The organism is Modestobacter sp. VKM Ac-2978, assembly GCF_026968025.1.
Classification (GTDB): domain Bacteria; phylum Actinomycetota; class Actinomycetes; order Mycobacteriales; family Geodermatophilaceae; genus Modestobacter.
Map to the genome: position 1 here is coordinate 1 of NZ_JAPVBP010000013.1, position 55889 is coordinate 55889.

Consider the following 55889-nt stretch of genomic DNA (forward strand, 5'->3'; position numbering starts at 1 on the left):
GAAGGACGCCGAATGGGGGTATTGATATATGGCACTGACTTTCGGCACGCTGTTGAGTTCTCAAGGAGCGGACGCGCGGCGAACCAGACCCTCTCAGGTCGTCGTCTCCGGCTTGTGTTGTCCTGCTCGGCGCCCGGTCCCGGCCTCGCGGTCGTTCCCGGCGCAGAGAGAAAGTTACGTGGCTCTGCTGGAGGTGTCAAACCCGGGTCGGGTGACGCGCGCCACCTGCCCGAGACATGGCCGTCACCTGGCGTTCACACGCCACGGGCGCCCGGCCCGTGCGGCCAGCGATCGCCCAGCTCAGGTGGCCGGACCGGCCCCGGGACAGTGCACGCCGGCCACCAGCCGCTTGCCCTTCCGCAGCACCAGCCACCCCCCGGTCAACCAGTCCCCGGGGGCGGGTGCGGCGTCGGCGTCGGTGACCCGGACGTTGTTGACGTAGGCGCCGCCCTCCTTGACCGTGCGCCGCGCATCGGTCAGGGACGACGCCAGCCCCGCCCGCTGGAACAGGGCAGCGACCGACAGCGCAGGGTCCTCGATCTCGACCGCGCCCGCCTCGGTCAGGGCTGCGGTCAGCGTCTGCGGGTCCAGCTCGGTGAGCTCGGCCCGGCCGAACAGGGCCCGGCCGGCGGCCTCCGCCTGAGCCAGTTCCGCTGGCCCGTGCACGAGCCGGGTGAGCTCCTCGGCCAGCGCGCGTTGCGGTGCCCGGGACGCCGGACGCTCCGCGGACTCCGCGATCAGCGCCGCCACCTCCTCGGCCGGGCGCTCGGAGAACAGCGGCAGCCAGGCCCGGGCATCGACGTCGTCGATGTTGAGCCAGTACTGGAAGAACGCGTACGGGCTGGTGTGCTCCGGGTCCAGCCAGATGGTGGCGCCCTCGGTCTTGCCGATCTTCTTCCCGTCGGCCGTGGTGATCAGCGGGGTGGCCAGGGCGTGCGCCGACGCCCCCTCGGTCCGCCGCACCAGGTCCGTGCCGGCGGTGATGTTCCCCCACTGGTCGGAGCCACCGCTCTGCAGCGTGCAGCCGTGCCGCCGGAACAGCTCACGGAAGTCGTTGGCCTGCAGGATCTGGTAGCTGAACTCGGTGTAGCTGATCCCCGCGTCGGAGTTCAGCCGAGCCGAGACGGCCTCCTTGGCCAGCATGCGGTTGACCCGGAAGTGCTTGCCGAGGTCGCGCAGGAAGTCGATCGCCGACAGCGGCGACGTCCACTCCAGGTTGTCGACGTAGATCGGCTCCCGCAGCCCCTGTTCGGCTGCCGGCAGGTCGAGGAAGGGCGCCACCCGGCGGCGGATCCCGTCCACCCAGGTGGCCACCTGGGTGGGGTCGTTCAGCTGGCGTTCCGACGACGGCCGGGGGTCACCGATCAGCCCGGTGGCGCCACCGACCAGGACGATCGGCTGGTGCCCGGCCCGCTGCAGGGCCCGCAGCACCATGAACTGGATCAGGTGACCGACGTGCAGGCTCGCCGCGGTGGGGTCGAAGCCGCAGTAGTACGTGACCGGCCCCTCCGCGAGATGGGCGCGCAGCGCCTCCTCGTCGGTGCTCTGGGCGATCAGCCCGCGGCGGTGCAGCTCGTCGATCACAGAAGGTGCTGAGGTCACGGTCGCCCATCTTGCCTGGCAGCCCGGCGCCGCGGCTTCCCGCCCGCCCGGAAGACGCTCACCGACGGGGCCTCGGTCTCCCAGAAGCGCCAGGGGAGCTCGGCGGCCACGCTGATCCCGACCCGCGGGCCGGCCGAGACACCGGCGGGCGCTCCCCCGGCGTGCAGACGCACGGGTGAGGCGGGGTCGAGCAGGTCGGTCCCCCGGTCGTCGGGGCCGATGGCCAGCGCCTGGGTGAGCCGGGCCGGGCCGCGGGCCAGGTCCCGCGCGACCCGTGCGGCCGGCCTACGGGAGTGGGCCAGCGACTCCCCCACCACCACCTCACCGGCGCGCATCAGGACCGCTGAGCCGCGACCGGCGGGGCCGACGACGACGTTGGCGCACCAGTGCACCCCGTAGCTGAAGTAGACGTACAACCGGCCGGGCGGGCCGAACATGATCTCCGCCCGCGGGGTCGGGCCCCGGTGGGCGTGCGAGGCCGGGTCCTCCCCCTGCCCGGAGTACGCCTCCACCTCGGTGAGCCGCAGCCCGACCCGCCCGTCGGGCCGATCGGTCACCACCCAGCACCCCAGCAGCGACCGGGCGACCTCGTCGACCGGCCCGAGCAGGTCCTCCTCGGTGAGGAGCGGACCCGGCCCGGGCCGGTCGGACGGCGGGAGGTCGGCGACCACGCGGGCTAGAGGGCCCCGGCCACCGGTGACCACGACGCCCACTCGGTGTGCTCACGGGCGAGCTCGGAGAGCGACCGGAGCTGTTCGGCGACCCGCTCCGGCGCCGTCCCGCCGCGGGCCTGCCGGGCCGCCAGGGCACCGGGGACGGTCAGCACCGACCGCACCTCCGGGGTGAGCCGTTCGTCGATGCCGGCGAGCTGGTCGTCGTCCAGCTCGTCGAGCTCGAGGCCGGCCTCCTCGCAGAAGGCGACCATCGAGCCGCTGATCTCGTGCGCGGACCGGAACGGGACGCCGTTGGACACCAGCCACTCGGCGACGTCGGTGGCCAGCGCGAACCCCTGGGGGGCGGCGGCCTCGATCACCTCCGGGCGGAGGGTCAGGGTGGCCACCATCCCGGTGACCGCGGGCAGCAGCAGGAGCAGCTGCTCGACGGAGTCGAAGACCGGCTCCTTGTCCTCCTGCAGGTCACGGTCGTAGGCCAGCGGGAGGCCCTTGAGCATGGTCAGCAGCCCGGTCAGGTTGCCGACGAACCGGCCGGCCTTGCCCCGGGCCAGCTCGGCGATGTCCGGGTTCTTCTTCTGCGGCATGATCGACGACCCGGTCGCCCAGGCGTCGTCCAGCCGGGCCCAGCCGAACTCGGTCGACGTCCAGAGCACGACCTCCTCCCCCAGCCGGGACAGGTGCACGCCGAGCAGGGCCGCGACGAAGCAGAACTCCGCGGCGAAGTCGCGGTCGCTGACCGCGTCGATGCTGTTGTCGGCGGCCCGGTCGAAGCCGAGCTCCGCGGCGACGGCGTCGGGGTCCAGCGCCAGCGAGGAACCGGCCAGCGCGCCGGAGCCCAGCGGGCTGACCGCTGCCCGCCGGTCCCAGTCCAGCAGCCGGTCGACGTCGCGGGCCAGCGAGTGGGCGTGCGCGAGCAGCTGGTGGGCGATGAGCACCGGCTGGGCGTGCTGCAGGTGGGTCATCCCCGGGGCGGCGACGTCGCGGTAGCGCAGGGCCAGCCCGACCAGCGCCTTCTCCAGCGCGGCGAGCTCGCCGACCAGCCGGCGCACGTTGTGCCGCAGGTACAGCCGGAGGTCGGTGGCGACCTGGTCGTTGCGGCTGCGGCCGGCGCGGAGCTTGCCGCCCAGCGGGCCGAGCTTCTCCAGCAGGCCCCGCTCGAGCGCCTCGTGCACGTCCTCGTCGGCCTCGATCGGGGCGAACGTGCCGTCGCCGACCTCGGCGGACAGCTCGGTGAGCGCGCCGATCATCCTGGCCAGCTCGTCGACGGTCAGCAGCCCGGCCCGCTCCAGCACCCGGGCGTGCGCCCGTGAGCTGGCCAGGTCGTACGGCGCCAGCCGCCAGTCGACGTCGGTGGACTTCGACAGCGCCGCCATCGCCGGTGACGGGCCGCCGCCGAAACGGCCGCCCCACAGTCGGGTCTGGCTGCCGGCGTTGCCCTCGGTCACTCTGCGCTCTCTTCCACGTCGGCCTGCAGGTCGGTGTCGTCCCCGTGCGCCGGCCGGGCGCGCTCGGCGAGCGCGCGCAGCCGGGCGGCGAGCGCGGGGCCCCCATGGGGGTCGCGCGAGACGACCATCAAAGTGTCGTCCCCGGCGATGGTGCCCAGCACGTCGGGCAGCCCCACCTTGTCCAGCCCGGAGGCGAGGAACTGGGCGGCGCCCGGCGGCGTGCGGACGACGGCGAGGTTCGCGCTGCCCTCGGCGCTGGTGAGCAGGTCGGCCAGCAGCCGGGTCAGCCGGGCCGGTGCCGACTGCGCCGGGCGCAGCGGGGCGTTCTCCGGCGGCAGCACGTAGGAGGCCGGCGCCCCGTCGGACCCGCGCAGCTTGACCGCGCCGAGCTCCTCGAGGTCGCGGGAGAGCGTCGCCTGGGTGACGTCGACCCCGGACTCGGCCAGCAGGCGAGCCAGCTGGGTCTGTGAGGTGACCGGGCCGGCGGTGATCAGCTCGGCGATCCGGGCGTGCCGGGCGGAGCGGGTCAGCGCGGTGGTCACCCCGACCGCTCCAGCAACCACAGCAGCAGGGCCTTCTGCGCGTGCAGCCGGTTCTCCGCCTCGTCCCACACGGCGCTCTGCGGCCCGTCGATGACCGAGGCGGCGATCTCCTTGCCGCGGTAGGCCGGCAGGCAGTGCAGGACGACGGCGTCGTCGGCGGCCCGGGTCAGCGCCTGCTCGTCGACGGCGTACGGCACGAACGGGCCGGTCCGGGCGGCGTGCTCGGACTCCTGGCCCATCGACACCCAGGCGTCCGTGGCCAGCACGTCGGCGCCGTCGGCGGCGGCGGCCGGGTCGGCGGTCCACTGCACGGACCCACCGGTCTCCTTCGCGATCTGCCCCGCCCGGGTCAGCACGGCCGGGTCGGGCTGGAAGGCCTCCGGCGAGCCGATCCGCACGTGCATGCCGGCCAGGGCGCCGCCCAGCAGGTAGGAGTGGGCCATGTTGTTGGCGCCGTCGCCCAGGTAGCTGAGGGTCAGCCCGGCCAGCTGCGTGCGCCGTTCGAGCACCGTCTGCAGGTCGGCGAGCACCTGGCACGGGTGGAACGTGTCGGTCAGCGCGTTGACCACCGGGACGCGGCTGACCGATGCCATCGCGTCCATCCGCTCCTGGCCCGAGGTCCGCCAGACGATCGCGGCGACCTGCCGGTCGAGCACCCGGGTGGTGTCCTCCACCGACTCCCCGCGGCCGAGCTGGCTGGCCGCGCCGTCGATGACCAGCGGCTGCCCGCCGAGCTCGGTGACGCCGACGGCGAAGGAGAGCCGGGTGCGGGTGGAGGGCTTGTCGAACAGCACCGCGACGGTGCGCTGGGTGCCGTTGTCCGCGCGCAGCGGGGTCGGCGCGGCGGCGGTGTGCCGGCCGGCCTTGAGCTGCGCGGCCAGCGCGAGGACCTCCGCCTGCTCCGCTGTGGTGAGGTCGTCGTCCCGGGTGAGGTGCCGGACCGTCACTGGTCCGCGTCCCGCAGGGCGGCGTCCAGTGCGGCGGGGAGGGCGGCGACGAACGCGTCGAGCTGGGCGTCGGTGACGACCAGCGGCGGCGCCAGCCGGACGACGTCGGCGGCCACCCCGTTCACGAGGAACCCGGCCGCCCGCAGGTGGGTCTCGACCGCGGCGGCGACCGGCGCGGTGAGGACGACGCCGAGCAGCGCGCCCCGGCCCCGGACGCCGCTGATCCCCTCGTGGCCCAGCGCGTCGACGCCGGCGGCGACCCGGTGCTCGATCTCCTTGGCGCGCTCCAGCAGCCCCTCGTCCCGGATGGTGTCCAGCACCGCCAGTGCGGCGGCCGCGACGATCGGGTTGCCGCCGAACGTGGAGCCGTGCGAACCCGCGGTCATCAGGTCCGCGGCTGCGCCGAAGGCCAGGGTGGCGCCCAGCGGCAGGCCGCCGCCGAGGGCCTTGGCCAGGGTGACGACGTCGGGCTGCAGGCCGTCGGACTGGTGGGCGAACCACTGCCCGGTGCGCCCGCTGCCGGTCTGCACCTCGTCGACGGCGAAGAGGGCACCCGCGGCGCGGGCGGTCTCCGCGGCCGCGGCGAGGTAGCCGGGCGGGGCCGGCAGCACGCCGCCCTCCCCCAGCATCGGCTCCAGCAGCACCATCGCGGTCTGCTCGCCCACGGTGGCCGACAGCGCGTCGGCGTCCCCGTACGGGACGTGCTGCACGCCGCCGGGCAGCGGGGCGAAGGCGGCGGCCTTGGCCGGCTGCCCGGTGAGCGCGAGGGAGCCCATGGTGCGGCCGTGGAAGGAGCCGATCGCGGTGACCACCTCGGGCCGCCCGGTCAGCCGGCTGAGCTTGAACGCGGCCTCGTTGGCCTCCGCCCCGGAGTTGCAGAAGAAGACCCGTCCCGGCCGGCCGGCGAGCTCCAGCAGCCGCTCGGCCAGCAGCACCCCCGGCTCGTGCATGGCCAGGTTGGACACGTGTCCGAGCAGCTGCGCCTGGGCGGTGATCGCGTGCACGACCGCCGGGTGGGCGTGGCCGAGGATCGTGGTGGCGATCCCGCCGAGCAGGTCGGTGTACTCCCGGCCGTCGACGTCCCAGACGGTGGCACCCGCGCCGCGGGCCAGCGCCACCGGCGGGGTCTTGTAATTGCCCATCATCACGGCCGACCAGCGGGTGGCCAGCTCCTCGGTGTGCGTCATGGTGCGGTCACTCCCTCCGGTGTCGGTGCTGTGGTGTCGGTGCCGGCCGGGACGACCATCGTCCCGGTGCCCTCGGTGGTGAAGGTCTCCAGCAGCAGGGCGTGCGGGAGGCGCCCGTCGATGACGGTGGCCCGGCGGACGCCGCCCTCGACCGCCCGCAGGCAGGCGGCCATCTTCGGGATCATCCCGGCGTCCAGGGTCGGGAGGATCTCGGCCAGCTCGGTCGCGTCGATCTTCTGGACCAGCGAGTCGCGGTCGGGCCAGTTGGCGTAGAGCCCCTCGACGTCGGTGAGCACGACCAGCTTCACCGCGCCCAGGGCGACCGCGAGCGCCGCGGCGGCGGTGTCGGCGTTGACGTTGTGCACCTGGCCGTGCGCGTCCGGTGCGACGGTGGCGACGACCGGGATGTGCCCGGCCTCGAGCAGCGCGTGGACCGGGGCGGGGTCGACCGCGACGACGTCACCGACCAGGCCGACGTCCACCGGCTCGCCGGCGATGATCGCGTGCGTGCGCTCGGCGGTGAACAGGCCGCCGTCCTCACCGGACAGCCCCACGGCCAGCGGGCCGTAGGAGTTGATCAGGCCGACCACCTCGGGGCCCACCTGACCGGTCAGCACCATCCGGACGACGTCGATCGTCTCCTCGGTGGTGACCCGCAGCCCGCCGCGGAACTCGCTCTCGATGCCCAGCCGGCTGAGCATGCCGTTGATCTGCGGGCCGCCGCCGTGCACGACGACCGGCAGGATCCCGCAGGTCCGCAGGAACACCATGTCCTCGGCGAAGGCGCGTCGGCACTGCTCGTCGACCATGGCGTGCCCGCCGTACTTCACCACCACGATCCGGCCGTGGAACTCCCGCAGCCAGGGGAGCGCACCGGTGAGGACGGCGACCTTGCGCGCGTCGCCCTCGGGGTCGTGCGTGCGCATGACGCGGGGGGTGCCCACCGAACGCCGGGCCGGCGGGGTGGCGAGATCGGGGGCGACGTCGGGCGGGGTGGGGTCCTGCGCCGGGCTGTCGCTGCTGGTCGGGTCAGTGGTCATGTCGAGTAGGCCGAGTTCTCGTGGACGTAGGCGAGGGACAGGTCGTTCGTCCAGATCGTGGCCTGCTCGCTGCCGGCCCGCAGGTCGACGTCGATCGTGATGGCCCGGCCGGACAGGTCGACACCCTCGCGCGGGTCGCCGATCGCGCCGGCGCGGCAGACCGTGACGCCGTTGATGGTCACGTCCACTTGGTCGGGCTCGAACGCCGCGTCGGTGGTGCCGATCGCGGCCAGCACCCGGCCCCAGTTGGGGTCGTTGCCGAACAGCGCGGTCTTGAGCAGGTTGTTCCGGGCGCAGGCCCGGCCGGCGGTGACCGCGTCGGCAACGCTGGCCGCGTTGCGGACGGTGATCGCGATGTCCTTGGTCGAGCCCTCGGCGTCGGCGAGGAGCTGCATCGCCAGGTCGGTGGCGGCCGCGGTGAGGGCGGCGGTGAACTCCTCCGCGCTGGGCGTGACCCCGCTGGCGCCGTTGGCCAGCACGATCACCGTGTCGTTGGTGGACAGGCAGCCGTCGGAGTCCACCCGCTCGACGCTGACGCTGGTCGCCGCCCGCAGCGCCGGCTGGAGCACCTCGGCCGGCACGACGGCGTCGGTGGTGAGGACGACGAGCATCGTGGCCAGCGAGGGGGCCAGCATGCCCGCGCCCTTCGCCATCCCGCCGATGGTCCAGCCGTCCCCGGTCTGCACCGTCGTCTTCGGCACCGAGTCGGTGGTCATGATCGCCCGGGCGGCGTCCGGGCCGCCGTCGGCGGACAGCCCCGCGACCGCGGCGCCGACCCCGGCGAGGAGCGTGTCCATCGGCAGCCGCACGCCGATCAGGCCGGTGGAGGCCACCGCGATGTCGACGGCACCGAGCCCGAGTTCGGCCGCGACGTGCTCGGCGGTGGTGTGGGTGTCGCCGAAGCCCTCGGGCCCCGTGCAGGCGTTGGCGCCGCCGGAGTTGAGCACGACCGCGCGCAGCCGGTGGTCGACGAGCGCCTGCCGGCTCCACAGCACGGGGGCTGCCGGGAACCGGTTGGTGGTGAAGACGGCGGCCGCAGCGTCGTCCGGCCCGTCGTTGACGACCAGTGCGACGTCCGGCGCACCGCTGGACTTCAGGCCGGCGGCGACGCCGGCCGCGCGGAACCCCTGAGGGGCAGTGACGCTCACGGTGCGACTCCGACGGTCGGGAGACCCGTGGTCTCGGGGAGGCCAAGGGCCAGGTTGGCGCACTGGAGGGCGGCGCCGGCCGTGCCCTTGGTGAGGTTGTCGACGGCGGCCACCACGACCAGCCGGCCGGCGTCCGGGTCGATCGCCACCTGCAGCTGCACGGTGTTCGCACCGAGCACCGCGGCGGTGGTGGGCCACTGGCCCTCGGGCAGCAGGTGCACGAACGGCTCGTCGCCGTAGGCCTCCTGGTACGCGGCCCGGGCCCGGGCGGCGTCCACGCCGTCGGCCAGCGGGGCCGAGCAGGTGGCCAGGATGCCCCGGCTCATCGGCACCAGGGTCGGGGTGAAGCTGATCCGGACCGGCTTCCCGGCGGCCTGCGCCAGGTTCTGCACCATCTCCGGGGTGTGCCGGTGGACCCCGCCCACGCCGTAGGCGCTGGCCGAGCCCATCACCTCGCTGCCGAGCAGGTGGGTCTTGGCGCTCTTGCCCGCTCCGGAGGTGCCGCTCACCGCCACCACCACGACGTCCGGCGTCACGAGCCCGGCGGCCAGCGCCGGGGCCATCGCCAGGGTGACCGAGGTCGGGTAGCAGCCCGGGACGGCGATCCGCCGGGCACCGGTCAGCTGCTCCCGCTGGCCGGGGAGCTCGGGCAGCCCGTAGGGCCAGTGGCCGGCGTGCTCGCCGCCGTACCAGCGGGCCCAGGCGGCCGGGTCGTTGAGCCGGTGGTCGGCGCCGCAGTCGATGACCAACGTGTCGGCGGGCAGCTGGGCCGCGATCGCCGCGGACTCCCCGTGCGGGAGTGCCAGCACGACGACGTCGTAGCCGGCCAGCGAGGCCGCGTCACTGCCCTGGACCTCGAGGTCGGCGTAGGGCAGCAGGTGCGGCTGCAGCTCACCCAGGCGTCGGCCGGCGCTCGAGTTGGCATGCACCCCGGTCAGCCGGAGGTTCGGGTGCCCGGCCAGCAGCCGGCACACCTCACCCCCGGCGTACCCGGTGGCGCCGGTGACCCCGACCGTCCACGTCTGTTCGCTGTTCACGATGCATGACCATACCTGGCCGTGCATGACTGTGCAGTCTGAGGTGGGCCAGTGCGTGCCGGACCGCGTTCCCGGGCAGGGAGCGAACGGGCAGCCGAGCCCGTCCATCGCCGAGGAGGCCCGCACCTGTGAGCGTGTTCGACCGGATCGTCGTCATCTTCAACCCGCACAGCACCGGCGAGGCACCGGAGTCGGCCGAGGAACTGCGTGCCGAGCTGGCCGAGCGGCTCCCCGCCGTCCCCGTGGAGCTCTGCCCGACCCAGCGCGCCGGCCACGCCCGCGAGCTGGCCCGCGAGGCCGCTGCCACGGGGCGGCCGCTGCTGGTCTCGGTCAGCGGGGACGGCGGTTACAACGAGGTCGTCGACGGCGTCATGCAGGCCGGCAACCCGGACGCCGTCTGCGCGGTGCGGGCGGCCGGCAACGCCAACGACCATCGGCGGACGACGCGCGAGCACCACCTGGCCGACGCGATCGTGGCCGGCGACGTCCGGCGGATCGACCTGCTGCGGCTCACGCTCGGCAGCGGCAGCGACGCCCAGGTGCGGTACGCCCACTCCTACATCGGGGCCGGGCTCACCCCCGTGATCGCGGTCGACATCGAGAAGGGCGGCAAGGGCTCGTGGCGGGAGGCGCTCTCGGTGCTCCGCGGCTTCACCCGCTTCCGGCCCTTCCCGATCCGCCAGGAGGACGGCGAGGAGCGCACCATCGACAGCCTGCTCTTCGCCAACATCGCCCAGATGGCGAAGGTGGCCACGCTGAGCGAGGGCGCCCGCCCCGACGACGGCCGGTTCGAGGTGATCGCCCAGCGACGGACTGGGAAGCTCCGGGTCCTCAGCACCGCGCTGCGCGCCGCGACCCGGGGGCTCGGCCGGCAGCCGAGCGCGACCCACTACGCCTTCACCACCCTGGTCCCCATGCCGCTGCAGCTGGACGGCGAGCTGGTGGAGCTCGAGCCCGACACGCTGGTCACCGTGGACATCGCGCCACGGGCGCTGGCCACCGTGTTCTGACGCGCGGGGACCCGCGGGGGTCCCAGGTGGCGAGGAGGTCACGCCGCCCGCAGGCCGGCCGGTCCGCGACAGGCTGGTCCGGCTGACACCGCAGCGCAGCAGCCGACCGAGACGACCCCGAGGAGATCCGGCCATGGACGAGAGCAGCCTCCCCGTCCCCGCGACCTACGACAGCTGCGGGCACGTCCAGGGCCCCTTCTTCCACGGGACCAGGACAGCCCTGGTGGCCGGTGTCGAGCTGGTCCCCGGCCACGGCTCGAACTTCCAGGAGGGCCGGGTGTCCAACCACGTCTACTTCACCGCGCTCGTGGACACCGCCGCCTGGGGCGCGGAGCTGGCGGCTGCACTCGCCGGTGGCGGGGAGCCGGGACGCATCTACGTCGTGGAGCCCCTGGGCCCGTTCGAGGACGACCCGAACGTGACCGACAAGCGGTTCCCGGGCAACCCCACCCGGTCCTACCGGACCCGCCACCCGCTGCGCGTCGTCAGCGAGCTGGACAGCTGGCAGGGACACGACCCGGAGGCGCTCCAGGGGATGCTGGACCACCTGGCACTGCTGCGGGCGGAGGGCCGGGACGTCATCGAGGACTGACCGGCTGTGCGCGGCCGTCCACCGATGAGTTGGGCCGTCGCCACCGGTCTGACCGGCATGACGCAGACCCAGGACCAGACAACCACCCTGACCCAGCTCGCCGTCACCATGTTCTCCGTCAGCGACCAGGACGCCGCCCGGGCCTTCTACACCGAGGTGCTCGGCTTCGAGGTGCGCGGCGACGAGCGCTTCGGTGCGGACGGCGCGGACCGCTGGCTGGAGGTCGCCCCGCCCGGCTCCTCCGCCCGGCTGGCGCTGAACCCGCCGATGGGCGGCTCACCCGGCGGCGGCTCGGTCGGGGTCGAGTCGACCGACGTGCTCGCCGAGCACCGTCGGCTCGCCGCCCGCGGGGACGTCGACCTCGACCCGGCCCCGACCCAGGTGCCCGGCGCGCCGCTGCTGTTCGCGGTCCGCGACCCCGACGGCAACACGATCTGGGTCGTCGAGGAACCGGCCTCCTGACGGTCGCCGCACAGCCGGTCCTCGGACTGCTGAGGGCGTTCTGTCAGCAGGGCGGTGCAGAGTCCCCCGTGCCCGGCGAACGACGCCGGGCAGGGGAGGAACACCGCCATGCACGAGGTCCAGCAGCAGCCGTCCGGCGGGATCGACCTGGTCGAGGAGGACGGCGTGACCGTGCTCCGGTTGTGCGGGGAGGTCGACAGCCTGGTGGTCGAGGCCTGGGACGCCGGCGGGCCGCGTACCCCCGGGGCGGGCGCCGTCGACCTCTCGGCGGCCACCTTCCTGGACGGCCGGGCGTTGCGGCTGCTGGTGCGGGAGACCGAGCATGCCCGCCGGGCAGGCGAGCTGCCCGAGCTCCGCCGGCCCTCGCCCTTGGTCCGCCGGATGCTCGAGGTCACCGGCGCCGCCGTGCTCTTCGCCGCGGTCTGCTGACCGCGGCGGCCACCGCAGACCGCTGACCGTCTCGGCCCCGCGGTCGGCTGACCGCCTCGGCCACCGCGGTGGCTCAGCCGACCGGGTCGTCGGCTCCGTACGGCCGCAGGCGCAACTGGCGGGCGGTGCCCTCGGGGGTGGTGGCGCGCAGCACGTCGAGGTCGTCGGCGCCGGCCCGGAAGAACCGCCCCGACCACTGGTCCAGCTCACCGGCGGCGATCGCCAGGGCCAGGGCCACCACGTCCTCCGGGCGGGTCCACTCGGTGCGCCCGGCGTGCATCGGCATCGCCCGGGTCATCTCGGTGTCGATCACGCCCGGCGCCAGGTCGAACGCGCGCACCCCGTGAGCCGCGCCGGCCAGGTCGATCGCCTCGGTGATCCGCATCTGCGCGGTCTTGCCGGCCGAGTAGGCGCTGTAGACGTCGCTCCCCCGGGTGCCCAGACCGCTGGCCAGTCCGATCACCCGGCCACCGCCGACGGCGATCATCCCGGGGACGACGGCGCGGGAGACCAGGAACGGCCCCCGCACCTGGCTCTCCACGACCTGCCACCACTGGTCGGGGTCGGCCTCCCACAGCGGCACCTCGGCGGCGTCGATGAGGCCGGCGTTGTTGACCAGCAGGGTGACCGGCCCGAGCTCCGCGGTCACCTGGGTGACCGCGGCCTGCACCGCGCCGGGGTCGGTGACGTCGGCGGCCACCGCCAGGGTGCGGACACCGGTGGCGTCGGCGACCTCGGCCATCGCCGCGTGCAGCCGGTCGGCCGACCGCGCCAGCCCGGCAACGGTCGCGCCGCGCTCGGCCAGCCCCTGCGCCAGGTACCGGCCGATGCCGGCCGACGCCCCGGTGACCAGCGCGACCGTGCCCGTCAGATCACGCACGGAGCACCGCCCCGGTCCGCTCCACGGCCAGCGCGATCGCGGCGTCCCGCGCCGCGTTCGCCTCCTCGCCGGTCAGCGTCCGGTCCGGCGCGCGCAGCGTCAGCGCGTACGCCAACGACCGCGAGCCGGCCGGCACCGGGGCACCGGTGTAGACGTCGAAGAGCCGCAGCACCTCCAGCAGCTCACCCGCCCCGTCCCGCAGTGCCGCCTCGACGTCGGCGGCCGGGACGGCGTCGGCGACGACCAGCGCCAGGTCGATCAGCACCGGCGGGAAGGTCGAGACGTGCGGCCCGACCGCCACCGGCGCGGCGGGCAGGGCGTCGACGTCGAGCTCCATGGCGCAGGTGCGCGCGGGGAGGTCGAGCGTCGCGCAGACCCGCGGGTGCAGCTCGCCGGCGTGGCCGACGACCCGGTCGCCGACGAGCAGCTCCGCGCAGCGGCCCGGGTGCCAGGGCGCCAGCTCGCCGGCCCGCACGGTCAGCTCGACACCGGCCGCGGCGGCCACGGTGCGCGCCGCCTGCACGGCGTCGGCCCAGGTGCCCGGGCGGCCCGGCCCCCACCAGCCGCGGGGTTCGAGGTTCCCGGCCAGCACCACGCCCACGTGCCAGGGCTGCTCGGGCACCGCGCCGAGCAGCGCATCCAGCACGTCGTCGTCGGGGCGCCGGTCGACCCCGGGCACCGGGGCCTGAGTGCGCGGCCCGCCCGGGAAGACCGCACCGTGCTCGAACACGGCGACGTCGCGCTGCCCGCGGGCCAGGTTGCGGGCGAGCGTGGCCAGCAGCCCGGGCAGCAGCGTCGTCCGCATCGCCGGGGCCTCCTCCGACAACGGGTTGCGCAGCGTGATCAGCGACCGCCGGGCGTCGTCCGCGGGCAGGCCGAGGGCGTCCAGCTGCGCCTCCCCCACGAACGGGTAGGACGGCGCCTCGACGTAGCCGGCGTCGGCGAGGGCGCGGCCGATGCTGCGCCGGCGGCGCTGGCGCTCGGTGAGCCCACGACCCGGCGGCGCGGTCGGCAGCACGGAGGGGATCTCGTCGAAGCCCAGGTAGCGGACGACCTCCTCGACCAGGTCGGCCGGGTCGGTGAGGTCACCGCGCCAGGACGGCGGCGTGACCTGCAGCTGCTGGCCGTCCCCCTCGACCGTCGCGCCGATCGCCTGCAGCACCTCCACGACCTGCGACCGCGGGTACTCCACGCCGGCGATCCGGCCGGGCCGGCCGGCGTCCAGCGCGATCACCGGGCGCGGGCCGCGCACGTCGAGGTCGACGGGTGCACCGACGACGTGGGCGCCGCCGTACTGGGCCAGCAGCGCGGCGGCCCGGGCGAGCGCCACGACGGTGACGTCGGGGTCCGTGCCCCGCTCGAAGCGCTTGGCCGCCTCGCTGGGCAGCTTGTGCCGGCGCACCCCGCGCCCGATGCCGGCCGGCTCCCAGTGTGCGGCCTCCAGCAGCACCGCGGTGGTGGTCGAGCCGATCTCGGTCGAGGCGCCGCCCATCACCCCGGCCAGCCCGATCGGCCCGGACTCGTCGGCGATCAGCAGGTCGTCGCCGGTGAGCGCCCGGTCGACGCCGTCCAGCGTGGTCAGCCGCTCGCCGTCGGCCGCCCGGCGGACCGTGATCGGCCCGGTGACGGTGTCGCGGTCGAAGGCGTGCATCGGCTGGCCGAGCTCGAGCATCACGAAGTTCGTGACGTCGACGGCGAGGGAGATGCTGCGGATGCCGCACTGGGCGAGCCGCCGGCGCAGCTCCCACGGGCTGGGCGCGGTCGCGTCCAGGCCCTCCATCGCCACCATGGAGAAGCGGTCGCAGCGGCCCGGGTCGGCCACCTCGACGGCCCAGCCCGGCTCACCGGACCAGGCCGGGGGCGTGAGCGCGGCCGGGTCGCGCCAGTCGACGCCGAGCGCCCCGGCCAGGTCTCGGGCGATGCCCCGCAGGCTCATCGCGTAGCCGCGGTCGGGGGTCACCTCGAGGTCGAAGACGACCTCGTCCAGACCGAGGACGCCGGCGGCCGGCGTCCCGGGGGTGAAGCCCTCCTGCCCGAGCACCAGGATGCCGGCGTGGTCCTCCCCGATGCCCAGCTCGCGGACCGAGCAGATCATCCCGTCGGAGACGTGGTCGTAGGTCGTCCGGGCGGCGATGGCGAAGTCCCCGGGCAGCACCGCACCGGGCAGCGCCGCGACGACCAGGTCGCCGACGGCGAAGTTGCGGGCGCCGCAGACGATGCCCCGGGGAGCCTCCTCCCCCACGTCGACCTGGCAGTACCGGATCGGCTTCTTGAAGCCGGTGAGCTCCTCGATCTCCAGCACCCGGCCGACCACGAGCGGGCCGGTGGTGACCGGTGGCCGGAGCACCTCCTCGACCTCGAAGCCGAGCCGGACGAACGCCTCGTCCAGCTCCTCGACCGTCGTCCCCGCGGGGATGTCGACGTGCTCGCTCAGCCAGCTGACGGGGACCTTCACTGCTCAACTCCGAACGCACTCGTGAAGCGGACGTCGCCCTCGACGATGTCGCGCATGTCGCCGACCCCGGAGCGGAACTGCAGCGCCCGCTCGATGCCCATCCCGAAGGCGAAGCCGGTGTACTCCTCGGGGTCGATGCCGCAGGCGACCAGGACCCGGGGGTTGACCATCCCGCAGCCGCCCCACTCCACCCAGCGCGGCCCATCCCGGTGCTCGGGGAACCAGACGTCGAACTCCGCCGACGGCTCGGTGAAGGGGAAGAAGTGCGGCCGCCACCGGGTCAGCGCGTCGGCGCCGAACAGCTGGCGGGCCAGGTGGTCCAGGGTGCCGCGCAGGTGGGCCATGGTCAGGCCGCGGTCGACGGCGAGGCCCTCGACCTGGTGGAAGACCGGGGTGTGCGTGGCGTCCAGCTCGTCGGTGCGGTAGACCCGGCCGGGCGCGACCACGTAGATCGGCGGCCGGCGCTCGAGCATCGTGCGCGCCTGCACCGGGCTGGTGTGCGTGCGCAGCACCAGCCCGGAGTCCTCGGGCGCGACGAAGAAGGTGTCGGCCAGCGACCGCGCCGGGTGGTCCGGGCCGGTGTTCAGCGCGTCGAAGTTCAGCCACTCGGCCTCGAGCTCCGGGCCCTCGGCGATCTCGTAGCCCATCCCGACGAAGACGTCGGAGATGCGGTCGGTCAGCGTGGTGAGCGGGTGCCGGGCGCCGGGCAGGGCACGGTCCCAGGGCAGCGTGACGTCGACGCGCTCCTCGGCGAGGACCCGCTCGTCACGCTCTGCCTCCAGCACCGCCAGCCGGGCGGCGTGGGCCTCGGTGACCGCGACGCGGGCGGCGTTGACCCGCTTGCCGGCGTCCGAGCGGGCGTGTGGGGGCAGCGCGCCGAGCTCGCGGCGGGCCAGCAGCACCGGCGCGCGATCGCCCAGGTGCGCGGGGCGGACGGCGGCCAGGGCCTCCAGGTCACCGGCGGCGGAGAAGGCATCGATCGCTGCCTGCACCGCCGCGTCGAGGGCCTCCGCGGACAGCGCGGCGACCTGCTTGGGGTCATAGGGGTCGTTGGCGCCAGACACGGGAGGCCATTCTGCCCGGACGCGCCCGCTCGGCGCGCCCGGGTCGGGCGCCACCACCACGGCGACGGCCCCGGACGACGGACCCCGGGCTCACCCCCAGGGGTGGTACTGCGACCCGGGGCCTGTGGGTTCGGGCCCGCCGACGCCGATCCCCCGGTCGTGACCTCGACCCACGCCCCTGTCGCGACGATCGACGCGGTGCTCGCCTCCGGCAGCGTGCACAGCCTGTACCAGCCGATCGTGGAGCTGGACTCCGGCCGCGTCGTCGCCTACGAGGCGCTCGCCCGCGGCCCGCAGGGACCGCTGCACACCCCCGACGCCCTCTTCGCCGCCGCCCGGTCGGCTGGCCGGCTCGCCGAGCTGGACGCGCTGTGCCGGTCCGCCGCGCTGCGCGGTGCGGTCGCCGCGGAGCTCGGCCCGCCGCTGACGGTGTTCGTCAACGTCGAGCCGCAGGTGCTGGAGTCCGCGCCGCTGGAGGAGCTGCTGGCCATCGCCACCACCGCCCCGGCGGGGTTGCGGGTCGTCGTGGAGATCACCGAGCGGGCGCTGGCCACCCGCCCGGCGGACCTGCTGCGCGCCGTGGAACGGGTCCGTGAGGTGGGCTGGGGCATCGCCCTGGACGACGTGGGGGCGGAGTCGATGTCCCTGGCGTTCATGCCCCTGCTGCGCCCGGACGTGGTCAAGCTCGACCTGCGCCTGGTCCAGCAGCGGCCCGGCCCGGCGGTCGCCGAGATCATGAACGCGGTCAACGGCTACGCCGAGCGCACCGGGGCGCTCATCCTGGCCGAGGGGATCGAGGACGAGGCCCACCTGGCGATGGCGCGCGCGCTGGGCGCCAGCCTCGGGCAGGGCTGGCACTTCGGCCGGCCGGGCGCCACCGCGGTGCCGGACCGGGAGGTCGGCCGGCTGGAGCTGCCCGGCACGAGCGGCGCGGCCGGCAACGCGGAGACCTCCCCGTTCAGCTGCCTGCCGGAGGGGACGCAGCTGCGCACCGCACCGAAGGCGCTGCTCATCGAACTGAGCAAGCACCTGGAGCGCCAGGCCATGCGCCTCGGTGAGACCTGCGTGGTCGCCGCCACCTTCCAGGAGGCCCGGCACTTCACCCCCGCGACCGGGCTCCGTTATCGGGACCTGGTCGCCCGCACGGGCTTCGTGTGCGCGCTCGGTGCCGACCTGCCGGTCGAGCCGCTGCCCGGGGTACGCGGCGCCCACCTCGCGCCGGCCGACCCGGTGCGCGGGGAGTGGGACGTCGTCGTGCTGAGCCCGCACTTCAGCGCCGCGCTGCTGGCCCGGGACCTCGGCGACGGCGGCCCGGACATGCAGCGCCGCTACGAGTACGCCCTCACCTACGACCGGCGGACGGTCGAACGCGCCGGGGTCTCCCTGGTCGCGCGGGTCGCCGCCGAGCCGCTCCCGGTGGAGACGGTCCCGGAGGTCGCCGTCCCGACGGCTGCCCCGGCCGCCGCGGCCGCCGCCGGCCGCACGCCGGACGAGGTGCTCCTGCACCGCGCCCTGGCGGCGACGACCAGCGGGGTGACGATCGCGGACATGACGGCGCCGGACCAGCCACTGGTGTACGTCAACGCCGCGTTCGAGCAGCTCGCCGGCCTGGAGGCCGGGGAGGTGCTGGGCCGCAACTGCCGCTTCCTCCAGGGCTCGGACACCGACCCGGGCACGGTGGACCGCATGCGCCAGGCCATCCGTGAGGGCGCGGAGTTCCGGGCCACGCTGCTCAACCACCGCGGGCCGGACCGGGAGCCGTGGTGGAACGAGATCCACCTGGCCCCGGTGCTCGACGCCGCCGGCGACGTCGTCCAGTACATCGGCGTGCAGACCGACGTGACCGGCCGGGTGACCGCGGAGCGGGAGCTGCTCCGTGAGCGCGACCGCACCCGCCAGCACCTCGCCCAGATCGAGGAGCTCGCTTACACCGACCCGCTCACCGCGCTGCCCAACCGGCGCCGCTTCGAGGAGCGGATGGAGTCCGCGCTGTGGCAGGCCCGGCTCGACGGCTCTGCGGTGGCGTTGCTCTTCCTCGACCTCGACGGATTCAAGGCGGTCAACGACGCCCTGGGCCACGCCGCCGGGGACGAGCTGCTGCAGGTGGTCGCCGACCGGCTGCGTGGCCGGCTGCGCCGGGGAGACCTGCTGGCCAGGCTCGGCGGCGACGAGTTCCTCGTCGGGCTGCTCGGGCTGTACCCGTCGACGGCGCTGCGCGAGGCCGGCCAGGTGGCCGAGCAGCTGGTGGCGGCGGTGACCGAACCGGTGGTGCTGTGCACCCAGACCGTGCAGGTGCAGGCCAGCGTCGGGATCAGCGTCCACCCGGACGACGGCGCCGAGTTCGGCCCGCTGCTGCACCGGGCCGACGCCCGGATGTACGCCGCCAAGCACCCGGCCGGCCTCTGAGCTACTCGGCGAGCTGCGTGGCGTAGAGGCAGATCGAGGCGGCCACCGACAGGTTGAGGCTCTCCGCCCGGCCCCGCATCGGGATGCGCACCCGCGCGTCGGCGAGCGCGGCCAGCGCGGGGTCCAGCCCGCGGGCCTCGTTGCCGAACAACCACAGCACCGGCCCGCCGAGCAGCCCCTCGTCCCCGGCGGCGTCCAGGGCCACCTCTCCCCCGCCGTCGGCGGCCAGCACGGTCGTCCCGGCGGCCTGCACCTGCGGCACGAGCTCGGCCAGCGGTGCACTGCGCACGACGTCGACGTGGAACAGGCTGCCGGCGCTGCTGCGCACCACCTTGCCGTTGTAGGGGTCGGCGGAGCCGGCGCCGAAGACCACGGTGCGGGCGCCGCAGGCGTCGGCGGTGCGCAGCACCGTGCCGGCGTTCCCGGGGTCGGCGAGCTCGGCCAGGGCGACCGCCAGCCGCGGCGGATCGGTCACCAGCGTCTCGGCCGGCACGTCGCGCAGCGCGCAGACGGCGACCAGCCCTTGCGGCGTCACCGTCTCCGACAGCGAGGCGACCGCTCGGTCGGTGGCCACGTGCACGGGCACCCGGGCGGCGGCCAGCAGGTCCCGGTGGGCGGCCGCCGCGGCCTCGGTGACGAACAGCTCGAGGACGGCGCCCGGGTCGTCCTGGGCCTCGGCCAGCGCCTCGCTGACCGCCTGCCGCCCCTCGGCGAGGAAGGCGCCGGCGTCGTCCCGGCCGCTGCGCCGGGTGAGCTTGCGGGCGGTGGCGATCCGCGCCGAGCGCTCGGTCAGCATGTCGGGCACGGGGGTTCCTCTCGGCGGGTGGGCGCAGACGACGACGCCGCCACCCGTGGGTCTCGGGGACCCACCGGCGACGGCGTCGTCAGGTGGTACGGGGGTGCTCAGGCGGCCTGGGTGGGGGCCTGGGTGCCGGCCGCCTCGGGGTTCGCGGCGAGCGCGGCCCGGGCGGACTCCACCAGGGTGGCGAAGGTGGCGGGCTCGTTCACGGCGAGCTCGGCCAGGACGCGACGGTCCAGCTCGATGCCGGCCAGCTTGAGGCCCTGCATGAACCGGTTGTAGGTCATGTCGTTCTGCCGGGCCGCGGCGTTGATCCGGGTGATCCACAGCTTGCGGAAGTCACCCTTGCGGACCTTGCGGTCGCGGTAGTTGTAGGTGGCCGAGTGGAGGATCTGCTCCTTGGCCTTGCGGTACAGCCGCGAGCGCTGGCCGCGGTAACCGCTGGCTGCCTCGAGGGTCGTACGGCGCTTCTTCTGGGCGTTGACCGCCCGCTTCACGCGTGCCACGTGAGAGCTCCTGTCTGCTGGTTACGGAAGGGGACGGTCAGAGACCGAGGAGCTTCTTCATCCGGCTGTTGTCCGCCGGGGAGAGCACCTCGATGCCGCTGATCCGGCGCTTCCGGCTCGAGGACTTGTGCTCGAACTTGTGCTGGTTGTTCGTGTGCTCACGCACCAGCTTCCCGGTGCCCGTGACGCGGATGCGCTTGGCCGCGCCCTTGTGGGTCTTGTTCTTCGGCATGTCCTCGTCCTCGTCTGCGTGTGTGTCCGCGCCGGGAGCAGGGGGCTGCTCCCGGCGCGGGCCGTCTCGGTGGTGCGGGGCCCTCTCCCGGCTCAGGCCGGGGGGGCCTGCTCGCCGGATGCCGCCTGCTTCTCGGCCTTGGCGGAGCGCCGCGCGTCGTCGGTCGCCGCCTGGTTCCGGTGCGGCGCGATCACCATGACCATGTTCCGGCCGTCCTGCTTCGGGTTGGACTCCACCACCCCGAGGTCGGCGACGTCGCCGGCCAGCCGCTGCAGCAGCTTGTAGCCCATCTCGGGGCGGGACTGCTCGCGACCGCGGAACATCACGGTGATCTTGACCTTGTCGCCGCCCTTGAGGAAGCGCTCGACGTGGCCCTTCTTGGTCTCGTAGTCGTGCGGGTCGATCTTGAGGCGCAGCCGCATCTCCTTGATGACGGTGAGCGCCTGGTTCCGCCGGGCCTCACGGGCCTTCTGCGCGGCTTCGTACTTGAACTTCCCGTAGTCCATGAGCTTGACGACGGGGGGCCGGGCCATGGGCGCGACCTCGACCAGGTCGAGCTCGGAGTCCTGGGCCAGGCGCAGCGCCTCGCCGATCGGCACGATGCCGACCTGCTCGCCCTCCGGTCCGACCAGGCGGACCTCGGGAACGCGGATACGGTCGTTGATGCGGGGCTCGGTGATGGCCTCTCCTCTGCTGCTGCGGGGAGGAGTCGCACCCGTCCCGGGCTCCGACGCAGAAGGGCCCCGTGAGCTGGTGCTCACGGGGCCCACTCGCCGGGTCGCCGCAGCGGGCACCCCGGGGCGGGGGTGCTCGTGCGGCCGCGCGAGTCGACCGGGGCCGACCTGCGCGAACCGGGGACCTGAGCGCCTGTGCGGCGCCAGGTGGGAGCGGGCTCCTCTTTGGTCAGCGGCATCGGTCTCTGCAGACCGCGGCCGCTGTGGTTCTCGCGCCTCGATGTAGCGGGGGGAGGCACGCCCACAGTACAGCGCCCGGGCCCCCGCCGTCATTCCCGGGGGTACAGCAGATCCTCCTGCGGCGCGGGGTTGCGCGCCTGGTGGTCGGCGAGCAGCGCCCGGAGCCCCCGGACGGCGATCAGCGCCCGCTCCCCGTCGGCTGCCTGGACGGCTCCGATGGCCACCTCGTCGTCGTTGCCCAGCAGCAGGCTCGCCCACGGCGAATGCTGGTCGAAGCGGACGGCGCGCACCGCCGACCAGGGCACCTCGTGGTTGATGACGACGTTGCGGATCCGCACACCGTCGGCGTCGGCGTCCACCCGGGACCGGCCCAGCAGCATCACCCCGGCCCCCATCGCGACGCCCAGCCCCACCATGGCGACCTGGTCGGCGGTCCGGAAGGACACCACGCCGGTGGTCGACTCCTTCAGCAGGACGGCGACCACGCTCATCACGAGCACCAGGCCGGCCGCCATCAGCGCGGTGATCACCCGCAACCGGCGCGGGACGGCGGAGACCGGGGAGGGCGTGGGATGGGCGGGCACGTCACCATCCTGCCCGCTCCAGCGGGCGCGGCGCAGACGTGCAGGTGGGGACGGCGACGCCGCCTCCCGCGCCCCGGACGTCCGGGGTGTGGGACTGCACGTCACACGGATGGAACACCGAGGACGCACCATGGACGGGTGACCGACAGCCAGCTCGACCACCCCGTGGCCAGCCCTGCCGGAGAGCCCTCGGTGCCGGACCTGCTGCCGCTGGCCGGCTACACGGTCGCGGTCACCGCGGCCCGCCGCAGCGAGGAGCTGGGCGCACTGCTGGACCGCCGGGGCGCCCGGGTGCTGTACGCCCCGGCGATCCGGATCGTGCCGCTGTCCGACGACGCCGACCTGGTCACCGCCACCCGGGAGGTGCTGGCCGCACCGGTCGACCTGGTCGTGGCCACCACCGGGGTCGGCTTCCGCGGCTGGCTGGAGGCCGCCGAGGCCTGGGACCTGCCGCTGCGCGAGCACCTGGCCACCGCCCGGGTGCTGGCCCGTGGACCGAAGGCCCGCGGCGCGATCCGCGGGGCCGGCCTGGTCGACGCCTGGTCACCGGAGTCGGAGAGCTCGGCCGAGGTGCTGTCGCACCTGCTGTCCGGGGCCGAGGGCCCGCTGCCCGGCCGCCGGATCGCCGTCCAGCTGCACGGCGACCCACTGCCCGAGCTCGTCGCCGGGCTGGTGCGGGCCGGCGCCGAGGTGATCAGGGTGCCGGTCTACCGCTGGGTGCTGCCCGAGGACACCGCTCCGCTGCGCCGCCTGGTCGCGGTGATCGCCGCGCGCGCCGTCGACGCGGTCACCTTCACCAGCGCACCGGCCGCCGCCAGCCTGCTGCAGGTGGCCGAGGAGGAGGGCGTGTACGCCGGCGTCCTCAGTGCCCTCACCGACGCCGTGCTCCCGGTCGCCGTCGGCCCGGTCACCGCTGCTCCGCTCGAGGCCGCCGGCGTCCGGTCCGTCCAGCCCGAGCGGGCCCGGCTCGGTGCGCTGGCCCGCTCGGTCGTCGCCGAGCTGCCGGCCCGGCACCCGGTGCTGCACTCCGGTCCGCACAGCCTGCAGGTCCGTGGGCACGCCGTCGTCCTGGACGGCCGGCTCGTGGAACTGGCGCCGGGACCGATGGCGGTGCTGCGCGCCCTGGCCCGGCGTCCCGGCGTCGTCGTCTCCCGCGCCGACCTGCTGGGCGAGCTCTCCGGTGGCGGCGACGCTCACGCCGTGGAGATGGCCGTGACCCGGCTGCGCGCCGCCCTGGGCGCGCCCGTGGTGCAGACCGTGGTCAAGCGCGGCTACCGCCTCGCCGTCTGAACCACCCCGCCGTCTGAACCACCTCGCCGGCTGGACCTCCTGGACCGCCCGGCCGGCCGGGCCGGCACGTCGCTGACCGGTGGGGTCGAACGCGTGTCCTGGCCCTCACACCGGTGCTGCCGGGCCGGTGCGGCCGTTGTTCCGTGCGGGTCACGTCGCCGCGTCCGTCCCGAAACGGCTCCTCCCTAGCGTTCGCGTTGCCCGGCCGGACGACCCGGCCGACCGCACCCGAGGAGCTCGATGACCCCCGTCCTCCCGAAGTCCGACGCCGCCGCCCTGGTGGTCGCCGCCCGGATCAGGCGTGGCCTGACCTGGGCCCAGCTCGCCGAGGAGATCGGCGCGCCGGTCGTCTGGACGACCGCCGCCCTGCTGGGCCAGCACCCGATGACCCCGGAGCAGGCACGGTGCGCCTGCCTCCTGCTGGGGCTGGACGAGAGCGTCGAGGAGAGCCTGCGCCTGCAGCCCTCCCGCGGCGCCGACCCGGCCACCCTGACCGACCCCACGGTCTACCGGTTCCACGAGGCGCTGTCGGTCTACGGGCCGGCGCTCAAGGAGCTGATCCACGAGGAGTTCGGCGACGGGATCATGAGCGCGATCAACTTCCGCGTCGACATCGCCCGCCGGCCCGACCCGGACGGCGACCGGGTCGTCGTCACCTTCGACGGGAAGTTCCTGGACTACCGGTGGTGACCGGAGTCCCCGCACCGCCACCCGCCGCGACGCCCGCGTGCCCGGCCACCCCTTCCGCACAGCCGAGGAGCACCTCATGTCCTACGTGAGCCCCAAGGACTTCACCACCAAGATGATCGACGCGGGTGAGGCGAAGGTCTTCATGGCCACCCGCGACACGTTGATCCGGGCGTTCATGGCCGGGGCGATCCTGGCGCTGGCCGCGGCCTTCGCCGTCACCGTCACCGTGCAGACCGGTCAGCCCATCGTCGGGGCGCTGCTCTTCCCGGTCGGCTTCTGCCTGCTCTACCTGCTCGGCTTCGACCTGCTGACCGGGGTCTTCACCCTGGTGCCGCTGGCCCTGTTCGACAAGCGGCCGGGCGTGACCGTGCGCGGCATGCTGCGGAACTGGGGGCTGGTCTTCCTCGGCAACTTCGGCGGGGCGATCACCGTCGCCGTGATCATGGCGGTGATCTTCACCTACGGCTTCGCCATGCCGCCGAGCGAGGTGGGCCAGGCGATCGGCTCCATCGGCGAGGGCCGGACGGTCGGGTACGCCGAGTTCGGCGCCGCCGGGATGCTGACGCTGTTCCTGCGCGCGGTGCTGTGCAACTGGATGGTCTCCACCGGGGTCGTCGCCGCGATGATGTCGACATCGGTGACCGGCAAGGTCGTGGCCATGTGGATGCCGATCCTGGTCTTCTTCTACATGGGCTTCGAGCACTCGATCGTGAACATGTTCCTGTTCCCCTCCGGCCTGATGCTGGGCGGCGACTTCTCCGTCTCGGACTACCTGATCTGGAACGAGATCCCGACCGTGCTGGGCAACCTGGTGGGCGGGGTGACCTTCGTCGGGCTGACCCTGTACGCCACCCACGCCCGCACCGCGGCGCCCCGCAACGCCGCCGTCCTCCCGGTGCTCGCCGTGCCGGCCGACACCACGACGGTCGACACCACCACGGCCGTCACCACGACGGCCGACACCACGGCCGTGGCCGCCGACACCACCACGGTCGGCGCCCGCTGACCCCTGACCGGCGCCGGCGGCGCGCAGGGCACGACGACGAGGCGGCCTCTCTCCGGAGGGGCCGCCTCGTCGTCGGTCCGCCGGGCCCGCGTCAGCGCCAGCGGTAGAGGTCGCGGAGCAGGGCGATCTCCGCGCCGTGGTGGGCCAGCTCGTCGGTGGCGTGCACCAGCAGGTCGGCCCAGCTGGAGTCGGCGTAGGGCCCCCAGTCCGGTCCGAGGGGCCGCCACATCCCCTGCTCCCCCAGACCGGTCATCGCCGTGCGGAAGGCGGTCGCGGCCGTGTCCAGGTCCCGCAGCGCGGAGGCCGCGTCGCCGTGCCACTCCCGGCCGGTCACCGCCAACGGCCGCCCGGACGGCGTCTGGGCGAGGTAGTCGGCGAAGCAGTCCGAGGCCAGGTGCCACAGCCGCCACGCGATCGTGGTGACCGGCGCCGGGTCGGGGGCCGGGTGGGCCCAGTCCGCCGTCCAGCTGCCGTCGTCCCCGCGGCGCACCGACCAGGCGCCGTCCACCGGCTCGTCGAGGTACTCGGCGTCGCCCAGCCCGGCCAGCCGCTGGTCCAGTCGTCCGCGTGCCTCGTCCCAGCCGCGGAGCAGCACGGGCAGCACGAGTCGGTCCGTCATGCCCCTGGACGGTAGGACCACCCGCCCCGCACCGGGGGGTTCCCGGGCCTCACAGCATCGTCCGGCTGCCCGTGCGGGGCATGTACCGCACCGGTCACGCCGCTGCGGTCGGGTGGAAACGCCCTGTTCCTAGCGTCGTCCCCGGCGCCGTCCCAGCCGGGCGGGCGCCCCGCCGACCGGCCGCTGACCAGGGATGACCTCATGACCGAGACCCAGCTCCACCGCCCGGGCGCACCCACCGCCGCACCCCCCGCCGGCCAGTCCCCGCCAGTCCGGGGCAGCCGGTGGATCGACGACTACACCCCCGAGGACCCGGCGTTCTGGGCCTCACCGCAGGGCAAGCCGGTCGCCCGCCGCAACCTGGTGTGGTCGGTGCTCGCGGAGAACATCGGGTTCAGCGTCTGGCAGATGTTCAGCGTCGCCACCGCCGTCCTGGCCTCGATCGGCTACGGCTTCACCAGCGACCAGCTGTTCTGGCTGGTGGCCACCGCCGGCCTGGTCGGCGCGATCATGCGGGTGCCCTACACCTTCATGCCGGCCCTGGTCGGTGGCCGGAACTGGACGGTCGTCAGCGCGGCGCTGCTGCTGGTGCCGGTGACGATGCTCGTGGTCGCCGCGACGACCGGCCAGCCCTACTGGTTCTGGGTGCTGACCGCGGTCACCTGCGGCTTCGGCGGCGGCAACTTCGCCTCCTCGATGGCGAACATCTCCTTCTTCTACCCGGACAAGGAGAAGGGCTTCGCGCTCGGCCTGAACGCCGCCGGCGGCAACATCGGCGTGGCGATCATCCAGCTCGTCGGCCCGCTGGCCGTCACCGCCGGCACCATCGCGGTGATCGGCGGGAGCACCGGGACGACGGCCGGCGGTGACGCCCGGTACGTGCAGAACGTGGCCCTGATCTGGGTGCCGTTCATCGTCCTGGCGATCGCCGGCGCCTGGTTCGGGATGCACAACCTGTCCGGGGCGAAGGCCAACATCGCCGACCAGGCGGCGATCGCCCGGCGCAAGCAGACCTGGATCATGTCCTTCCTCTACATCGGCGCGTTCGGCTCCTTCATCGGCTTCTCCGGGGCGTTCCCGCTGGTGCTGGCCAACGAGTTCGCCGCCGACACCTACCGCTACGCCTTCCTCGGGCCGCTGGTCGGCTCCCTGTCCCGGCCCTTCGGCGGGTGGCTCGCCGACCGGGTGGGCGGTGCGAAGGTCACGATCGTGACGTTCATCGGCCAGGCCGTGGCGATCGGCGCCGCCATCGCCGCGCTGGGGGCGGGGAGCTTCGGCGGGTTCCTGGCCAGCTTCCTGGTGCTGTTCGCCGTCGTGGGCATGACCAACGGGTCGACCTACCGGATGATCCCGATCATCTACCGGGCCGAGGCGGCCGCGTCGCGGTCCACGGACTCCCCCGCGCAGGTCCTCTACCGGGCGCGGCGGGACACCGCCGCCGCCGTCGGGATCATCTCCGCGGTCGGTGCGCTGGGGGCGGTGTTCATCCCGCGGATCGTGTCGGAGTCCTACCTCGCCACCGGCAGCGTGGTGACCGCCCTCGGCGCGTTCTGCGGCTTCTACATCGCCTGCGTCGCGGTGACCTGGTTCGTCTACCTGCGCCGCGGCACCCTGATGCAGCAGGCCGGCGTCTGACCGATCGTCCCCGGCCGCCCCGCACCCGCCACGGGTGCGGGGCGGCCGTGCGCTGCCCCGCCGTGGTGAGACGGGACCCGCGCCAGGTGCGTCACCGGGCGCGGCGGGCCATGATCACCGCGTGAGGGACTCCATCGGCGATGAGCGCGTGCCCGGCCGGGACCTGGTCGAGACGGGGGAGCTGGTCGCCGGGTCGATGACCCGGGCCGTCGCCGGGCTGCTCTTCGAGCCCGGGTCCAGCCCGCTGCGGCTGGACGAGCGGCTGGCCGCCTGCCTCCGCGACGCCGCGACCTCGGCCGCCGAGCTGCCGCTGACCTGGGAACGCGCGCGGGCCGGCGCCGCCCTCGCCTTCGCCGCCGAGCTGTCGGTCACCCGCGCCCACCAGGGCCGCCCGGTGCGCAGCGACGGCTTCTTCAGCGTGAGCACCGCGGCCCGGTCGGCCGCCGAGCGGCTGGTCGAGGACGTCGTCCAGGCCGCCCGGGAGACCACCGAGGAGCGCCGTGTGCGGCACCTGGGCTACCTGGTCGCCGAGGTCGTCGTCTCCCCCGACATCGACGTGGCGCTGGCCGCCCGGGCGCTCCAGTTGGCCGAGTCGTGCAGCTGGCGGCAGCTGGTGTTCCTGGCCGCCGTCGGCCGGCGCGACCGCGCCCCGCTGCCGCTGGGCGCCCTGGAGGACGACCCGCGCGGCTGGCGGGCCTGGGGCGCCCGGGAGGACGTGTCGGACCTGCAGCGCAGCGGGCTGTTGGACCCGGCGCCGGTCGTCTCCCGCCCCGGTGCCGTCCGGCCCCGGCTGCGCCCGACCGACCTGCGGCTGACCCGGCGCGGGGTGCTGGTGCACCGACTGCTGGCGCTGGACTTCGTCCGCGAGGACGACGTCGCCGCCGCGCTCGCCGACCTCGAGCTGCCGCCCGCCTGAACCGTGCGCCGCATCGTGATCACCTCGTGATCGGCGCTGTGGGTCTGCTGTGCCGCTCACCGCGTGTAGAGGGGTGAGAGACCGGCGGAAGGGGACGGACGGCGTGGACGGCGCGGGCTTCGAGGACTTCGTGTCCCGGGAACAGCCCGGCCTGCTGCGGCTGGCCGTGCTGCTCGCCGGTGACCGCGGCCATGCGGAGGACCTGGTGCAGACAGCCCTGCTGAAGACCTACCGGCACTGGGGCCGGATCACCCGCTCCGGCGAGCCGACGGCGTACGTGCGGCGGGTGCTGGTCACCACCCACACCAGCTGGCGACGGCGGCTGTCGACCACCGAGCAGGTCGTCGAGGCGCTGCCCGACCGGGCCGACCCCACGGTCGCCCCGGACACCGACGAGGAGCTCCGCGCCGCGCTGCGGTCACTGCCCCCGCGGATGCGCACCGCCGTCGTGCTGCGCTACTACGCCGACCTCTCCGAGCAGCAGGCCGCCGAGGCGATGGGCTGCTCCCCCAGCACCGTGAACACCCAGACGGCGCGCGGCCTGCAGCGGCTGCGCGCGGCGCTGGCCGACCCCGTGCTGACCCACGCCGAAGAGGGTGCGTGATGGACGACGTCGAGCTCCAGGAACGACTGGCCCGGCTGGCCGAGCGCACCGCGCCCCGTCCGCGCGAGCAGCTGGCCCAGGTGGTCGTGGCCCGGCACCGCACCCAGCGTCGGCAGAACATCGGGACGGCGGCGGTGGCCGCCGCGGTGACCGGCCTCGTCGTGCTGACCTCGACCGTCCTGGACGGCCCGTCGGCCGAGCCGGCCACCGCGATCAGCGCCGACGCGGCGGGCCCGGAGTCCGCGGCCGCGGCGGTCGACGTCCTGGCCGGCCCGGCCCGCGGCTCGCTGGCCGGCGATGCTGCGTTCGTCGACGGTGCGCGCCGGCTCAGCTGGACCGAGGCAGACGACCCGAACCGGCCCACGGCCGCGACCGAGCCGCCGCTGGACAGCCGGCAGGTGGTCTTCGCCGGCGACGTGACCGGCGGGCGCTGGGCACTGGTGCTCGGGCAGGACACGGTCCAGCCCGAGCCGCCCGTCGGCTCCGGCCTGGCCGCGGCCTGGTTCACCGGCCCGCCCGGCGCCACCGCGGACCAGCTCCAGCCTGCCGGCCTGTCGGGCGGGGTGGACACCACCATGTCGCTGGCGCTCTCGGACGCCTCGACGGGAGCGCTGGTGGTCGTCGCCGCACCGGGCGACGCGATCCAGGTGTCCGAGCGCCCGCTGGTGGCCGCCGACGGCACGGTCAGCCGCGAGTTCGAGCCCGTCGACGCGCCGGACGGCGTGGCGGTGCTGGCGCTGCCCCCCGCGTCGGGCACCTATGCCGAGGCACTGCGCTTCCGGGTGGTGCGGGACGGCGCCGAGGTGGTCACCGCCATGCCCACGACGCACCGCTCGGACTGGTCCCGGACGACGCCGGAGGTGCCGATCGAGTGGCTGCGCGGAACGGCGGGAGCGACCGGTGCTGATGCCGTCCTCGACCGAGGCGTCGACGACGCGCTGACGAGCACCGGGCTGTCCCCGGACGACGTCGCCTTCAGCGTCGTCTGGGCCGGCGACGTCCCCGCCCCGAGCGGGCAGACGGCGCGGGTGCAGCTGCTCGGCGCCACCCTGCCCTCGGGTGCGGTGTACCTGACGGCGCTCCTCGGCCGGGACCTGCCCGACGGGTCCGTCGTCAGCACCTGGTGCGGGACCGATCTCCGCCCGGCTGCGCCACCGCTGGCCGAGCAGCTGTTCGCGGTGGAGTGCAGCACGCCGTTCCTCGAGGGCGCCGAGCCGGTCGACAGCCTGGTTCTCGTCGGTCCGTCGGCGGCCACCACCGCGTTGCTGGTCGACGGCACCGGTTCCCGCGCCACCGCGCAGCCGCTGGTCGGCGGTGTCGCGGTGCTGCAACCGTTCGAGGACCTCACCGCCGTGGAGTTCCTGGCGCCCGACGGGACGTCGTTGGGCCGCACCGAGCCGATGGGACACGTCGGCATGGAGTCGCTCGAGTCCATCCCGTCGGGCGGGAACTGAGGTGGCGACGCCGGAGCCGGCCTCCGTGATCGCCGCCCGCCAGCTGGCCGAGGAGGCCCGGTTCCGCGGGACCGCCGCGCGCCGCCGTCGTCCGCCGCCGCTGCGGCCGGTGGAGGCGCTCCCGGCCCTGGCACCGGCGCCGTGAAGGGCCTCGTCGCCTTCGTGCTCGGGGTGGTGGCCGTCCTGCTGTTCGCGACGCGCGGGGGCGGGGAACTGGCCTGCCCGGCGATCGGCTGGAGCAACGGGCTCGTCGTCGAGCTGGTCGAGGGCTGGCCCGCTGCCGACGCCGTCCGGATCGAGTGCCCGTCGCCGTGCGGCCCGGTGCCGATGACCCCGTCCGACGAGGAACCGGACGCGGTCACCGTCCACCTGGCCGGTGCCACGGCGTCCGTGCCCTTGATGGGCGCGCCGGAGTCCGTCACGGTCACCGTGCTCGCTGCGGACGTTGCCGCGCTCGGCCGGGCCGAGCTGGAGCTCGACTGGGTCAGGGTCGGCGGCAGCGCGGAGTGCGGCGGGCCGCTCGAGGCGACGGCCACGGTCCCGGTTCCGTGACCCCGGGCTGATCCGGGTGCTGGTGCTGCCCGGGCCGCGCGTCAGCCGGCGGAGCGCACCGCGGACCGCGCGTACGCCACCGGCGTCGTCGCGATCATCCGGCGGAAGTGCCGGGTCAGGTGCGACTGGTCGGCGAACCCGGCCGCGCCGGCCACCTCGGCGGCCGGCATCCCGTCCAGCAGCAGCCGCCGGGCCAGGTCGATGCGCCGTCCGGTCAGGTAGCGGTGCGGCGGCAGCCCGTGCCGCCGGGTGAACGCCCGTACGACGTGCGTGGCGGAGACGCCGAACAGCGCCGCCGCCTCCTCCAGCGCAAGCCCCTCGGCCACCCGGGCGTCCAGCAGGTCCCGCACCCGGTCGGCCAGCGCGTCGTCCCGCACCTGGGGTGGAGCCGCCACGGCGCGGTCCAGGTGCTGACCGAGCCGTTCCAGCACGAACGCCAGCCGGCTCTGCGCCTCCAGCGCGTCGCCACCGGGCCGCACCGCCGCGTGCAGCGCGGAGAGCCGGGCGCGCAGCGCGGCGTCGTCGAACGCCGGCCGGTCGACGGCGCTGCCGACCCGGTCGGCGCCGAGGGTGTCGGCGGCCAGGTAGAGCACCCGCTTGCGGAACCCGTCGGGTGACTGCGACCGGCCGTCGTGCGGGACTCCCGGCGGCAGCAGGGTGACCTCGGCCCGGGAGGCGCCGTGCGCGTGCCGGTCCAGGTCGTAGCGGACCACCCCGTCGTCGACCAGCAGCAGCGTCCAGGCCTCGTGGGTGTGCGAGGGGTAGACGTGGTGGGTGAAGTGGGCGTGGAAGACCTCGGTCAGCCCGGGCACGTCCGGCCGCCAGGCGACCACCTCGCTCACGTCAGGAACGTACAAGACCCGTCGGACGGCGGGGCCCGACGCTGAGCAGCATGGACACCCCCGACGCGCCCCGCTGGGCCACCAAGATCGCCGTCCTGCTGCGCGAGGACCTCGCCCCGTGGCAGTCGCTGAACGTCACCGCCTTCCTGGTCAGCGGCATCACCGCGACCGGGCCGGAACTGGTGGGTGAGCCGTACCAGGACGCCGACGACACCGGCTACCTGCCGATGCTGCGCCAGCCGGTGCTCGTGCTCGCCGGGCCGGCCGAGCTGCTGCGCACGGCCCGCACCCGCGCGCTGGAGCGGTCGCTGACCCCCGCCGTCTTCACGGCGGAGCTCTTCAGCACGCCGGGTGACGTGCAGAACCGGGCCGCGGTCCGCGCGGTCGTCGGCGCCGACCTGGACCTGGTGGGCCTCGCGGTCCACGGCCCGAAGAACGCCGTCGACAAGGTCATGAAGGGCGCCCGCATGCACCCCTGACGGCCCCGCTGCAGGGTCCCGCCGTGAGTGAGCGAGTGGTGCGGGGCCCTTCATCAGACGGTGACGACGAGGGCGCCGTCCTGCTCGGCGACCGGGAAGAGCTGCACCGGCGGCGCGGCACCGGTGCAGGCGCCGTCGGTCCAGCGGAACGCGTACAGGTGCAGCGGGCAGACCAGCACGGATGCGTCGGTCTGCCCGTCGGCCAGCGGCCCGCCGGAGTGCGGGCAGGCCGCCTGGGTGGCGTGCAGCGACCCGTCGCGCAGCCGGAAGACGGCGACCTGCACGCCCCCGGCCACGAACGCCCGGCCCTCCCCTGGCGGCACGTCGTCCACCCGGCCGACGACGTGCGGTACGCCCGCTCCCCCGGCAGCAGCACCGTCGGCGACCTCGGTGGCCGGCGTGCCGGCCTTCGCCGGTGCGGTGGTGGGCGCCTCGGGGGCGTCGGAGTGGGTGACGCTCATCGGACCGGCACCTTCGGCAGGTCGACCAGCGGCAGCGCGGTGCGGAACTGGCCGGGCGTGGCCGGTTGCCCGCCGTCCTGGCCCCACGGGTCGGTGTAGGCGTCGATCGAGCGCTGCAGGCCGGCGTCCAGCTCGGCGAGGACCTCCGCGCTGCCCTCCAGCAGCACCGCCCTGATCTCGGCCAGCCCGACCCGGGGCACGAAGTCGTAGGTTCGCTCCAGCCAGTTGGCGTTCTCCCGGTAGTACTGGATGAAGCGGCCGCTGAGCTCCATCACCGCCGCCGGGGAGTCGACGGTGGCCAGCAGGTCGCCCTTGCGGATGGTGGCACCGGCCGCGCCGCCGACGTAGACCTCCCACTTGCCGTTGCCGACCGCGACGACGCCGACGTCCTTGACGTAGGCCTCGGCGCAGTTCCGCGGGCAGCCGACCACCGCCATCTTGATCTTGGCGGGGCTCTCGATGCCCTGGAAGCGGGTCTCCAGGTCGATGCCCAGCTGGGTGGAGTCGCCGAGGCCGAACCGGCAGAAGTCCGTGCCCACGCAGGTCTTCACGGTGCGGAAGCTCTTGCCGTACGCGTAGCCCGAGGGCATGCCCAGGTCGGCCCACATGGCGGGCAGGTCCTCCTTGCGGACCCCGAGCAGGTCGATCCGCTGGCCGCCGGTGACCTTGACCATCGGGACCTCGTACTTCTCTGCCACGTCGGCGATCGTCCGGAGCTGGGCCGGGGTGGTCACCCCGCCCTTCATCTGCGGGACGACCGAGAACGTGCCGTCGCGCTGGATGTTGCCGTGCACCCGGTCGTTGATGAACTTGGCGTCGTTCTCCTGCTCGTACTCCGCGCCCCAGACCAGCCGCAGCAGCGAGGTGAGCCCCATCTTGGCCTTGGCGTCCTCCTCCCCGCCCGGGGCCAGGGCGGTGAAGACGGCGGAGACGCTGCGCAGCTGCTGGTCACGGATCGCGGCGATCAGCTCGGGCTTGGCCAGCGGGATGCCCGGCACGTACCAGTTCGCCGAGGCGTCCTCGGTGACGTCGCCGTCGGCGGCCCACTCGACGACCTGCTTCACCAGGAGCTTGCACGAGCCGCAGCCCTTGCCGGCGCGGGTGGCGTCCATGCAGCCGCCGACGCTCGTCGTCCCCGCCTTCACGGTGTCGACCAGCGCCTGCTTGGTCACGCCGTTGCAGTTGCAGACCTGCGAGTCGCCGGGCAGGTCGGCGACTCCCACCTCCGCCGCACCGTCGGAGAGGTCGACGAGCAGCTTGATCCGCTCGGCCGGCAGCGGGGTGCCGCGGTCGAAGGCCTGGGTCAGGAAGGCGACCTTGCGGGTGTCGCCGAGCAGCGTGGCGCCGATCAGCCTGTCGTCCCGGACGACGACCGACAGGTGCACCCCGCGGCGGGGCTCGGAGATCACCAGGAACTCGTCGGTGTCCCGCTCGGGCCGGTTGACGCCCATCGTGGCGACGTCCACCCCGGCGACCTTGAGCTTCGTCGCCGTCCGGGAGCCGTGGTACTCGGCGTCCGGGTCGGTGCCGGTGAGCAGGTCGGCGAGCACCCGGGCCTGCTCCCAGACCGGGGCGACCAGCCCGTACAGCTCGCCGCGGTGCTGGGCGCACTCGCCGACGGCGTAGACGTCGGGGTCGTCGGTGCGCAGCTGGTCGTCCACGACGATGCCGCGTTCCACCTCCAGGCCGCTGAGCAGCGCCACCTCGGTGACCGGGCGGATGCCGGCAGCGATGACGAGCATGTCGGCGTCGATCGCCCGGCCGTCGGCCAGCACGACCCCGCGCACCCGGTCCGGACCGATCGCCTCGGTGGTGCGGGTGGCCAGGTGGACGACGATGCCGAGGGCCTCGACGCTGTGCTTGAGGATCGCCCCGCCGTCGGGGTCCAGCTGCTGGTTCATCAGGTGGGTGCCGGCGTGCACCACCTCGACCTGCAGCCCGTGCCCCTGCAGGGCACGCGCGGCCTCCAGGCCGAGCAGCCCGCCGCCGACGACGACGGCCCGCTCGTGTTCGGCGGCGGCCGCCAGCATCGCCCGGGTGTCGTCGATGGTGCGGAACCCGAAGACGCCGGGGAGCAGCTGCTCGCCGGCGGTGTAGAGGCCGGTCATCGGCGGGATGAACGAGCGGCTGCCGGTGGCCAGCACCAGCTGGTCGTAGGCGGTCGTCGTCCCGTCGTCGGCGTAGACGATCTTGGCGTGGGTGTCGATCCGGTCGACCCGCACCCCGGCCCGCAGCGTCACGCCCTGGTCGGCGTACCAGTCGTGGCTGTTGAGCACGATGTCGTCCTCGTGCTCCTCCCCGGCCAGGACGTGGCTGAGCATGATCCGGTTGTAGTTGCCGTGCGGCTCCTCGCCGAACACGGTGATCGCGAACTGGTCGCCGCCGCCGCGTTCGAGCACCTCCTCGACCATCCGCGCCCCGGCCATGCCGTTGCCGACCACGACCAGCCGCTGCCGGGAGTCGATGCCGTCGGCGTCGTCCATGGCGAAGTGCAGCGTGCTCATGCCCTCGGGGCGGCCCCCGAGCACCGCCGTCATCAGACCTCCACCAGGCCCAGGTCGAGCACCAGCTCGCCGGTGACGCCCACCGGTGCGGCGGCGTGCAGCTCGACCACGGTGCCGCCGTCGAGGTCCTCGACCACCCGCAGCGGCACGTGGCAGTCGCCCTTGGCGCCGATCGGGAACCAGCGCATCGGCTGGCCGTCGCGCACCAGCAGCACGTAGACGAGCTCGTCGGTGGAGTTGCCGCCGCGGAAGTAGAGCGCCTGGGCGCTCTTGCCCTCCGGGACCTGGTAGCGCAGGGCGGGGTCCAGCGGGCCGGGTTTGCCCAGTCCCTCGCCGGTGATCGGGTAGACGCCGTGCAGGAAGCGCGGGGTGCTCTTCACGCTGGTGGTCCTCCTCCGGGATGGGGCGTGCGGGGTGTGGGCCGTCGGTCGGGTGTGCGGGCCGGGTTGCGGCTGGGTGGCCGGTTCCGGTGGCGGGATGCGTTCCTCGGGTTCGCCGACCCGGGAGACGGCGACCGCGCAGGCCTTGAAGGCCGGCATCCGGCTGGTCGGGTCCAGCGCCGGGTCGGTGAGCGCGTTGGCGCTGGAGCCGCCGCCCCAGTGGAAGGGGGCGAACACGACGTCCGGGCGGATCGCGTCGGTGATCAGCGCGTGGAAGCGGGCCCGGCCACGGCGGGTGGACAGCTCGACGACGTCGTCCTGCGCGATGCCGAGGGTGCGCGCCAGGTCGGGGTGGATCTCCGCCCGCGGGGTGGGGGCGACCAGCTGCAGGCTGCGGGAGCGGCGGGTCTGGGTGCCGGACTGGTACTGGGCGAGGACCCGGCCGGTGGTGAGGACGTAGGGGTACTCGGCGTCCGGGCGCTCGTGGGCGTCGACCTGCTCGACCCGCCAGAACCGGGCCCGCCCGTCGGGGGTGGCGAACCGGTCGGTGAACAGCCGCGGCGTGCCGGGGTGGCCGGGGTGCGGGACGGGCCAGAACAGGCCCTGCTCGTCGTCGATCCGCCGGTAGGTGATGCCCGAGTAGTCGGCCGCGCCGCCCGCGCTGGCCCGGCCGAGCTCGGTGAAGACGGTCTCGGCGTCCCCGCTGAAGCCCGGCACGCCGAGCCGGTCGGCGAGCTCGGCGAGCAGCTGGAGGTCGTCACGGACGCCGGCGGGTGGGTCCATCGCCCGGCGGCGGCGGATCACCCGGCCCTCCAGGTTGGTCATCGTCCCCTCCTCCTCCGCCCACATGGCGCTGGGCAGCACCACGTCGGCGAGCTCGGCGGTCTCGGAGAGGAAGAAGTCGCTGACGACGAGGAAGTCCAGGTCGCGCAGCCGGCTGATCACGCGGCGGGCGTCCGGGGCGGAGACGGCGACGTTGGAGGCCATCACCAGCAGCGTGCGGACCCCGTCCTCGGTGCCGAGGGAGTCGAGCAGCTCGAAGGCGCTGCGGCCGGGGCCGGGCAGGTCGTCGGGGTCGACGCCCCAGACCGCGGCCACGTGCGCCCGCGCCGCCGGGTCGGTGATCTTCCGGTACCCGGGCAGCTGGTCGGCCTTCTGCCCGTGCTCCCGCCCGCCCTGCCCGTTGCCCTGCCCGGTGACGGTGCCCCAGCCACTGCCCTCGCGGCCGGGCAGGCCGAGCGCCAGGGCGAGGTTGATCCACGCCTGGGTGGTGTCGACGCCGCTGCGGTGCTGCTCGGCGCCCCGGGCGGTCAGGATGATCGACCGCCGTCCCCGGGCCAGGGCGAAGACGGTGCGGCGCTGCTGCTCCACCGGCACCCCGGTGAGCCGCTCCACCCGGTCGGGCCAGTACCCGGCGACCCCGGCCCGGACGGCGTCGAAGCCGGTGGTGCGGGCAGCGACGTAGGCCTCGTCGACCAGCCCCTCGGCCAGCGCGATGTGCAGCAGCCCGTTGGCCAGGGCCAGGTCGGTGGCGGGCAGCGGCTGCAGGTGCAGCGTGGCGTTGCGGGCGGTGTTGGTGCGGCGCGGGTCGATGACGATGTGCTCGGCACCGCGCACCCGGCCGGCGTCGAAGTACTGCATCGCCGGGGGCATCGTGTCGGCCGGGTTGCTGCCTACCAGCACGACGACGTCGGCCTCGGCGATGTCGGCCAGCGGGAAGGGCAGGCCGCGATCGAGCCCGAACGCCCGGATCGCCGCACCGGCCGCCGAGGACATGCAGAACCGGCCGTTGTAGTCGATGGCGCTGGTGCGCAGCGCCACCCGGGCGAACTTGCCGAACTGGTAGGCCTGCTCGTTGGTCAGCCCGCCGCCGCCGAAGCAGCCGACCGCGTCGCGGCCGTGGTCGCGCTGGGTGGCCCGGACAGCCGCGACCACCCGGTCGAGGGCGACCTCCCAGCTGCTCTCCACCAGCGGGCTGGTGCGGTCGGTGGGGTCGGCGCGCACCAGCGGCCGGGTGAGCCGTTCGGGGTGGTCGAGCAGCTCGGGGGCCGACCAGCCCTTGGAGCAGAGCCCGCCGCGGTTGGTCGGGAAGTCGGCCGGCACCAGGGTGGCCGGGCGATCGCCGGCGGTCATCGTGACCCCGCACTGCAGGGAGCAGTACGGGCAGTGGGTGGCGGTGGTGCGCGTGCCGACGCCGGGGGTGGGCAACGAGACGGCGGCGGACACATCTGCGAGCGTGCGGGGGCGCCGTTTCCCGGTGGGGGCGCTGAGGTCAAGGTCGCGTTCCGTCGGCCTCACACCGGAGCGCCCAGGACGGTGCACCGTTCCGCCCGCCCGCCCGGCGCCCGCGCGGCACGGCGAGTGACAGTGCAGCGGGCTTCCGCGGCCCGGGGAGCCCGCTGCGCTGTCACTCGATGCGTCGTCCTGTGTGCACGGCTCGCCTCCGCGCCGATGGACGCCCTACCGTCGAGCCACGCGGTCACGATCGACAGGCGGAGGTGGAGACGATGCGACGGTGCCTGGTGCTCGCCAACCAGACCCTCGGTGGGCCCCGCCTGCTGGAGACGATCCAGCAGCGGATGGCCGCCCGACAGCACGAGTTCTACGTCGTCGTCCCCGCCACGCCCGTCGCCCACCAGGAGCGGGCGACCGTCGGGAACGGCACGTCGACCGACCCGGCGCGCGCCGTGGCCACCCAGCGCCTGACCGACACGCTGGACCAGATCCGCGGACTCGGCGCGCCTGCGGACGGCGAGGTCGGCGACCCCGATCCGCTGCAGGCCGTGCGCCTGGCGCTGCGCCGGTTCGCCGCCGACGAGGTCGTGGTGTCGACCCTGCACCGGGGGGTCTCCCGCTGGCTGCGGGCCGATCTGCCGAGCCGGATCGAGCGGTCCTTCGGCCTGCCGGTCGAGCACGTGATCGGTGGGTCGGGACCGGACTGACGCCTCGTCGGCCCGCCGCACCATCGAGTTCCGGGCCGGGGAGGCTGGTGTGCGTCCCGGCTCCGGGGCAGGCTGTCCGCCGTGGACGAGCAGACCGAGCAGCGGCTGGTGCAGGTGGCGACCGACGAGATGCGGGTGCCCTTCTGGGTGGTGCTCGCCGGGGTCGGCGTGGGCTCCTTCTGGACGTTGATGGGCGTCCTCGTCGGCACCCGGGTGGCCCGACGGCGCTGAGCTCCACCCGCTGCGTCCGGGATCCGTGCCAGTCTGATCCGGTGTTCGAGGACGGGGGCGAGGTCCTGGCCCTGCTGATCCCGGCGATCGGTGCCGGGGTGGGCGGGCTGTTCGGCCGGCGGCTGCGGCACCAGCGGCTGCGGCGCCGGATGCGCGAAGGCCGCACGGAGCTGTCCGCGCGCTCCCCGGACGGCTGGGGCCTCTCCCTGACGCGGAGCTGGCGGACCTACCTCGCGACGCCGCGGCTGGGCGAGCTGGTGTTGCGTCGCAGGTTCCGGCGCGACGGGGCGGGGCACGCGGTCACGGTGCTCGCCGTCGACCCGCAGACCCGCCGGCCGCGCCCTCGTGAGTGGTGGCGCATGCAGGCAACGAGGTCCCGGGTGCTGACCGTCCGGACCCCCGAGGGCCGCCTCGAGCTCGCCGTCCCCGAGTACCAGGTGGACTGGCTGCGGGACCGGCTGGCCGGCCACGCCGGCTAGGGCACCGTCCCGGACGTCCGGCGCTCAGTAGCGGGAGATCTCCACCAGGTTGTCGTCCGGGTCGCGCACGTACACGCTGCGCATCGCACCCAGCGCCCCCTGCTTGGTCACCGGCCCGACCTCGACGGGCACACCGTGCGCGGCGAGCTCGTCCCGCACCTGGTCCAGCGGGTCCTCGGTGACCAGGCAGAAGTCGGCCGTGCCGGTGCCGGCGTGTGCGGCGCGGGGCTCGAACTCGGCTCCGCGCACGTGCAGGTTGATCTTCTGCCGGCCGAACCGCAGCGCCGTCCGCCCCTCCCCGAAGGTCTCCGCGGTCATGCCGAGCACCTGCGTGTAGAAGGCCAGGGTCCGGTCGAGGTCGGCCACGGTCAGCACCAGGTGGTCGATCCGGTCGATGCGCATGTGCTGGTCCTACCCCGGATCCGCATGCCGCCACAGCCGTGGGGCCAGCACGAGGAGGACCACCGCCAGGACGGCGATCACCGCCTGCCCGACCCGGCCCACGGTCACGCCGCCGGTCGGGTCCAGGGCGTAGTTGGCCCACCCGTTGGCCGCGGCATCGGTGACGAAGACCGCCACCGCGAGCACCACGCCGCTGCGCCGCCGCTGCCACAGCAGCACCGCGGCCAGCGGGTCGGCCAGGGTCAAGCTGACGAAGTAGAGCCGCAGCCAGGCCGGTAGCCCGGGGTACGGATCCAGGCCACCGACGGCCAGCTGGACGACGTGCACGACCGTGCCGAAGGCGAGCAGCAGCACGTACCCGAGGACGACGGCCCGCACGGACCGCGGGGCACCGGCCCAGGCGCGGTCGCTCAGTCCCACCGGCCGCGCAGGCGCTTGGTCTCCCCGCGCTGCTTCTTCGCCGTGATCCGCCGCTCCTTCGAGCCGCGGGTCGGCTTGGTCTTCCGCCGGGCCGCGGGCGGGGGCGCGATCGCCCCGCGGAGCAGCGCGGCGAGCCGGGCTCGGGCGGCCTCCCGGTTGCGCAGCTGCTGGCGGTGCTCGCTGGCGGCGATGGTGAGCACGCCGTCGACCAGCCGGTCGCCGAGCCGCTCGACCAGCCGCTGGCGCTGGGTCTCGGTCAGCCCGGGCAGCTGCAACGGCGACACCGCGAGCTCCACCCGGGAATCGGCGGTGTTGACCCCCTGCCCACCGGGCCCCGAGGACCGGGAGAACCGCCACGACAGCGCCCCCGCCGGGACGACGAGACGGTCGCTCACCGGCAGGTCGCCGAACGCATCGTCTCCGGGCACGTCGCACAGTCTCCCGGACGGCGGTCGCCGTCACGACCGAGTTCCCGCTCCGGTGCCAGACTCAGGCGGTGTCGACCCGCCGCCTCGTGCTCGTCCGCCACGCCGAGGCGGGCTCCGCCGCCGTCGACGCCGACCGCCCGCTGACCGCCGGCGGCGCCCACCGGGCCACCGCGATCGGCGCCTGGCTGGCCGACAACGGGATGACACCTGCGCGGGCGCTGGTCTCCCCCGCCCGCCGGACCGTGCAGACCTGGGAGCGGGCCGGCGGCGTGGCTCCCGTCCTGGACCCGCGGCTCTACGACAACACCGTCGAGGCGCTGCTGGCGGTGGTGCGGGAGACCCCCGACGAGGTGGACCAGCTGGCCGTCGTCGGCCACAACCCCTCGATCAGCGTGCTCGTGGCACTCCTCGACGACGGGCAGGGGGACGACGCGGCCCGGCGCGGCTCCGCGAGCGGGTTCCCGGCCGGTGGGGTGGCCGTCCTCGACCTGAGCACGCCGTTCTCCACCGTCGGCCCCGGCGCAGCCCGGCTGTCCGCCTTCGCGGTGCCCGGCAGCGACTGAGCGGTACGCCGCACGCCCCGGTCGGGTGAACGGCCACCGTCCACGGGGGCCGTCCGCAGCCTCACGCGGTCCAGCTGTCGCCCGGTCGGCTGAAGCCCCGCGGTTCACCTGGCCGGGTTCGTCACTGGGTGTGACGCTGGGCGAGTGACTCAGGACGCCTCACCCCGGCTGCACCTGGTGACCGGCAACTCCGTCGCCCCGCTACCGGACGGCGCGCGACCGGCCGGTCCCCAGCCGGCGGAGGTCGCTGCCGACAACCCCGTGATGGCTGACCTCCTGCGCCGGGCCGAGGCCCTGGACGCCCGGGTCGCCGCGGAGACCACCGCGCGCCCGCTGCACCCCGCCGGTCTGGTCGCGGTCGGGGCGGTGCTGACCGTCGTCCTCGCCCTGCTGGGTCGCCAGCCGTGGCAGCTGCCCACCCGCGACGGCGGCGCGGTCGCCGACGTCCCGCAGTCGCTGGTGACCTTCCTGCTGCTCAGTGCGGTCCTGTGCGTCTGGACCGCCGGCCGGCTGACCCGCCCGGCGGCGACCCTGCGCTCGGCCACCGCCGCCCAGACCTGGTGGGCGCTGCTCGGCGGGGCGGCCGTGGTCTCGCTGGCCGCCACCGTGTCGCTGGCCTCCTTCGCCGGCTACGAGGGGCCGGGTGACCTGCTCGCGCGCTGCGCGGTGGTCGCCGTGCCGGCCGTCCTGGCCGGGTTCCTCGCCCGGTACGACGGGCGCGCGGCCCGCATCCGGCTGGCCCTGGGCACCGGGCTGGTCACCGTGCCGCTGTGCGGCCTGGGCTGGGCGCTGCTGTCCTCCTCCGCCCGGTCGACGGCCGGCCTCGCCGACGTCCTGACCATGACCGGCATGGCCGCCGCCATCCCCCTGGCCCTGGCCGTCGCCTTCGTGGCAGCCGACCGGCGCCACCGGCGTTGATCACACCGGCGTGATGTCGGTCGTGTACGCGAGCTCCCGGGAGGCCTCGACGTCGGCGGCCAGCGCCTCGACCCGGGCGCGGGCCAGGCCGTAGGAGTCCGAACCGAGGAGCTGGTGCAGGGGCGCGCCCCCGGACGTGGCGACGGTGATGACCGCCCGGGCGGCCTTGGCCGGGTCGCCCAGCTGGGTGCCGGGCATCGCCAGGTGCGCCTCGGTCATCTCCCGGATCGCGTCGTACCCCTTCGTCGTGCTGGCCGGGAGGCCCAGCGAGGAGGGCCGCAGGAAGTCCGTCTGCATGTAGCCGGGCTCCACCAGGTGCACCTGGACGCCGAAGCCGGACACCTCGGCGGCGAGTGACTCGGTCAGTCCCTCCAGCGCGTACTTGCCGGCGCAGTAGAGCCCCCATCCCGGGAAGGCCGTCAGACCGAGGATCGAGGAGACGTTGATGACGTGGCCCCGGCCACGGGCGCGGAACTGCGGCAGCACGGCGCGCAGGACGTTCCACACGCCGAAGACCTGCACGTCGAACATCTCCCGCGCCTCCGCGTCGGTGACCTCCTCGACGGCGGCGAGGAAGCCGTAGCCGGCGTTGTTGACCACGACGTCGAGAGCGTCGAAGCGCTCGGTCGTCCGGCGGACCGCGTCGGCGACCGCCTGCTCGTCGGTGAGGTCGAGCTCGACGGGGAGCAGCCGCGCGGTGTCCACGTCGCCCAGGGCCGTGGTGAGGCGCTCGGTCGACCGGGTCGTGGCGGTCACGTTGTCGCCGCGCTGCAACAGCTGGCGGACCAGCTCCAGGCCCAGGCCGCGCGACGTGCCGGTGACGAACCAGGTGGCGGGGGTGGGGACGGACAGGGTCACGGGGATCTCCTCTTCGATTGCGGACGACAGCGCCCCGATCACGACCGCTGCTCGCTCCGGGACGAGGACGAGCCTGCTGGCCGATACGCCGCAGCGGAGCCGCCGAGCAGGCCCAGCACTGCCCGGGAACGGCCTGCCAGGGAACGGTGTGCCCACCCAGGCAGACCACGGCCGGCCGCGCGGGCGGCACACTGAGGGCATGGCAGGACGCACCGAGCTGGGCGACTTCCTCCGCAGCTGCCGCGCCGACGTGACGCCCGACATGGTCGGGCTGGACGGCGCCCTGACGTCCGGCCGGCGGGTCCGCGGGCTGCGCCGCGAGGAGGTCGCGCACCTCGCCGGGGTCAGCGTGGACTACTACACCCGACTGGAGCAGGGGCGGCATGCCAGCCCCTCTGCAGCGGTCGTCGACGCGCTCGCCCGGGCGCTGCGGCTCGACCCCGCCGCCCGGGCCCACCTGGCCGACCTCGCCCGGCCGGGGCGCGGGCGGCCCGAACGCCAGCAGGCGCAGCGGGTGCGGCCCGCAGTGCACCAGATGCTCGACTCGCTGGTCGACCACCCGGCGTTCCTCATCGGCCGGCGCACCGACGTCCTGGCCGCCAACCCCCTGGCCCGGGCGCTGATCGCCGACTGGGACGCACTCCCGGCCCGGCACCGCAACTACACCCGGTGGCTGCTGCTGGACCCCGCCGCCCGGCGGACCTACGAGGACTGGACGGCCGTCGCCGCCGACGCCGTCGGCAACCTGCGCCTGGACGCCGGCCGCCACCCCGACGACCCGCTGCTCGAACGCCTCGTCGGCGAGCTGTCCGTCGAGAGCCCGGAGTTCCGCGGCTGGTGGCAGGACCGACGAGTGCACGAGCGCACCCACGGCACCAAGCGGATGTGGCATCCGGCGATCGGCTCGGTGGTCATCCACTACGAGGCGCTCGCACTGCCCGGCGACCCCGACCAGACGCTGTTCGTCTACAGCACCGAGCCGGGCAGTGCCTCGCACGACGGCATGCGCCTGCTGGCCTCGTGGACGGCGCACCAGCGTGCGCACACCGCGCAGGCGCAGCGGGGCGAGGAGCAGGCTCTCCCCGGATCGCGGAGTCCAGGGGCATGAGCACCCTCGCCGAGGCACTCCGCACCGGGACCGTCGTGGCCGACGGCGGCCTCTCCACCGAGCTCGAGTCCCGCGGGCACGACGTCACCTCGTCGCTGTGGTCGGCCCGCCTGCTCCGCGACGACCCGGCGGCCGTCACCGCCGCGCACGCCGCCTTCGCGCGCGCCGGCGCCCAGGTCGCCACCACCGCCAGCTACCAGGCGTCCTTCCCCGGCTTCGCCGCCGCGGGCATCGACGGCTCGCAGGCCCGCGCGCTGATGACCCGCTCGGTTCGACTGGCCCGCGACGGCCTGGCCCAAGCGGGCCGGGACGGCTGGGTGGCCGCGTCGATCGGGCCCTACGGCGCCTTCCTGGCCGACGGCTCGGAGTACACCGGCGACTACGTCGAGCACGTCTCCGTCGCCGAGCTGCGCGCGTTCCACCGGCCGCGGCTGGCCGTGCTCGCCGAGGCCGGGGCGGACGTGCTCGCCTGCGAGACGCTGCCCGCCGCCGCCGAGGTGGAGGCGCTGCTGACCGAACTGGACGAGCTCGGTGTCCCGGCCTGGCTGTCGCTGACCTCGGCGACCGGCCCGGACGGGGTGCCGCGCACCCGGCGGGGTGAGCGGCTGGACGAGGTCTGCGCGATGGCCCGGGACGTCAAGGCGGTCATCGCCGTCGGGGTGAACTGCACCGACCCGGCCGGGGTGCCTGCCGCGGTGGCCGCCGCCGCGGCCAGCGGGAAGCCGGGAGTGGCCTACCCGAACAGCGGCGAGGCGTGGGACGCCACCGCCCGCCGGTGGACGGGCCGGCCGGGCGTCGGCGACGTGTCGGGGTGGCTGGCCGCCGGCGCCCGGCTGGTGGGTGGGTGCTGCCGAGTGCGACCGGACGACGTCCGCGCCCTCGCCGATGCCGTCCCACTCCCCCGCGACTGAGCAGTACCGGTCGCCGACACGCGCGGAAACGCCGGCGTCAGCGACCGGAACTGCTCACTCGGCCGGGCAGCCGGTGACCTCTCAGGCGGGCACCGGGTCCTCCCCGCGGGCGCCTCCCGGCCGGCAGCGCACCAGCCGGCGCGCGGTGAGCCAACTGCCGCGCAACGCCCCGTGCCGTTCCAGCGCCTCGATCGCGTACGCCGAGCAGGTCGGCGTGAAGTGGCAGCACGGACGACGCCGTGGGCTGACCTCACGCTGGTACAGCCGGACGGCGCCGATGAGCCGATCGGCCAGCTGCCCGCCCGGGCTCTCCGCCCGCAGCCGGCGCACCGTCGTCGGGGCCACCAGCAGCAGGTCCATGCCGCAGCCCAGCGCCTGGGCCAGACAGCAGCCGGTGTTCAGGAAGAACAGGTTCTGCAGGCACGACCCGTTGCGCCGGTACCCGCGACCGGGCCCGTAGCCGCCGTACCCCCGCGGCGGGCCGTACCCCCGCCCGTAGCCCGGGCCGTAGCCGCGATGGGGACGGCCCCAGCCACTGCGTCGCCGCCGTGGCCCGCCGCCACCCCAGCCCCAGATGAAGACCACCGGGTCAGAGGATCGGCCGGCCGCCGGTGACGGCGACCCGGGCCCCGGAGACGTAGCTGGACTCGTCGCTGGCCAGCAGCACGTAGATCGGCGCCAGCTCGGCCGGCTGCCCGGCGCGGCCCAGGGGTGTGTCGCCCCCGAAGGCGGCGACCTTCTCCGGCGGCATCGTCGAGGGGATCAGCGGCGTCCACACCGGGCCGGGCGCCACGCTGTTGGCGCGGATGCCCTTCTCCCCCAGCAGCTGGGCCATGCTGGCGGTGAAGTTGGCGATGCCGGCCTTGGTCATCGCGTAGGGCGCCAGGGTGGGGCTCGGGTTGTCCGAGTTCACCGACGAGGAGTTGATGATCGAGGCGCCCGGCTGCATGTGCGGCACGGCGTCGCGGATCAGCGTGAACATCGCGGTCAGGTTCAGCGCGACGGTGTGGTCCCACTCGTCGTCGGTGATCTCGTCGAGGGACTCGTGGCTCATCTGGAAGGCCGCGTTGTTGACCAGGACGTCGATCCCGCCCAGCTCCTCGAGGGCCTTGGGGATGATCGTCTTCTGGTGGGCCCGGTCGGCGAGGTCCCCTGGCACGAGCACGCACTTCCGGCCGGCCTCCTCGACGTACTTGGCGGTCTCCTGCGCGTCCTCGTGCTCGTCGAGGTAGGAGATGAGGACGTCGGCGCCCTCACGGGCGAAGGCGATGGCGACGGCGCGGCCGATCCCGCTGTCACCGCCGGTGATCACGGCGCGCTTGCCGGTCAGCTTCCCGGAGCCGCGGTAGCTCGCCTCGCCGTGGTCGGGCTTGGGGTCCATCTGGCCGAGCGTGCCGGGCGGGGTCTGCTGCTGCTCGGGCTGGGACTCGGGGCGGGGTGACGACACGGTGGTACCTCCTGCAGGGTCCGGGCGGCGGCACCCCAGCGCTCTGCTCACGCAGCCGGCGCGTCCTCCACGCCGGCCCGGTGCCGCGACGTGCTCCCGCCTACCCCTGCGGCGGACCAGCGAACCAGACCCTCGCGACCGTCAGGCGGCCCGACTGGTCAGCGACGCTGCGGGGCTGGGGAAAGCGGCCACGGGACGGCCCGAGAGCTCCCACCGCATCTCCAGGTGACGGCGGCCCGCGCGGTCGACGACGTGCACCCAACGGCACTCCGGGTACAAGTTCTTACGCATGTCTCATCCACCTCTCGTTAACCTTCCGTTCACCTACTGTCCCAGCTGCGTCCACCTCACGCACTCGACCGACCTGTCGTGACCAGATCGTGATCACGAGCGTGCGCCGAGCCCGTGACGCACGCTCTGCGCAGGAACGTCACCGGCATCGGGCACCCTGGACAGCACGATGACGCTCTCTCCTGCCGGCACCGACTCGACCCCGGCCGACTCCCCCGCCGCCGCCCTGCCCTCGCCGGACGTGCCGGCGCTGATCTCCGACCCCGGCGACCTCTCGGAGCTGTTCGCCCTCGGCGACGACCCGGACGCGGTCTTCGCCCGGTTCGCCGAGTGGGCCGAGGCCTCCGGCACGACGCTGTACCCGGCGCAGGAGGAGGCGCTGATCGAGCTGGTCAGCGGCGCCAACGTCGTCCTCGCCACCCCCACCGGGTCGGGCAAGTCGCTGGTGGCCACCGGCGCGCAGTACGCCGCGCTGGCCTCCGACCGGGTCAGCTTCTACACCGCGCCGATCAAGGCGCTGGTCAGCGAGAAGTTCTTCGCCCTGTGCGGCGTCTTCGGTGCGGAGAACGTCGGCATGCTCACCGGCGACGCGAGCGTCAACGCCGACGCACCGATCATCGCCTGCACCGCCGAGGTGCTGGCCAACATCGCGCTGCGCGAGGGGCCGGACGCCGACATCGGCCTGGTCGTCATGGACGAGTTCCACTTCTACGGCGACCCCGATCGCGGGTGGGCCTGGCAGGTGCCGCTGATCGAGCTGCCGAAGGCCCAGTTCCTGCTGATGAGCGCCACCCTCGGCGACGTCACCACCCTGCGGGAGGACCTCAGCCGCCGCACCGGTCGGCCCACCGCGCTGGTCGCCCACGCCGAGCGCCCGGTGCCGCTGCACCACTACTACGCGACGACGCCGATGCACGAGACGATCCAGGAGCTGCTGGACACCCGGCAGGCGCCGGTCTACGTCGTCCACTTCACCCAGGCCTCGGCGCTGGAGCGCGCCCAGGCGCTGATGAGCGTGAACGTCTCCACCAAGGAGGAGAAGCAGGCGATCGCCGACCTGATCGGCGGCTTCCGGTTCTCCTCCGCCTTCGGGACGACGCTGTCCCGGCTGGTGCGGCACGGCATCGGCGTCCACCACGCCGGGATGCTGCCCAAGTACCGGCGCCTGGTGGAGCAGCTGGCCCAGGCCGGGCTGCTCAAGGTCATCTGCGGCACCGACACCCTCGGCGTGGGCATCAACGTGCCGATCCGCACCGTGGTGTTCTCCGCACTGAGCAAGTACGACGGCACCCGCACCCGGCTGCTCAACGCCCGGGAGTTCCACCAGATCGCCGGGCGGGCCGGCCGGGCCGGCTACGACACCGCCGGCACCGTCGTCGTCCAGGCGCCCGAGCACGAGGTGGAGAACCTCAAGCAGTTCGCCAAGGTCGCCGACGACCCGAAGAAGCGCCGCAAGCTGGTGCGCCGCAAGGTGCCCGACGGCATGGTGCCGTGGAGCGAGTCGACCCAGCAGCGGCTGATCAACGCCGACCCCGAGCCGCTGAGCAGCCACTTCCGGGTGTCGACCGGCATGGTGCTCAACGTGCTGGCCCGGCCGGGCGACCCGGTGGCGGCGATGCGGCACCTGCTCACCGACAACCACGAGCCCCGCTCGCGTCAGCTGCGGCACGTCCGCGAGGTGATCGGCATCGCCCGGTCACTGGTCACCGCCGGGGTGATCGAGCGGCTCGAGGTGCCCGAGCCCGACGGCCGCCGCTACCGGCTGACTCTGGACCTGCCGCCGGACTTCCAGCTCAACCAGCCGCTGTCGACCTTCGCGCTCGCCGCGATCGACCTGCTCACCCCCGGCCCGGACGCCGAGGGCAACGACACCTACGCCCTGGACGTCGTCTCGGTCATCGAGGCGACGCTGGACGACCCGCGCCAGATCATCTCCGCGCAGCTCAACAAGGCCAAGGGCGAGGCCGTGGCGCAGATGAAGGCCGAGGGCATCGAGTACGACGAGCGGATGGAGCTGCTGGAGGAGATCACCTACCCGCAGCCGCTCAAGGAGCTGCTCGACCACGCCTTCGAGATCTACTCCGCCGGCAACCCGTGGGCGCGCGACGCGCAGCTCTCCCCCAAGTCCGTCGTCCGGGACATGTGGGAGCAGGCGATGACCTTCCGGGAGCTGGTCAACCACTACGGCCTGACCCGCTCCGAGGGCGCGGTGCTCCGCTACCTCTCCGACGCGTTCAAGGCGCTGCGCTCCGGGGTGCCCGCCGACGCCCGCACCGAGGAGGTCACCGACCTCGTCGAGTGGCTGGGTGAGCTGGTGCGCCAGGTCGACTCCTCGCTGCTGGACGAGTGGGAGCAGCTGACCAGCGCCGACCAGCCGCTGGACGCCCCGGTCGCCGTCCCGGCCCGGCCGCGCCCGCTGACCGGCAACGAGCGGGCCTTCACCGCGATGATCCGCAACGCGCTGTTCCGCCGGGTCGAGCTCATCGCCCGGCGGCGCTGGTACGACCTCGGCGAGCTCGACTCCGCCGCCGGCTGGGACGCCGAGCGGTGGGGCGAGGTCGTGCAGGCCTACTTCGCCGAGCACGCCGAGCTGAACACCGGCGGCGACGCCCGCGGCCCGGCCCTGCTGATCGTGGACAAGTCCGAGCCGCGGCTGTGGCAGGTGCGGCAGATCCTCGACGACCCGGCCGGCGACCACGACTGGGGCTTCGACGCCGAGATCGACCTGGACGCCTCCGACGAGGAGGGCGTGCTGGTCATGCGGCTGCTCGACGCCGGCCGCAAGGACTGAAGAAGGACCCCGTCCTCCTCATCCCTCGCGAGCTCGGGACGAGCCTCTGGACGGGGCCGGACGGCGGAACGTGGGGCCGGGTGGCGGGGGGACGACGGCGGTCGGGTCGCGCCGGCGGCGGAGCTCCAGCGCCAGGCTCTCCTCGCCGCGGGCCATCGCCCACCGGTGGTTGGCCGCGAACGCCGGCCGCAGCAGCCAGCTGAGCCGGGCCAGCAGCGGCTTGGCCGCGCGCACCTGCCAGTCGTAGGTGATGACCACCTCCGGCCCCTCCTGCGCGAAGGTCCAGCGGCCCTTGCCCACCAGGTCACCGACCGCGGCGAGGGCGAACCCGGTGTCGGTCATCGTCTCGGTGATCCGCAGCGTCCAGCGCAGCGTGTAGGGCAGCCATCCGGTCGTGAAGACCTCGACCGTGCGCCCGACCCCGTCCGGCCCGCCGTCAGCGACCGGCACGACGTCGAGGTAGACCGCCGGCCACCACCGCGGCAGGGAAGCGCTGTCGCTGAGCACCGCCCGCACCTCGGCGATCGTGCCGGGCACTCGCCAGACGGTGACGAAGCAGTACGCGGGCGGGGCTGTGGGCACGACCGGCACTCTCCTCACCCGTGCGGGGGCTGTCCACGCCGACCCCGAGGCGGGCAGCGCACCGACGGCGCGGGCGACCCGATCGGGGTATCCAGGTCCCGCCCCCAGGCGCCGAAGACCTCGGTGGACGCACCGGCGAGCCGAGCCGGGCCCGAGGACGAGGACCGACATGCCCCCACTCCCGGCGACGCGGCCGGCGATGCGCCGGTCGGTCTTCCGTCGCCCCGCCGACCTGGTCGAGCGCACCCGCTGGCTGTTCGGGGCCTGCGCCGTCGTCTCCCTGGTGCTCACCTCGTTCGGTGCCGCGGCGGGCGCGGACACCTGGCGCCTGACGGCCATCGCGGTCTCCGTGACCGCACTGCTCGCCTCCTGGCTGCACCGCTACACGGCCCGCCGCGGGTACATCGCCCTGGACCTCCTCGACGCCGTGGCCGTCTGCGTGTTCGCCCTCGCCTCGCCGGTGCCTGCCGTGGCCCTCGGCGTCACCTTCTCCGCACTGTGGTTCCGCGCCGTCTACGGCCGCACCTGGGAGACCTGGGCCTACACGGCGGCCCAGTGCGCCGGCCTGGTCGCCGCGCTCGCGCTGTGGGAGACCGTCCCCGGCCACGTCGGCGCAGCCCCGGCCGCCCCGCTGCTCGGCGCACTGCCGATCGCCCCGCTGCTCGCCGTGGTCTCCCGGCACCTGGTTTCGGTGCTGCAGCAGCACCAGGACGCGCAGGCCTGGGACGCCACGCTCGCGCGGTTGACCACCCAGCTGCTCGGCGTCACCGACGTCGCGCAGATCAGGCAGCACGGCTGGGACGCCGCGGCGGAGATCTGCCGGATCACCCCCGGGCTGTCCGTGGTCGTCGTCGAGGACGACGGAGCCCACCTGGTCGTGCAGCGGTCCGTCGGCCCGGTCCAGCAGCTGCCCGGCACCCTCGACCGCGCTCCGGCCGCCGCAGGCCTGGCCGCTGCCGCCGGCGCGCACGAGCCCCGGCGCATCACGGCTCCGCAGCAGCTCGTGACGTCGGCCGGCGGGGCGCGCAGCTGGGCGGCGGTCCCGATGCCGGACGAGTCGGGCAGGTACCTCCTGCTGGGCGGCAGCGTGCTGCACGCCGAGGGCGTGGCCCTGGTCCAGTCGCTGGTGGCCCAGACGGCCCTCGCCGTGCGGGCGACCAGCGCGTACCGCGAGCTGGAGGTGCAGGCGCGCACCGACGCCCTCACCGGCCTGGCGAACCGCAGCAGCTTCTCCGCCGCGCTGGCGGCAGCGACCTCCGGCACGGACGGCGACCCGTGGGTGCTGTTCCTCGACCTGGACGACTTCAAGCTGGTCAACGACCGGCTGGGGCACGCCGCGGGCGACGAGCTGCTCCGCGCGGTGGGCGCCCGGTTGGCCGGCGTCGTCCGTGCGCCCGGCCTGTGTGCCCGGCTGGGCGGCGACGAGTTCGCCGTCCTGGTGCACGCCGCCGACGCCGGGGACGCCGAGACGCTGGGCCGTCGACTGGTCGAGGTGGCCTCCACGCCGGTCCAGCTGGCCGCCGGCACGGCGCGGGTTGGCGCCAGCGTGGGCGCCGCGTGTGTGCTGCCCGGCGTCTCCTGGACCAGCACGCTGCAGCAGGCCGACCTGGCGATGTACGCCGCCAAGGCGGCGGGCAAGAACCGGGTGCGGGTCGCCGGCTCCCCGCCGCCGGTCAGCGCCGGAGCGCTCACCCTCGCCTGACCGTCCGTGCGCGGGCTCACACGAGGCCGCTGTGACACCCTCGCGGCGATGCGGGCATGACGGCGTGGGAGATGGTCGCGGTGGCCGCCGCCGGGCTGGCCGCCGGCGGCATCAACGCCGTCGTCGGCTCCGGCACCTTGGTCACCTTCCCGGTGCTGCTGGCCGTCGGACTGCCGCCGGTGACCGCGACCATCACCAACTCCCTCGGCCTGGTCCCCGGCAACCTGACCGGGGCGATCGGCTACCGCCGGGAGCTGCAGGGTCAGCGCCGGATGCTGTTGCAACTGCTCCCCGCGTCGGTGCTCGGGGCCCTCACCGGCGCCTTCCTGCTCCTGCACCTGCCCGCGTCGGCGTTCGAGGCCATCGTGCCGGCGCTGGTGGGGCTGGCCGTCGTCCTGGTCGCCGTGCAGCCGCTGCTGCAGCGCCGGCTGGCCGCGCGCCGGGCCCGAGCGGGCACCGTCGAGGAGGAGCAGGGGATCGGCCCCGGCCGGCTGGCCGGGCTGTTCGCCGGCGCCTACGCGACCGGCACCTACGGCGGCTACTTCGCCGCCAGCCAGGGGGTGCTGCAGATCGGCATCTTCGGGTTGCTGCTCCGCGAGCCGTTGCAGCGGCTCAACGCCATCAAGAACGTGCTGACCCTCGCCGTCAACGCGGTGGCGGCGCTGGCCTACGTGATCGTGGCGACGGAGCGGATCGACTGGCGCGCGGCCGCCCTGGTGGCCGGCGGCGCACTGGTCGGCGGGTACGTCGGGTCGACGTTCGGACGGCGGCTGCCCGCGGCGCTGCTGCGGACGGCGATCGTGGTGCTCGGGCTGATCGCGATCTGGGTGCTGCTGCGCCGATGAGCGTCCTGGAGTTCGGGCTCCTGGTGCTGGCCGGGCTGGGTGCCGGGCTGATCGGCAGCATCGCCGGGCTGGCGTCCCTGATCAGCTACCCCGCGCTGCTGGCCACGGGCCTGTCGCCGGTGACGGCCAACGTGACCAACACCGTGGCGCTGGTGCTCAGCGGCGTCGGCGCGGTGAGCGCGTCCCGGCCGGAGCTGACCGGCCAACGGGACCGGCTGGTGCGACTGGGGGCCGCCGGGCTGCTCGGTGGCGTCGCCGGTGCGGTCCTGCTGCTGCTCACCCCGGCGACGGCCTTCGAGCGGCTGGTGCCCTTCCTGATCGCCGGGGCCTCGGTCGCCATCCTCGTCCAGCGCCCGCCCCGGGAGCTGGCCGCCGAGGGGGCGGCGACCGGGCGACGGCACCGCGACCACTGGGGCCTGGTGCTGGGCACCTTCGGGGCCTCCGTCTACGCCGGCTACTTCGGAGCTGCCGCCGGCGTCGTGCTGTTGGCGATGTACCTGCTGGTCACCGGCGAGGGGGTGCCGCGCAGCAACGCAATGAAGAACGTCGTCCTGGCGCTGGCCAACGGGGTGGCCGCGGTGGGCTACGCCTTCTTCGCCGACGTCGCCTGGCTGGCCGCCCTCCCCCTGGCGATCGGCTTCCTGCTCGGCGGTCGGCTCGGCCCGCGGGTGGTCCGCCGGGTGCCGCAGACGCTGCTGCGCCGGCTGATCGCCGTCGCCGGGGTGGCCCTCGCCGTCCGCCTCGGGCTCGACGCGTTCGGCTGACGTCCCGGGGTGGTGCCCAACCGCTGGCACGGGCAGGGTGACCCGGGGTGCTGACGACGGACGCCGGCACCGACAGGAGGCGTCATGACCCGGCCCGGGCCTGCGGCACAGGAGTTCGCCCACGCACTCGAGCAACTGCCACCGCCGGAGCTGCGCGGCCCGGAGATGCTCGCCGTCCGGCTGTCCCGGGCCTGCGTGGCCGCCCTGCCGATCGACGGAGCGGGGCTGAGCGTCCACGACCCGAGTGGCCTGCGGACACCGATCGGCGCCAGCGACGCCACCGCATCCCGGGCCGAGCGGCTGCAGTTCACCCACGGCGCGGGTCCCTGCCTGCGGGCTCATGACGACGGCACCGCCATCGCCTTCGACGAGGGTGAGATCGCCCGCAACTGGCCCGACCTGCACGACGCGCTGGTCGGCGAGACGCCGTTCCGCGCCGTCCTGTCGGTGCCGCTGCTCCCGCCGCTGGGCCCGCTGGTGGTGCTGGACCTCTACGTGCGCGAGCTCGCCGCGCTGCCGACCACCGACCGGGAGGACGTCGCCGACGTGACCATCGCGCTGACCCGGGCCATGGTGGCCGCGGCCCTCGGTGCACCGATCACGGAGGGCCGTCGCGGCTGGTGGGACGGGCCGGACGCGCTGAGCCGGGCGCGGGTCTGGCAGGCGACCGGGATGGTCGACGTCGCCCTGGGCCTGGAGACCGCCGACGCGCTGGCCGTGCTCAAGGCCCATGCCTTCGCCACCGGTCAGGTGGTGGACGACGTCGCCGCCGACCTGATCAGCGGCCGGCTCGACGTCGACACCCTCCGCCTGGCCGCCGGGAGCGACCACCAGGACTGACCGTGAGCCGATGAGTCTCCCGGGGTGCGCCGGTCCCTGCTGACGTCAGCATCCGTCGTCGTCGGAGGTGCACGTGCCCGGAGCAGCCTGGACCGATCCCCTCACCCCCCTGCTCGGCCGGTGGCGTACCAGCGGCGCCGTCCTGGACGACGACGGCGCGACGACCGCGCAGATCACCGGCACCGACGTCTACGAGCTGATGCCCGGCGGGGGCTGGGTGGTGCACCGCTGGGTGTTCTCCGCCGACGGCGTGCGGGCGCGCCTGTGCGCCGCGGCCGACGGGACGTCGATGACGGCCACGTGGGAACGCTCCACCCCCGCCGGCTGGGTGCGCTGGATGGTCCTCGACTTCACGGCTCTTCATCAACCGACCGGTTGACAAACCCCGCGGACAGGTCCACTCTCTTCTTCAACCGATTGGTTGAGGAAGAGAGGAGGCGCAGTGGCGGCAGATGCCCTGTCCCGGGTGTTCTCGGCCCTGGCCGACCCCACCCGGCGCGACATGGTGGCCCGGCTCGCCCTCGGCGACGCCACGGTCAACGAACTCGCCGCCCCCTACGACGTGAGCCTGCAGGCGGTGTCCAAGCATCTCAAGGTGCTCGAGGACGCCGGCCTCGTCAGCCGCAGCCGGGAGGCCCAGCGCCGCCCGGTGCACCTGGAGGCGCAGGTCTTCGACCTGATGACGAAGTGGATCGAGCGCTACCGCCGCGAGGCCGAGCAGCGCTACCGCCGACTGGACGACGTCCTGGCTGCCATGCCGGACGACGTCTCCCCCACCCCTGGACAGGAAGGCCCGTCATGACCAGCACCAGCACCCGAGAGACCCAGATCGTCGCCGACCCCGACGTCCCGCTCGTCCGGATCACCCGCGAGTTCGACGCGCCCCGGGAGAAGGTCTTCCGCGCGCACACCGACCCGGCCCTGGTCGTGCAGTGGCAGGGCCCGAACGGCCTCGAGGCGCGGATCGACCACTACGACTGCCGCACCGGCGGCTCCTACCGCTACGTGCACGTCTCCGGCGGCGAGGAGCACGGCTTCCACGGCTGCTTCCACGAGGTCCGCTCCCCCGAGCTCATCGTGCAGACCTTCACCTACGAGGGCTTCCCGGACGGCGTCGCGCTGGAGAAGCTCGTGCTCGAGGAGCTCCCCGGCGGGCGCACCCGGCTCACCGCGACCTCGCTGGTCGACTCCTTCGAGGGCCGGGACGGCTTCCTGGCCAGCGGCATGGAGAGCGGGGTGCGGCAGGGCTACCAGCGCCTCGACGCCCTGCTCGCCGGCTGATCCCGGCCCGAGGAGGAGCGGCGGGCCTGGCCCGGGTGTGGCCCGGTCAGCGGGGACAGCGCTGACCGGGCCGGGGGTCAGACCCCGCCGTTGGTGACGTAGGCGCTCAGCAACAGCACGAACGCGCTGGCGGTGATCAACAGCCGGGCCGGGGTGAGGCCGTTGAGCAGACCGGCGATCACCCCGGCGTTCGAGGCCCGCACCTCGGCGGCCTGGGCGCCGCGGCGGAGCAGCCGCACCTCGTCGGCCAGCAGGGTGCCGCCGGCGCCCAGCAGCGTCAGCCCGAGGACGACGAACACCAGGGACAGCCGCTGGTCGAAGGTGTCCACCGCCGGCGCCAGGAACAGCACGACGATGAGACCGAGCAGCAGGCCGATCCCCGCGCCGGCCACCGGCGCCCAGGGGCCCATCCGCACCATCGGTCCGCCGCGCCGGGGCAGCCGCGGCCGAGGCCGGAAGCCGACCGGAGCGGTCGGGTGGGGAGGAGCCGGTGGTTCGGTGGCCGGTTCCTCCCGCTGGTCCGGCTCGGCCGCGGCAGCCGCCTCGACCGGTGCACCCTGGGGCACCTCGTCCGGGGTCTCCGGCACGGCCGGTCCCGGTTCGCCCTGCGTCCGTTGGCCGGGCACCACCGCCGCCGTCGACCCGGTGTCCGTCCGTCGTCCGTCCTGCTCGACCGGTCCGGCCGCCAGCACGTCCTGC

60 protein-coding genes (1 of these 60 running past the window's edge) are annotated in these 55889 nt (G+C 74.6%); 30 read left to right on the forward strand and 30 right to left on the reverse strand.

The annotated features are described in order from the left end of the window. Positions 1-300 precede the first annotated feature (300 nt). Genes tyrS through argC form a run of 9 tightly spaced genes read right to left on the reverse strand, consistent with a single transcriptional unit; the run spans position 301 to position 9622 of the window. Complete coding sequence (tyrS, locus tag O2W53_RS23420) at positions 301-1602, reverse strand: tyrosine--tRNA ligase (RefSeq protein WP_269165460.1); 1302 nt, start codon at positions 1600-1602, stop codon at positions 301-303. Then, positions 1599-2273: a DNA-3-methyladenine glycosylase gene (locus tag O2W53_RS23425; protein ID WP_269165461.1), complete on the reverse strand. Its 675-nt coding sequence runs from the start codon at positions 2271-2273 to the stop codon at positions 1599-1601. The genes tyrS and O2W53_RS23425 overlap by 4 nt, the downstream gene beginning before the upstream one ends. A gap of 5 nt (positions 2274-2278) precedes the next feature. Beyond that, positions 2279-3721: an argininosuccinate lyase gene (argH, locus tag O2W53_RS23430; RefSeq protein WP_269165462.1), complete on the reverse strand. Its 1443-nt coding sequence runs from the start codon at positions 3719-3721 to the stop codon at positions 2279-2281. Continuing rightward, entirely contained in the window at positions 3718-4263 is a 546-nt protein-coding gene (locus O2W53_RS23435; protein ID WP_269165463.1) for an arginine repressor, read from the reverse strand. The genes argH and O2W53_RS23435 overlap by 4 nt, the downstream gene beginning before the upstream one ends. After that, the gene (argF, locus tag O2W53_RS23440) at positions 4260-5210 is read right to left on the reverse strand and encodes an ornithine carbamoyltransferase (RefSeq protein WP_269165464.1); all 951 of its coding nucleotides are present in this window, start codon (positions 5208-5210) and stop codon (positions 4260-4262) included. The genes O2W53_RS23435 and argF overlap by 4 nt, the downstream gene beginning before the upstream one ends. After that, the gene (locus tag O2W53_RS23445; RefSeq protein WP_269165465.1) at positions 5207-6397 is read right to left on the reverse strand and encodes an acetylornithine transaminase; all 1191 of its coding nucleotides are present in this window, start codon (positions 6395-6397) and stop codon (positions 5207-5209) included. Before O2W53_RS23445 ends, argF begins: the two co-directional genes overlap by 4 nt. Then, on the reverse strand, positions 6394-7437 hold the full coding sequence (argB, locus tag O2W53_RS23450; protein WP_269165466.1) for an acetylglutamate kinase: 1044 nt from the start codon (positions 7435-7437) through the stop codon (positions 6394-6396). Before argB ends, O2W53_RS23445 begins: the two co-directional genes overlap by 4 nt. Further along, on the reverse strand, positions 7434-8585 hold the full coding sequence (gene argJ / locus O2W53_RS23455; RefSeq protein WP_269165467.1) for a bifunctional glutamate N-acetyltransferase/amino-acid acetyltransferase ArgJ: 1152 nt from the start codon (positions 8583-8585) through the stop codon (positions 7434-7436). The genes argB and argJ overlap by 4 nt, the downstream gene beginning before the upstream one ends. Then, positions 8582-9622 (reverse strand): N-acetyl-gamma-glutamyl-phosphate reductase, encoded by a 1041-nt coding sequence (argC, locus tag O2W53_RS23460; RefSeq protein ID WP_269165468.1) that lies wholly within the window; start codon positions 9620-9622, stop codon positions 8582-8584. The genes argJ and argC overlap by 4 nt, the downstream gene beginning before the upstream one ends. Before the next feature lie 128 nt (positions 9623-9750). Between argC and O2W53_RS23465 the strand changes: the two genes are divergently transcribed. The 4 genes from O2W53_RS23465 (at position 9751) to O2W53_RS23480 (ending at position 12115) form a co-directional block, all read left to right on the forward strand. Then, positions 9751-10632 carry a diacylglycerol/lipid kinase family protein gene (locus tag O2W53_RS23465; RefSeq protein WP_269165469.1) on the forward strand — a complete coding sequence of 294 codons (882 nt, stop codon included), beginning with the start codon at positions 9751-9753 and terminating at the stop codon, positions 10630-10632. 133 nt (positions 10633-10765) lie between these two features. After that, positions 10766-11224 (forward strand): NAD(+)--rifampin ADP-ribosyltransferase, encoded by a 459-nt coding sequence (arr, locus tag O2W53_RS23470; RefSeq protein WP_269165470.1) that lies wholly within the window; start codon positions 10766-10768, stop codon positions 11222-11224. A 57-nt stretch (positions 11225-11281) separates the two neighbouring features. Further along, positions 11282-11686, forward strand: coding sequence for a glyoxalase superfamily protein (locus tag O2W53_RS23475; protein WP_269165471.1), 405 nt, complete (start codon positions 11282-11284; stop codon positions 11684-11686). A 108-nt stretch (positions 11687-11794) separates the two neighbouring features. Continuing rightward, entirely contained in the window at positions 11795-12115 is a 321-nt protein-coding gene (locus O2W53_RS23480; RefSeq protein ID WP_269165472.1) for an STAS domain-containing protein, read from the forward strand. Positions 12116-12188: 73 nt separating this feature from the next. On the opposite strand, the gene O2W53_RS23485 is transcribed toward O2W53_RS23480, so the two are convergent. The 3 genes from O2W53_RS23485 to pheS are packed head-to-tail and all read right to left on the reverse strand — an operon-like array spanning position 12189 to position 16514. Next, positions 12189-12995, reverse strand: a complete 807-nt coding sequence (locus O2W53_RS23485) for an SDR family NAD(P)-dependent oxidoreductase (RefSeq protein ID WP_269165473.1) — start codon at positions 12993-12995, stop codon at positions 12189-12191. Next, positions 12988-15450, reverse strand: a complete 2463-nt coding sequence (pheT, locus tag O2W53_RS23490; RefSeq protein ID WP_269165474.1) for a phenylalanine--tRNA ligase subunit beta — start codon at positions 15448-15450, stop codon at positions 12988-12990. The genes O2W53_RS23485 and pheT overlap by 8 nt, the downstream gene beginning before the upstream one ends. Then, a complete protein-coding gene (gene pheS / locus O2W53_RS23495) occupies positions 15447-16514 on the reverse strand; it encodes a phenylalanine--tRNA ligase subunit alpha (RefSeq protein ID WP_269165475.1) in 1068 nt (355 codons plus the stop codon). The genes pheT and pheS overlap by 4 nt, the downstream gene beginning before the upstream one ends. A 159-nt stretch (positions 16515-16673) precedes the next feature. Between pheS and O2W53_RS23500 the strand changes: the two genes are divergently transcribed. Next, positions 16674-18920: a diguanylate cyclase domain-containing protein gene (locus O2W53_RS23500; RefSeq protein WP_269165476.1), complete on the forward strand. Its 2247-nt coding sequence runs from the start codon at positions 16674-16676 to the stop codon at positions 18918-18920. A 1-nt stretch (position 18921) separates the two neighbouring features. On the opposite strand, the gene O2W53_RS23505 is transcribed toward O2W53_RS23500, so the two are convergent. The 5 genes from O2W53_RS23505 to O2W53_RS23525 form a co-directional block, all read right to left on the reverse strand. After that, positions 18922-19716 carry a TrmH family RNA methyltransferase gene (locus O2W53_RS23505; protein ID WP_269165523.1) on the reverse strand — a complete coding sequence of 265 codons (795 nt, stop codon included), beginning with the start codon at positions 19714-19716 and terminating at the stop codon, positions 18922-18924. A 107-nt stretch (positions 19717-19823) separates the two neighbouring features. Further along, positions 19824-20225, reverse strand: a complete 402-nt coding sequence (gene rplT, locus O2W53_RS23510; RefSeq protein ID WP_269165477.1) for a 50S ribosomal protein L20 — start codon at positions 20223-20225, stop codon at positions 19824-19826. A gap of 37 nt (positions 20226-20262) precedes the next feature. Then, positions 20263-20457 (reverse strand): 50S ribosomal protein L35, encoded by a 195-nt coding sequence (rpmI, locus tag O2W53_RS23515; RefSeq protein ID WP_036336530.1) that lies wholly within the window; start codon positions 20455-20457, stop codon positions 20263-20265. Between the two features lie 92 nt (positions 20458-20549). Beyond that, the gene (gene infC / locus O2W53_RS23520; RefSeq protein ID WP_331253817.1) at positions 20550-21227 is read right to left on the reverse strand and encodes a translation initiation factor IF-3; all 678 of its coding nucleotides are present in this window, start codon (positions 21225-21227) and stop codon (positions 20550-20552) included. 233 nt (positions 21228-21460) lie between these two features. Beyond that, the gene (locus tag O2W53_RS23525) at positions 21461-21955 is read right to left on the reverse strand and encodes a PH domain-containing protein (protein ID WP_269165479.1); all 495 of its coding nucleotides are present in this window, start codon (positions 21953-21955) and stop codon (positions 21461-21463) included. Positions 21956-22093: 138 nt separating this feature from the next. Here O2W53_RS23525 and O2W53_RS23530 point away from each other — a divergent pair, with 138 nt between their 5' ends. The 3 genes from O2W53_RS23530 (at position 22094) to O2W53_RS23540 (ending at position 24941) form a co-directional block, all read left to right on the forward strand. Then, positions 22094-23245, forward strand: coding sequence for a uroporphyrinogen-III synthase (locus tag O2W53_RS23530; protein ID WP_269165480.1), 1152 nt, complete (start codon positions 22094-22096; stop codon positions 23243-23245). Positions 23246-23485: 240 nt separating this feature from the next. After that, on the forward strand, positions 23486-23935 hold the full coding sequence (gene cynS, locus O2W53_RS23535) for a cyanase (RefSeq protein WP_036336524.1): 450 nt from the start codon (positions 23486-23488) through the stop codon (positions 23933-23935). Positions 23936-24011: 76 nt separating this feature from the next. After that, positions 24012-24941, forward strand: coding sequence for a formate/nitrite transporter family protein (locus O2W53_RS23540; protein WP_269165481.1), 930 nt, complete (start codon positions 24012-24014; stop codon positions 24939-24941). Positions 24942-25032: 91 nt separating this feature from the next. On the opposite strand, the gene O2W53_RS23545 is transcribed toward O2W53_RS23540, so the two are convergent. Then, positions 25033-25560, reverse strand: coding sequence for a DinB family protein (locus tag O2W53_RS23545; RefSeq protein ID WP_269165482.1), 528 nt, complete (start codon positions 25558-25560; stop codon positions 25033-25035). A 201-nt stretch (positions 25561-25761) separates the two neighbouring features. Here O2W53_RS23545 and O2W53_RS23550 point away from each other — a divergent pair, with 201 nt between their 5' ends. The 6 genes from O2W53_RS23550 (at position 25762) to O2W53_RS23575 (ending at position 30721) form a co-directional block, all read left to right on the forward strand. Then, positions 25762-27195 (forward strand): MFS transporter, encoded by a 1434-nt coding sequence (locus O2W53_RS23550; protein WP_269165483.1) that lies wholly within the window; start codon positions 25762-25764, stop codon positions 27193-27195. Between the two features lie 121 nt (positions 27196-27316). After that, entirely contained in the window at positions 27317-28111 is a 795-nt protein-coding gene (locus tag O2W53_RS23555) for a hypothetical protein (RefSeq protein WP_269165484.1), read from the forward strand. A gap of 103 nt (positions 28112-28214) precedes the next feature. After that, positions 28215-28715: a SigE family RNA polymerase sigma factor gene (locus O2W53_RS23560; protein ID WP_269165485.1), complete on the forward strand. Its 501-nt coding sequence runs from the start codon at positions 28215-28217 to the stop codon at positions 28713-28715. Continuing rightward, a complete protein-coding gene (locus tag O2W53_RS23565) occupies positions 28715-30169 on the forward strand; it encodes a hypothetical protein (RefSeq protein WP_269165486.1) in 1455 nt (484 codons plus the stop codon). Before O2W53_RS23560 ends, O2W53_RS23565 begins: the two co-directional genes overlap by 1 nt. Before the next feature lies 1 nt (position 30170). Next, a complete protein-coding gene (locus O2W53_RS23570) occupies positions 30171-30314 on the forward strand; it encodes a hypothetical protein (protein WP_164702707.1) in 144 nt (47 codons plus the stop codon). Continuing rightward, the gene (locus tag O2W53_RS23575) at positions 30311-30721 is read left to right on the forward strand and encodes a hypothetical protein (protein ID WP_269165487.1); all 411 of its coding nucleotides are present in this window, start codon (positions 30311-30313) and stop codon (positions 30719-30721) included. The genes O2W53_RS23570 and O2W53_RS23575 overlap by 4 nt, the downstream gene beginning before the upstream one ends. A 41-nt stretch (positions 30722-30762) precedes the next feature. Here the strand turns inward: O2W53_RS23575 and O2W53_RS23580 are convergent, their stop codons facing one another. Beyond that, positions 30763-31563, reverse strand: coding sequence for an AraC family transcriptional regulator (locus O2W53_RS23580; RefSeq protein ID WP_269165488.1), 801 nt, complete (start codon positions 31561-31563; stop codon positions 30763-30765). A 50-nt stretch (positions 31564-31613) separates the two neighbouring features. Here O2W53_RS23580 and O2W53_RS23585 point away from each other — a divergent pair, with 50 nt between their 5' ends. After that, positions 31614-32042, forward strand: coding sequence for a DUF2000 domain-containing protein (locus tag O2W53_RS23585; protein ID WP_269165489.1), 429 nt, complete (start codon positions 31614-31616; stop codon positions 32040-32042). Positions 32043-32095: 53 nt separating this feature from the next. On the opposite strand, the gene O2W53_RS23590 is transcribed toward O2W53_RS23585, so the two are convergent. The 3 genes from O2W53_RS23590 to O2W53_RS23600 are packed head-to-tail and all read right to left on the reverse strand — an operon-like array spanning position 32096 to position 37613. Further along, positions 32096-32503 (reverse strand): Rieske (2Fe-2S) protein, encoded by a 408-nt coding sequence (locus tag O2W53_RS23590; protein ID WP_269165490.1) that lies wholly within the window; start codon positions 32501-32503, stop codon positions 32096-32098. Further along, entirely contained in the window at positions 32500-35040 is a 2541-nt protein-coding gene (gene nirB, locus O2W53_RS23595) for a nitrite reductase large subunit NirB (protein ID WP_269165491.1), read from the reverse strand. Before nirB ends, O2W53_RS23590 begins: the two co-directional genes overlap by 4 nt. Further along, a complete protein-coding gene (locus O2W53_RS23600; RefSeq protein WP_269165492.1) occupies positions 35040-37613 on the reverse strand; it encodes a molybdopterin oxidoreductase family protein in 2574 nt (857 codons plus the stop codon). The genes nirB and O2W53_RS23600 overlap by 1 nt, the downstream gene beginning before the upstream one ends. A gap of 281 nt (positions 37614-37894) precedes the next feature. Here O2W53_RS23600 and O2W53_RS23605 point away from each other — a divergent pair, with 281 nt between their 5' ends. The 3 genes from O2W53_RS23605 (at position 37895) to O2W53_RS23615 (ending at position 39039) form a co-directional block, all read left to right on the forward strand. After that, positions 37895-38329 (forward strand): hypothetical protein, encoded by a 435-nt coding sequence (locus O2W53_RS23605; RefSeq protein ID WP_269165493.1) that lies wholly within the window; start codon positions 37895-37897, stop codon positions 38327-38329. Positions 38330-38410: 81 nt separating this feature from the next. Then, complete coding sequence (locus O2W53_RS23610) at positions 38411-38560, forward strand: hypothetical protein (RefSeq protein ID WP_269165494.1); 150 nt, start codon at positions 38411-38413, stop codon at positions 38558-38560. Between the two features lie 41 nt (positions 38561-38601). Then, positions 38602-39039, forward strand: coding sequence for a hypothetical protein (locus O2W53_RS23615; RefSeq protein WP_269165495.1), 438 nt, complete (start codon positions 38602-38604; stop codon positions 39037-39039). A 24-nt stretch (positions 39040-39063) separates the two neighbouring features. Here the strand turns inward: O2W53_RS23615 and O2W53_RS23620 are convergent, their stop codons facing one another. Genes O2W53_RS23620 through arfB form a run of 3 tightly spaced genes read right to left on the reverse strand, consistent with a single transcriptional unit; the run spans position 39064 to position 40289 of the window. Continuing rightward, positions 39064-39441, reverse strand: coding sequence for a VOC family protein (locus O2W53_RS23620; RefSeq protein WP_269165496.1), 378 nt, complete (start codon positions 39439-39441; stop codon positions 39064-39066). A gap of 9 nt (positions 39442-39450) precedes the next feature. Next, positions 39451-39819, reverse strand: a complete 369-nt coding sequence (locus O2W53_RS23625; protein WP_269165497.1) for a hypothetical protein — start codon at positions 39817-39819, stop codon at positions 39451-39453. 32 nt (positions 39820-39851) lie between these two features. After that, positions 39852-40289, reverse strand: a complete 438-nt coding sequence (gene arfB / locus O2W53_RS23630) for an alternative ribosome rescue aminoacyl-tRNA hydrolase ArfB (RefSeq protein ID WP_164703235.1) — start codon at positions 40287-40289, stop codon at positions 39852-39854. A 68-nt stretch (positions 40290-40357) separates the two neighbouring features. Here arfB and O2W53_RS23635 point away from each other — a divergent pair, with 68 nt between their 5' ends. Beyond that, positions 40358-40852, forward strand: coding sequence for a SixA phosphatase family protein (locus O2W53_RS23635; RefSeq protein ID WP_269165498.1), 495 nt, complete (start codon positions 40358-40360; stop codon positions 40850-40852). Positions 40853-40996: 144 nt separating this feature from the next. Beyond that, positions 40997-41770, forward strand: a complete 774-nt coding sequence (locus O2W53_RS23640) for a hypothetical protein (RefSeq protein WP_269165499.1) — start codon at positions 40997-40999, stop codon at positions 41768-41770. On the opposite strand, the gene O2W53_RS23645 is transcribed toward O2W53_RS23640, so the two are convergent. Beyond that, the gene (locus O2W53_RS23645; protein WP_269165500.1) at positions 41771-42628 is read right to left on the reverse strand and encodes an SDR family NAD(P)-dependent oxidoreductase; all 858 of its coding nucleotides are present in this window, start codon (positions 42626-42628) and stop codon (positions 41771-41773) included. It abuts the gene before it with no gap. A 199-nt stretch (positions 42629-42827) separates the two neighbouring features. Here O2W53_RS23645 and O2W53_RS23650 point away from each other — a divergent pair, with 199 nt between their 5' ends. Then, positions 42828-43736, forward strand: coding sequence for a helix-turn-helix transcriptional regulator (locus O2W53_RS23650; RefSeq protein ID WP_269165501.1), 909 nt, complete (start codon positions 42828-42830; stop codon positions 43734-43736). Continuing rightward, entirely contained in the window at positions 43733-44647 is a 915-nt protein-coding gene (gene mmuM / locus O2W53_RS23655) for a homocysteine S-methyltransferase (RefSeq protein WP_269165502.1), read from the forward strand. Before O2W53_RS23650 ends, mmuM begins: the two co-directional genes overlap by 4 nt. Positions 44648-44728: 81 nt before the next feature. Here the strand turns inward: mmuM and yidD are convergent, their stop codons facing one another. Together yidD and O2W53_RS23665 are read right to left on the reverse strand one after the other, a co-directional pair. Then, positions 44729-45232: a membrane protein insertion efficiency factor YidD gene (gene yidD / locus O2W53_RS24020; RefSeq protein WP_269165503.1), complete on the reverse strand. Its 504-nt coding sequence runs from the start codon at positions 45230-45232 to the stop codon at positions 44729-44731. A gap of 4 nt (positions 45233-45236) precedes the next feature. Further along, a complete protein-coding gene (locus O2W53_RS23665; protein WP_269165504.1) occupies positions 45237-46094 on the reverse strand; it encodes an SDR family oxidoreductase in 858 nt (285 codons plus the stop codon). A gap of 460 nt (positions 46095-46554) precedes the next feature. Between O2W53_RS23665 and O2W53_RS23670 the strand changes: the two genes are divergently transcribed. Beyond that, complete coding sequence (locus tag O2W53_RS23670; RefSeq protein ID WP_269165505.1) at positions 46555-49176, forward strand: DEAD/DEAH box helicase; 2622 nt, start codon at positions 46555-46557, stop codon at positions 49174-49176. A gap of 18 nt (positions 49177-49194) precedes the next feature. Here the strand turns inward: O2W53_RS23670 and O2W53_RS23675 are convergent, their stop codons facing one another. After that, positions 49195-49758: an SRPBCC family protein gene (locus tag O2W53_RS23675; protein WP_269165506.1), complete on the reverse strand. Its 564-nt coding sequence runs from the start codon at positions 49756-49758 to the stop codon at positions 49195-49197. A 169-nt stretch (positions 49759-49927) separates the two neighbouring features. On the opposite strand from O2W53_RS23675, the gene O2W53_RS23680 reads away from it, so the two are divergent. The 7 genes from O2W53_RS23680 (at position 49928) to O2W53_RS23710 (ending at position 55190) form a co-directional block, all read left to right on the forward strand. Next, positions 49928-51460 (forward strand): GGDEF domain-containing protein, encoded by a 1533-nt coding sequence (locus O2W53_RS23680; protein ID WP_269165507.1) that lies wholly within the window; start codon positions 49928-49930, stop codon positions 51458-51460. A gap of 56 nt (positions 51461-51516) precedes the next feature. Continuing rightward, a complete protein-coding gene (locus tag O2W53_RS23685; RefSeq protein ID WP_269165508.1) occupies positions 51517-52305 on the forward strand; it encodes a sulfite exporter TauE/SafE family protein in 789 nt (262 codons plus the stop codon). Further along, positions 52302-53069 (forward strand): sulfite exporter TauE/SafE family protein, encoded by a 768-nt coding sequence (locus O2W53_RS23690; RefSeq protein ID WP_269165509.1) that lies wholly within the window; start codon positions 52302-52304, stop codon positions 53067-53069. The genes O2W53_RS23685 and O2W53_RS23690 overlap by 4 nt, the downstream gene beginning before the upstream one ends. Positions 53070-53153: 84 nt before the next feature. After that, on the forward strand, positions 53154-53909 hold the full coding sequence (locus O2W53_RS23695; protein ID WP_269165511.1) for a hypothetical protein: 756 nt from the start codon (positions 53154-53156) through the stop codon (positions 53907-53909). Between the two features lie 73 nt (positions 53910-53982). After that, positions 53983-54288 carry a hypothetical protein gene (locus O2W53_RS23700; RefSeq protein WP_269165513.1) on the forward strand — a complete coding sequence of 102 codons (306 nt, stop codon included), beginning with the start codon at positions 53983-53985 and terminating at the stop codon, positions 54286-54288. A gap of 63 nt (positions 54289-54351) precedes the next feature. Then, the gene (locus O2W53_RS23705) at positions 54352-54711 is read left to right on the forward strand and encodes an ArsR/SmtB family transcription factor (RefSeq protein ID WP_269165514.1); all 360 of its coding nucleotides are present in this window, start codon (positions 54352-54354) and stop codon (positions 54709-54711) included. Then, a complete protein-coding gene (locus tag O2W53_RS23710; RefSeq protein WP_269165515.1) occupies positions 54708-55190 on the forward strand; it encodes an SRPBCC family protein in 483 nt (160 codons plus the stop codon). Before O2W53_RS23705 ends, O2W53_RS23710 begins: the two co-directional genes overlap by 4 nt. Positions 55191-55267: 77 nt before the next feature. On the opposite strand, the gene O2W53_RS23715 is transcribed toward O2W53_RS23710, so the two are convergent. Next, a protein-coding gene (locus O2W53_RS23715; protein ID WP_269165516.1) for a hypothetical protein crosses the window boundary here: on the reverse strand, positions 55268-55889 show its 3' portion. 11 nt of this gene lie beyond the right edge of the window; the window shows 622 of its 633 coding nt (coding positions 12-633); the start codon falls outside the window, past its right edge; its stop codon occupies positions 55268-55270.

Coding starts and splice junctions, on each gene's coding strand:
- O2W53_RS23445 (WP_269165465.1), bottom strand. CDS start 6,397: ATGACGCACACCGAGGAGCTGGCCACCCGCTGGTCGGCCGTGATGATG.
- O2W53_RS23680 (WP_269165507.1), top strand. CDS start 49,928: ATGCCCCCACTCCCGGCGACGCGGCCGGCGATGCGCCGGTCGGTCTTC.
- O2W53_RS23565 (WP_269165486.1), top strand. CDS start 28,715: ATGGACGACGTCGAGCTCCAGGAACGACTGGCCCGGCTGGCCGAGCGC.
- O2W53_RS23475 (WP_269165471.1), top strand. CDS start 11,282: ATGACGCAGACCCAGGACCAGACAACCACCCTGACCCAGCTCGCCGTC.
- O2W53_RS23670 (WP_269165505.1), top strand. CDS start 46,555: ATGACGCTCTCTCCTGCCGGCACCGACTCGACCCCGGCCGACTCCCCC.
- O2W53_RS23690 (WP_269165509.1), top strand. CDS start 52,302: ATGAGCGTCCTGGAGTTCGGGCTCCTGGTGCTGGCCGGGCTGGGTGCC.
- O2W53_RS23650 (WP_269165501.1), top strand. CDS start 42,828: ATGGCAGGACGCACCGAGCTGGGCGACTTCCTCCGCAGCTGCCGCGCC.
- O2W53_RS23710 (WP_269165515.1), top strand. CDS start 54,708: ATGACCAGCACCAGCACCCGAGAGACCCAGATCGTCGCCGACCCCGAC.
- argB (WP_269165466.1), bottom strand. CDS start 7,437: ATGACCACTGACCCGACCAGCAGCGACAGCCCGGCGCAGGACCCCACC.
- O2W53_RS23620 (WP_269165496.1), bottom strand. CDS start 39,441: ATGCGCATCGACCGGATCGACCACCTGGTGCTGACCGTGGCCGACCTC.
- O2W53_RS23605 (WP_269165493.1), top strand. CDS start 37,895: ATGCGACGGTGCCTGGTGCTCGCCAACCAGACCCTCGGTGGGCCCCGC.
- arr (WP_269165470.1), top strand. CDS start 10,766: ATGGACGAGAGCAGCCTCCCCGTCCCCGCGACCTACGACAGCTGCGGG.
- O2W53_RS23590 (WP_269165490.1), bottom strand. CDS start 32,503: ATGAGCGTCACCCACTCCGACGCCCCCGAGGCGCCCACCACCGCACCG.
- O2W53_RS23505 (WP_269165523.1), bottom strand. CDS start 19,716: ATGCTGACCGAGCGCTCGGCGCGGATCGCCACCGCCCGCAAGCTCACC.
- mmuM (WP_269165502.1), top strand. CDS start 43,733: ATGAGCACCCTCGCCGAGGCACTCCGCACCGGGACCGTCGTGGCCGAC.
- O2W53_RS23585 (WP_269165489.1), top strand. CDS start 31,614: ATGGACACCCCCGACGCGCCCCGCTGGGCCACCAAGATCGCCGTCCTG.
- O2W53_RS23540 (WP_269165481.1), top strand. CDS start 24,012: ATGTCCTACGTGAGCCCCAAGGACTTCACCACCAAGATGATCGACGCG.
- O2W53_RS23550 (WP_269165483.1), top strand. CDS start 25,762: ATGACCGAGACCCAGCTCCACCGCCCGGGCGCACCCACCGCCGCACCC.
- O2W53_RS23545 (WP_269165482.1), bottom strand. CDS start 25,560: ATGACGGACCGACTCGTGCTGCCCGTGCTGCTCCGCGGCTGGGACGAG.
- rpmI (WP_036336530.1), bottom strand. CDS start 20,457: ATGCCGAAGAACAAGACCCACAAGGGCGCGGCCAAGCGCATCCGCGTC.
- cynS (WP_036336524.1), top strand. CDS start 23,486: ATGACCCCCGTCCTCCCGAAGTCCGACGCCGCCGCCCTGGTGGTCGCC.
- O2W53_RS23480 (WP_269165472.1), top strand. CDS start 11,795: ATGCACGAGGTCCAGCAGCAGCCGTCCGGCGGGATCGACCTGGTCGAG.
- O2W53_RS23695 (WP_269165511.1), top strand. CDS start 53,154: ATGACCCGGCCCGGGCCTGCGGCACAGGAGTTCGCCCACGCACTCGAG.
- O2W53_RS23685 (WP_269165508.1), top strand. CDS start 51,517: ATGACGGCGTGGGAGATGGTCGCGGTGGCCGCCGCCGGGCTGGCCGCC.
- nirB (WP_269165491.1), bottom strand. CDS start 35,040: ATGACGGCGGTGCTCGGGGGCCGCCCCGAGGGCATGAGCACGCTGCAC.